This is a genomic window from Photobacterium sp. 2_MG-2023 (assembly GCF_030547675.1).
Lineage (GTDB): Bacteria > Pseudomonadota > Gammaproteobacteria > Enterobacterales > Vibrionaceae > Photobacterium > Photobacterium arenosum.
On record NZ_JAUOQQ010000025.1, the window covers coordinates 1 to 57106 of the forward strand.

At 50.1% G+C, this 57106-nt stretch carries 53 protein-coding genes and 2 pseudogenes (1 of these 55 cut by a window edge); 40 read left to right on the top strand and 15 right to left on the bottom strand.

Features of this window, described 5'->3' with window-relative positions:
- Positions 1-352 (top strand): annotated as a pseudogene (locus Q4491_RS17290) (transposase); the annotation flags it as partial.
- 599 nt (positions 353-951) lie between these two features.
- Entirely contained in the window at positions 952-3321 is a 2370-nt protein-coding gene (locus Q4491_RS17295; RefSeq protein WP_218386936.1) for a Lon protease family protein, read from the top strand.
- A 68-nt stretch (positions 3322-3389) separates the two neighbouring features.
- On the opposite strand, the gene Q4491_RS17300 is transcribed toward Q4491_RS17295, so the two are convergent.
- Complete coding sequence (locus Q4491_RS17300; RefSeq protein ID WP_192014352.1) at positions 3390-3797, bottom strand: XRE family transcriptional regulator; 408 nt, start codon at positions 3795-3797, stop codon at positions 3390-3392.
- 112 nt (positions 3798-3909) lie between these two features.
- On the opposite strand from Q4491_RS17300, the gene Q4491_RS17305 reads away from it, so the two are divergent.
- The 8 genes from Q4491_RS17305 (at position 3910) to Q4491_RS17340 (ending at position 12916) form a co-directional block, all read left to right on the top strand.
- Positions 3910-4818 (top strand): aldo/keto reductase family oxidoreductase, encoded by a 909-nt coding sequence (locus tag Q4491_RS17305; protein ID WP_192014350.1) that lies wholly within the window; start codon positions 3910-3912, stop codon positions 4816-4818.
- Positions 4819-5247: 429 nt separating this feature from the next.
- The gene (locus tag Q4491_RS17310) at positions 5248-5697 is read left to right on the top strand and encodes a GNAT family N-acetyltransferase (protein ID WP_225445027.1); all 450 of its coding nucleotides are present in this window, start codon (positions 5248-5250) and stop codon (positions 5695-5697) included.
- 104 nt (positions 5698-5801) lie between these two features.
- Positions 5802-6653 carry a GNAT family N-acetyltransferase gene (locus Q4491_RS17315; protein WP_303459335.1) on the top strand — a complete coding sequence of 284 codons (852 nt, stop codon included), beginning with the start codon at positions 5802-5804 and terminating at the stop codon, positions 6651-6653.
- 946 nt (positions 6654-7599) lie between these two features.
- Positions 7600-7983, top strand: a complete 384-nt coding sequence (locus Q4491_RS17320; RefSeq protein WP_192014346.1) for a DUF1090 domain-containing protein — start codon at positions 7600-7602, stop codon at positions 7981-7983.
- A gap of 885 nt (positions 7984-8868) precedes the next feature.
- A complete protein-coding gene (locus Q4491_RS17325; RefSeq protein WP_192014344.1) occupies positions 8869-9780 on the top strand; it encodes a PLP-dependent cysteine synthase family protein in 912 nt (303 codons plus the stop codon).
- A 10-nt stretch (positions 9781-9790) separates the two neighbouring features.
- Complete coding sequence (locus Q4491_RS17330; protein WP_218386947.1) at positions 9791-11074, top strand: FAD/NAD(P)-binding protein; 1284 nt, start codon at positions 9791-9793, stop codon at positions 11072-11074.
- Entirely contained in the window at positions 11052-12299 is a 1248-nt protein-coding gene (locus Q4491_RS17335; protein ID WP_192014340.1) for a propionate CoA-transferase, read from the top strand. The genes Q4491_RS17330 and Q4491_RS17335 overlap by 23 nt, the downstream gene beginning before the upstream one ends.
- Positions 12296-12916: a LysE family translocator gene (locus Q4491_RS17340; protein WP_303459343.1), complete on the top strand. Its 621-nt coding sequence runs from the start codon at positions 12296-12298 to the stop codon at positions 12914-12916. The genes Q4491_RS17335 and Q4491_RS17340 overlap by 4 nt, the downstream gene beginning before the upstream one ends.
- Before the next feature lie 86 nt (positions 12917-13002).
- Here Q4491_RS17340 and Q4491_RS17345 read toward each other — a convergent pair whose 3' ends face one another.
- Positions 13003-13665 carry a DUF2807 domain-containing protein gene (locus Q4491_RS17345; RefSeq protein WP_303459346.1) on the bottom strand — a complete coding sequence of 221 codons (663 nt, stop codon included), beginning with the start codon at positions 13663-13665 and terminating at the stop codon, positions 13003-13005.
- Positions 13666-13899: 234 nt separating this feature from the next.
- Complete coding sequence (locus Q4491_RS17350; protein WP_303459349.1) at positions 13900-16488, bottom strand: hypothetical protein; 2589 nt, start codon at positions 16486-16488, stop codon at positions 13900-13902.
- 250 nt (positions 16489-16738) lie between these two features.
- Between Q4491_RS17350 and Q4491_RS17355 the strand changes: the two genes are divergently transcribed.
- Complete coding sequence (locus Q4491_RS17355) at positions 16739-17122, top strand: MAPEG family protein (RefSeq protein WP_303459351.1); 384 nt, start codon at positions 16739-16741, stop codon at positions 17120-17122.
- 60 nt (positions 17123-17182) lie between these two features.
- Here Q4491_RS17355 and Q4491_RS17360 read toward each other — a convergent pair whose 3' ends face one another.
- A complete protein-coding gene (locus Q4491_RS17360; protein ID WP_303459354.1) occupies positions 17183-18289 on the bottom strand; it encodes an anhydro-N-acetylmuramic acid kinase in 1107 nt (368 codons plus the stop codon).
- Between the two features lie 327 nt (positions 18290-18616).
- On the opposite strand from Q4491_RS17360, the gene doeB2 reads away from it, so the two are divergent.
- The 4 genes from doeB2 to Q4491_RS17380 all read left to right on the top strand — a co-directional run bounded on the left by doeB2 (position 18617) and on the right by Q4491_RS17380 (position 23805).
- Complete coding sequence (doeB2, locus tag Q4491_RS17365; RefSeq protein ID WP_303459357.1) at positions 18617-19789, top strand: N(2)-acetyl-L-2,4-diaminobutanoate deacetylase DoeB2; 1173 nt, start codon at positions 18617-18619, stop codon at positions 19787-19789.
- 105 nt (positions 19790-19894) lie between these two features.
- A complete protein-coding gene (locus Q4491_RS17370; protein ID WP_218386962.1) occupies positions 19895-21154 on the top strand; it encodes an aspartate aminotransferase family protein in 1260 nt (419 codons plus the stop codon).
- On the top strand, positions 21151-22422 hold the full coding sequence (doeA, locus tag Q4491_RS17375; protein ID WP_303459359.1) for an ectoine hydrolase: 1272 nt from the start codon (positions 21151-21153) through the stop codon (positions 22420-22422). Before Q4491_RS17370 ends, doeA begins: the two co-directional genes overlap by 4 nt.
- A gap of 18 nt (positions 22423-22440) precedes the next feature.
- A complete protein-coding gene (locus tag Q4491_RS17380; protein ID WP_303459363.1) occupies positions 22441-23805 on the top strand; it encodes an NAD-dependent succinate-semialdehyde dehydrogenase in 1365 nt (454 codons plus the stop codon).
- A gap of 33 nt (positions 23806-23838) precedes the next feature.
- On the opposite strand, the gene Q4491_RS17385 is transcribed toward Q4491_RS17380, so the two are convergent.
- Positions 23839-25062 (bottom strand): MFS transporter, encoded by a 1224-nt coding sequence (locus Q4491_RS17385; RefSeq protein WP_303459365.1) that lies wholly within the window; start codon positions 25060-25062, stop codon positions 23839-23841.
- A gap of 286 nt (positions 25063-25348) precedes the next feature.
- On the opposite strand from Q4491_RS17385, the gene Q4491_RS17390 reads away from it, so the two are divergent.
- The 4 genes from Q4491_RS17390 to Q4491_RS17405 all read left to right on the top strand — a co-directional run bounded on the left by Q4491_RS17390 (position 25349) and on the right by Q4491_RS17405 (position 28440).
- Positions 25349-25795 carry a DoxX family protein gene (locus Q4491_RS17390; RefSeq protein ID WP_192014319.1) on the top strand — a complete coding sequence of 149 codons (447 nt, stop codon included), beginning with the start codon at positions 25349-25351 and terminating at the stop codon, positions 25793-25795.
- 53 nt (positions 25796-25848) lie between these two features.
- A complete protein-coding gene (locus Q4491_RS17395) occupies positions 25849-26544 on the top strand; it encodes a pirin family protein (protein WP_303459373.1) in 696 nt (231 codons plus the stop codon).
- 205 nt (positions 26545-26749) lie between these two features.
- Positions 26750-27283 carry a molybdopterin adenylyltransferase gene (mog, locus tag Q4491_RS17400; protein WP_192014316.1) on the top strand — a complete coding sequence of 178 codons (534 nt, stop codon included), beginning with the start codon at positions 26750-26752 and terminating at the stop codon, positions 27281-27283.
- 137 nt (positions 27284-27420) lie between these two features.
- A complete protein-coding gene (locus tag Q4491_RS17405) occupies positions 27421-28440 on the top strand; it encodes an adenosine deaminase (RefSeq protein WP_303459376.1) in 1020 nt (339 codons plus the stop codon).
- Between the two features lie 387 nt (positions 28441-28827).
- Here Q4491_RS17405 and Q4491_RS17410 read toward each other — a convergent pair whose 3' ends face one another.
- On the bottom strand, positions 28828-29415 hold the full coding sequence (locus tag Q4491_RS17410) for a hypothetical protein (RefSeq protein ID WP_303459378.1): 588 nt from the start codon (positions 29413-29415) through the stop codon (positions 28828-28830).
- 145 nt (positions 29416-29560) lie between these two features.
- On the opposite strand from Q4491_RS17410, the gene Q4491_RS17415 reads away from it, so the two are divergent.
- Positions 29561-30049 (top strand): glutathione peroxidase, encoded by a 489-nt coding sequence (locus Q4491_RS17415; RefSeq protein ID WP_192014310.1) that lies wholly within the window; start codon positions 29561-29563, stop codon positions 30047-30049.
- A 147-nt stretch (positions 30050-30196) separates the two neighbouring features.
- Here the strand turns inward: Q4491_RS17415 and Q4491_RS17420 are convergent, their stop codons facing one another.
- Both Q4491_RS17420 and Q4491_RS17425 read right to left on the bottom strand, forming a co-directional pair.
- On the bottom strand, positions 30197-30535 hold the full coding sequence (locus Q4491_RS17420; protein ID WP_192014308.1) for a hypothetical protein: 339 nt from the start codon (positions 30533-30535) through the stop codon (positions 30197-30199).
- 147 nt (positions 30536-30682) lie between these two features.
- Complete coding sequence (locus tag Q4491_RS17425; protein WP_192014303.1) at positions 30683-31645, bottom strand: CHAD domain-containing protein; 963 nt, start codon at positions 31643-31645, stop codon at positions 30683-30685.
- Positions 31646-32078: 433 nt separating this feature from the next.
- On the opposite strand from Q4491_RS17425, the gene hppD reads away from it, so the two are divergent.
- Both hppD and Q4491_RS17435 read left to right on the top strand, forming a co-directional pair.
- Positions 32079-33158: a 4-hydroxyphenylpyruvate dioxygenase gene (gene hppD / locus Q4491_RS17430; RefSeq protein ID WP_192014302.1), complete on the top strand. Its 1080-nt coding sequence runs from the start codon at positions 32079-32081 to the stop codon at positions 33156-33158.
- Between the two features lie 186 nt (positions 33159-33344).
- A complete protein-coding gene (locus Q4491_RS17435; RefSeq protein ID WP_303459384.1) occupies positions 33345-34796 on the top strand; it encodes a hypothetical protein in 1452 nt (483 codons plus the stop codon).
- A 156-nt stretch (positions 34797-34952) separates the two neighbouring features.
- On the opposite strand, the gene Q4491_RS17440 is transcribed toward Q4491_RS17435, so the two are convergent.
- On the bottom strand, positions 34953-36017 hold the full coding sequence (locus tag Q4491_RS17440) for a bZIP transcription factor (RefSeq protein WP_192014552.1): 1065 nt from the start codon (positions 36015-36017) through the stop codon (positions 34953-34955).
- 432 nt (positions 36018-36449) lie between these two features.
- Between Q4491_RS17440 and Q4491_RS17445 the strand changes: the two genes are divergently transcribed.
- The 9 genes from Q4491_RS17445 to Q4491_RS17485 all read left to right on the top strand — a co-directional run bounded on the left by Q4491_RS17445 (position 36450) and on the right by Q4491_RS17485 (position 44564).
- The gene (locus Q4491_RS17445; RefSeq protein ID WP_192014300.1) at positions 36450-36977 is read left to right on the top strand and encodes a CbrC family protein; all 528 of its coding nucleotides are present in this window, start codon (positions 36450-36452) and stop codon (positions 36975-36977) included.
- A 263-nt stretch (positions 36978-37240) separates the two neighbouring features.
- The gene (locus Q4491_RS17450; protein ID WP_192014298.1) at positions 37241-37690 is read left to right on the top strand and encodes a thioesterase family protein; all 450 of its coding nucleotides are present in this window, start codon (positions 37241-37243) and stop codon (positions 37688-37690) included.
- A gap of 81 nt (positions 37691-37771) precedes the next feature.
- Positions 37772-38020 (top strand): hypothetical protein, encoded by a 249-nt coding sequence (locus Q4491_RS17455; protein WP_237795240.1) that lies wholly within the window; start codon positions 37772-37774, stop codon positions 38018-38020.
- Between the two features lie 439 nt (positions 38021-38459).
- Positions 38460-38879: a D-ribose pyranase gene (rbsD, locus tag Q4491_RS17460; protein WP_192014294.1), complete on the top strand. Its 420-nt coding sequence runs from the start codon at positions 38460-38462 to the stop codon at positions 38877-38879.
- A gap of 25 nt (positions 38880-38904) precedes the next feature.
- On the top strand, positions 38905-40410 hold the full coding sequence (gene rbsA / locus Q4491_RS17465) for a ribose ABC transporter ATP-binding protein RbsA (RefSeq protein WP_303459390.1): 1506 nt from the start codon (positions 38905-38907) through the stop codon (positions 40408-40410).
- A complete protein-coding gene (rbsC, locus tag Q4491_RS17470) occupies positions 40407-41390 on the top strand; it encodes a ribose ABC transporter permease (protein ID WP_192014290.1) in 984 nt (327 codons plus the stop codon). The genes rbsA and rbsC overlap by 4 nt, the downstream gene beginning before the upstream one ends.
- 73 nt (positions 41391-41463) lie before the next feature.
- Positions 41464-42345, top strand: coding sequence for a ribose ABC transporter substrate-binding protein RbsB (rbsB, locus tag Q4491_RS17475; protein ID WP_303459460.1), 882 nt, complete (start codon positions 41464-41466; stop codon positions 42343-42345).
- Between the two features lie 261 nt (positions 42346-42606).
- Positions 42607-43539, top strand: a complete 933-nt coding sequence (gene rbsK, locus Q4491_RS17480; RefSeq protein ID WP_303459394.1) for a ribokinase — start codon at positions 42607-42609, stop codon at positions 43537-43539.
- Positions 43540-43556: 17 nt separating this feature from the next.
- Positions 43557-44564, top strand: coding sequence for a substrate-binding domain-containing protein (locus Q4491_RS17485; RefSeq protein WP_192014288.1), 1008 nt, complete (start codon positions 43557-43559; stop codon positions 44562-44564).
- Between the two features lie 50 nt (positions 44565-44614).
- Here Q4491_RS17485 and Q4491_RS17490 read toward each other — a convergent pair whose 3' ends face one another.
- Together Q4491_RS17490 and Q4491_RS17495 are read right to left on the bottom strand one after the other, a co-directional pair.
- Positions 44615-44884, bottom strand: coding sequence for a hypothetical protein (locus tag Q4491_RS17490; protein WP_303459398.1), 270 nt, complete (start codon positions 44882-44884; stop codon positions 44615-44617).
- Positions 44885-45121: 237 nt separating this feature from the next.
- On the bottom strand, positions 45122-45613 hold the full coding sequence (locus tag Q4491_RS17495) for an Lrp/AsnC family transcriptional regulator (RefSeq protein WP_218386993.1): 492 nt from the start codon (positions 45611-45613) through the stop codon (positions 45122-45124).
- A 232-nt stretch (positions 45614-45845) separates the two neighbouring features.
- Here Q4491_RS17495 and Q4491_RS17500 point away from each other — a divergent pair, with 232 nt between their 5' ends.
- Positions 45846-46472, top strand: coding sequence for a LysE family translocator (locus Q4491_RS17500; protein WP_218386994.1), 627 nt, complete (start codon positions 45846-45848; stop codon positions 46470-46472).
- A 158-nt stretch (positions 46473-46630) separates the two neighbouring features.
- On the opposite strand, the gene Q4491_RS17505 is transcribed toward Q4491_RS17500, so the two are convergent.
- From Q4491_RS17505 to Q4491_RS17515, 3 genes are all read right to left on the bottom strand, one after another.
- A complete protein-coding gene (locus tag Q4491_RS17505; RefSeq protein WP_303459404.1) occupies positions 46631-47971 on the bottom strand; it encodes a TldD/PmbA family protein in 1341 nt (446 codons plus the stop codon).
- The gene (locus Q4491_RS17510) at positions 47971-49353 is read right to left on the bottom strand and encodes a TldD/PmbA family protein (protein ID WP_303459406.1); all 1383 of its coding nucleotides are present in this window, start codon (positions 49351-49353) and stop codon (positions 47971-47973) included. Before Q4491_RS17510 ends, Q4491_RS17505 begins: the two co-directional genes overlap by 1 nt.
- A gap of 65 nt (positions 49354-49418) precedes the next feature.
- Positions 49419-50408: a GTP-binding protein gene (locus Q4491_RS17515; protein ID WP_027254190.1), complete on the bottom strand. Its 990-nt coding sequence runs from the start codon at positions 50406-50408 to the stop codon at positions 49419-49421.
- A gap of 293 nt (positions 50409-50701) precedes the next feature.
- Between Q4491_RS17515 and Q4491_RS17520 the strand changes: the two genes are divergently transcribed.
- From Q4491_RS17520 to Q4491_RS17550, 8 genes and pseudogenes are all read left to right on the top strand, one after another.
- Positions 50702-51490 carry a hypothetical protein gene (locus Q4491_RS17520; RefSeq protein WP_192014276.1) on the top strand — a complete coding sequence of 263 codons (789 nt, stop codon included), beginning with the start codon at positions 50702-50704 and terminating at the stop codon, positions 51488-51490.
- Positions 51491-52118: 628 nt separating this feature from the next.
- Positions 52119-52493, top strand: coding sequence for a nuclear transport factor 2 family protein (locus tag Q4491_RS17525; protein WP_237795248.1), 375 nt, complete (start codon positions 52119-52121; stop codon positions 52491-52493).
- Positions 52494-52584: 91 nt separating this feature from the next.
- Positions 52585-53073, top strand: a complete 489-nt coding sequence (locus Q4491_RS17530) for a GNAT family N-acetyltransferase (RefSeq protein WP_303459416.1) — start codon at positions 52585-52587, stop codon at positions 53071-53073.
- 45 nt (positions 53074-53118) lie between these two features.
- A pseudogene (locus tag Q4491_RS21530) lies at positions 53119-53232 on the top strand (addiction module antidote protein, HigA family); the annotation flags it as partial.
- Positions 53233-53318: 86 nt separating this feature from the next.
- Positions 53319-54056, top strand: coding sequence for an SDR family NAD(P)-dependent oxidoreductase (locus Q4491_RS17535; protein ID WP_303459419.1), 738 nt, complete (start codon positions 53319-53321; stop codon positions 54054-54056).
- 114 nt (positions 54057-54170) lie between these two features.
- On the top strand, positions 54171-54659 hold the full coding sequence (locus Q4491_RS17540; RefSeq protein ID WP_303459421.1) for a GNAT family N-acetyltransferase: 489 nt from the start codon (positions 54171-54173) through the stop codon (positions 54657-54659).
- Between the two features lie 210 nt (positions 54660-54869).
- Positions 54870-55301, top strand: coding sequence for an acetyltransferase (locus Q4491_RS17545; RefSeq protein WP_303459462.1), 432 nt, complete (start codon positions 54870-54872; stop codon positions 55299-55301).
- 331 nt (positions 55302-55632) lie between these two features.
- Positions 55633-56244 (top strand): FMN-dependent NADH-azoreductase, encoded by a 612-nt coding sequence (locus Q4491_RS17550; RefSeq protein WP_192014268.1) that lies wholly within the window; start codon positions 55633-55635, stop codon positions 56242-56244.
- A 298-nt stretch (positions 56245-56542) separates the two neighbouring features.
- Here Q4491_RS17550 and Q4491_RS17555 read toward each other — a convergent pair whose 3' ends face one another.
- A protein-coding gene (locus Q4491_RS17555; RefSeq protein WP_303459426.1) for a LysR family transcriptional regulator crosses the window boundary here: on the bottom strand, positions 56543-57106 show its 3' portion. It continues 330 nt past the right edge of the window; 564 of the gene's 894 nt are visible here — the last part of the coding sequence; its start codon lies beyond the right edge, outside the window; it ends in the stop codon at positions 56543-56545.

Here is a 57106-nt window from a genome sequence, read left to right on the forward strand (position 1 = left end):
TTCTTGATTGTCATATTCACCTCGATAAGTCATTTTACTCACTTAACGCGGTGTCCAAAAGTATTGGATCAGATCAGTGGCCTAAGCTGGTACGCTATGTTGACGATGGGCATTTATCAATTGACAACAACCGAGTGGAACGCGCAATCTGATCGTTGGTCATTGGCCGAAAAAATTGGCACTTCGCAATAATCCTAATAGTGCAGACGCAAGTGCGCTGCTGTATAGCATCATCGAAACGGCAAAGGTGAATGGACTGATACTCTACGATTACATGGTCAAATGTATGAAAGAGCTGGCCAAGTCAGAGCCTGATGTCGACTCACTACTTCCTTGGAACTTCTCACACTAAAATGCCCCGTGGGTTCGTGGGGCGGATACGTTATACGTTGCAAAGGGAAAGCATAGAACTGGGTGAAATTGCTAGTTACTATCCAAGGGCTTCTCGGTCTGGAATAGAGATATTCGGGCCAATTACAAAGGGTGATAGTTAACCATTCTGATTAGAAAATAATCATTAGAAAAAGTAGGCCAATTACAGCCATATGCAGCTAACCCATAATTTATGGCTAAATGATAATGGGGCAATAACGAGCTTCAAACCTAAATTCTGCCCCCAAACCAGGGAAAAATTCAGGACGAATTTTTAGGTTGTCGGCGCTGGGAGCGCCTACAACCGGCCCGGACTACACCAAAGAACCCAAAGGCATTTCTGGGTACTCTTTTTGCCACAAAAGAGTACCTGGCGCGCATAAGAAAATGCTGAGGCAGGCGCAAAAGTCAAAGCGCGACATGCAAATTCACTAACTTTAAAGCAAACAACACCCCTCCCATCGCACAAAAAACCACCAATCAAACGATTAACTCCTTAAAACCAAGCTAAGTCACTAAAAAGTAACTAATTGCTGGCTACACTGAAATGACTATCAGTGGAGAGATAAGGGGAAGGGTATGACAATGAAATCATTACAAGCAGATACCCTGTACCGCACCTGCACCTTAAACGGGCTGGATGCCGAGTTTTCATCAACCAAACATTTAGCACCCCTGAACGAAATTGTGGGGCAGGAACGCGCTCAGCAGGCGGTTGAGTTCGCGATGTCGATTAAAGAAAAAGGATACAACATATATGCCATCGGCCGGAACGGGCTGGGTAAACGGACTATGGTACTGCGTTATCTGAACCGCCATGATCCGAACGGGGATGCCACGCCACTGTATGACTGGTGTTATGTCGCCAACTTTGAAGAAACACGTACCCCTAAACTGCTGAAACTAAAGCCCGGCACGGGGATGCCGTTCAAAAAAGACATTGAAAAGCTGATGCTTCGCCTGGTGAAAGCCTTGCCGCTGGCGTTCGATAACGAAATGTATTATTCGCGCTCGGAACAGCTGAAAAATCAGTTGGCGGAGAAACAGCAAACCGCCCTGGGCAATTTAACCGAACAAGCGAAAGAGCAAAAGGTGAGTCTGACCCTGACGACTCAGGGCGATTATCAGCTGATTGCGATGAATGGTGAAGAGCCGCACACCGAAGAAAGTTTTGTCGCGCTGCCTGAAGAAGAGCAGGAAAAATTCGAAACGATTATCACGGCGCTGGAAGTGAAACTGCGCGGCATTGCGCGCCAGCTCACTGACTGGGAAGAAGAGTTTTCCGATAAAATCCAGAAGCTCAATGAAGAAGTGGCGCTGGAAGTCGTCTCGCATTTTGTTAAACCGCTTAAAAAGCAGTACCGCGGTCATACTGAGATAAAAGACTATCTCACGGCGATGCAGAAAGACATTCTGGAAAACCTCGATATCTTTTTAGAAGAAAGTGAAGATCAGGTCGCGCTGTCTTATGCCGCGCTGGATAAGAAAATGCCGCGTCGTTATCAGGTTAATGTGCTGGTCAGCCAGGAGACTGAGCGCTTTCCGATTGTGGTGGAAGAGAGCCCTAACTATCACGCCATCTTTGGCTACATAGAGAACGCGACCTACAAAGGCACTGTGTTTACCGATTTCTCGCTGATTCGCTCCGGCAGTCTGCACCGTGCCAATGGCGGCGTGTTGCTGATGGATGCGGTGAAGGTGCTTGAGCGGCCTTATGTGTGGGACGGCCTGAAACGGGCATTGCGCTCACGCAAGCTGAACCTGAGTTCGCTGGAGCGGGAAGTCACGCTGTCGGGGACGATTTCGCTGGAGCCTGAACCCATTCCGCTGGATGTCAAAATCATCCTGTTCGGTGATTATCAGACCTATCAGTTACTGGTTCATTATGATCCTGACTTCAGTGAGTTGTTCCGTGTGACCGCGGATTTTGAAGATGAAATGGAACGCACCGATGAGTCTGAGCTGCAGTATGCGCGTTTTATTTCCAGTATCGTGCACGATAACGGCATGCTGCATTGCGACCGTAAAGCCATTGCCCGCATCATAGAGTACAGCTCCCGTCAGGCCGAGGATCAGAACAAACTATCGCTGCATTCGGCGGATATCGCCAATCTGCTGCGTGAGACCAATTACACCGCCAGAGCCGCCAATGCCAATATGATCCGTGTCGCCCATGTCGAACAGGCCTTGCTGCGACAGGAAAAACGGGTTAGCCGCCTGCAGGATCAGATGCTGCATACCTTCAGGAACGGTACAACCCTGATTGATACTCAGGGTGATGTTATCGGTCAGATCAATGGTCTGTCCGTGGTATCGACCTCGGATCACCGTTTCGGCTTACCGAACCGGATCACGGCCACCACCTCTTGGGGGGAAGGCGAGGTGATGGATATCGAGCGCAGCGTGAAGCTGGGCGGGCGTATTCACTCAAAAGGCGTGATGATACTGACCGCTTATCTGTCGTCGCTGTTTGGCAAGAGCGCACGCATTCCGCTGACCACACATCTGACGTTTGAGCAATCTTACGGTGGCGTGGATGGCGACAGTGCCTCGATGGCCGAGCTGTGTGCCATTATCTCTGCGTTTTCCGGCTGCCCGATCAACCAGTCGATTGCGATTACCGGCTCGATGAATCAGTTTGGTCAGGCGCAACCGATTGGCGGTGTGAATGAAAAAATTGAAGGCTACTTTGATGTCTGTACCATCAAGGGGCGGCATAACAACCAGGGGGTGATTATCCCGCAGTCGAATGCCCATAACCTGATGTTACGCAAAGACATTCTCACCGCTGTTGAAAAAGGCGATTTCCACATCTGGGCGATTTCCCATGTCAGTGAGGCGATCAGCTTGCTCACCGGCAAAGATGCCGGTGACTGGCAGGACGATAATTACCCGCCGGAATCTGTACTGGGCATTGCGCAAAATAAGCTCAATGCGATGCGCAAATAAAACCGTGTGACAGGAAACCTGTTATCGGAAACAGAGAATGCCATCCAGCCGGATGGCATTTTTTTCGGCTATACAGGTTCGCGCTGGCGGGCGACAGAGAGAAAGGTCGCCATGGCCTGAACATCAAGAAAGCCGTCTGTCTTCTTGTGGCTGCGCAGAAACTGATAACCCGCCAGCACTTTGATTAACTCTTCTGCGCGAACACCGTCAAAAGGCTGCCCTGTGACATGCTCCCAGGCTGCCGCCAACGCTTCTTTGTCGACCACTTCTGCCTGCCGGTACAGGTAACCACAGCCGGTGGCTAACCACTCCAGTGAGCAATTGGCTTTCACCGCAATTTGATTGGCTTTTTGCAGGCTGGGTTCGCTGCCGTTGAGGTATTTGCGGATCAAGGCTTCATTCAGCTCAACCCGTCGGGCAAAACCACTGATACTTTCTTCGCCAATCAGGCTGCGCAAGCGTTGAGCAAATGACATAGACTCGTACTCTGGTTCGAAACTTGTGGGTTATATCATTGCCCGAGGGGGCGATCCAGCCTAGGATACGTTCAGCGAATTATTTCGGGCAATGAATAAAGGAGTATGGACCATGGTGGCAAACGTCGAACTGACGCCAAAAGGGCCGCAGCTTTCTGAATTGGTTCAGGGCTACTGGCGTCTGGCGGAGTGGGGCATGACCCCGCAGGAACGTCTGACCTTCCTGAAACAGCACATTGAATTGGGCATTACTACCGTTGACCACGCCGACATTTATGGCGGTTACACTTGTGAGCAATTGTTTGGTGAAGCGTTGGCGCTGGATCCCAGCGTGCGCGGGCAGATTCAGATCGTCTCTAAATGCGATATCAAGCTGTGTGGCAGCCAGTATCCCGAGCAGAGAATCAACCATTACAACACAGGTAAAGCGCATATTACTGAGTCGGTGAACAATTCACTGCAACGTCTGGGCGTTGAACAGTTAGATGTGCTGTTAATTCACCGCCCGGATGTGCTGATGGATGCCGACGAAGTCGCAGAAGCTTTTGCGGCGCTGAAACAGCAGGGCAAAGTGGCCCACTTTGGGGTGTCGAATTTTTCTCCTGCACAGTTTGATCTCCTGCAGTCACGTCTGGATGCGCCTTTGGTGACCAATCAGGTCGAAATCAATCCGCTCAACTTCGAGGTTTGCCACGACGGCACGCTGGATCAACTGCAGATGAAACGCACCAGGCCGATGGCATGGTCCTGCATGGCCGGCGGTGAGATCTTTAATGGGCAGTCAGAGCAGGTGAGCCGTGTTCGCAGCGAACTGGAAGCGATCCGCCAGGAAATCGGCGCCAGTTCCATTGATCAGGTGATCTACGCCTGGGTACGCCGTTTGCCGTCTAAGCCGTTGCCGATTATCGGTTCCGGTAAAATTGAGCGGGTTGAAGATGCTATCGCCGCGCTGGCATTTGAACTGAGCCGCGAACAATGGTTCCGTGTGTGGGTGGCGTCGAAAGGTCATGGTGTGCCGTAACCCGTTTTCACTCGGCCATAACGACACAACCCCGCATCTGGCGGGGTTGTGGTTTTTATCGCGCTAAAAGATTAGCCGCTTAATTTTTCTTCTCAGTGGCTGCTTTCAGGATTTCTTTGATGCGCTTGTTCGAGACTCGTTTAGCCATAAATCACTCCTTGTAAAAAGACTACTTATACTGAAAACGATCGATGCCACGATATTGAGTGACTTTATCTAGTGACACTGTCACTTGTTGGGGTGCAGAATGTCACTCCGTTGCATTCGACCTTACTCCACTATAATGCCTGGCAGACTGAAAAAAGGGATCTGGCTCAACCTCTCGGGAATTGATGTTCGGAATTTGCGAGCCGTACGCCTTACTATCAGAGCTATAACGGATTGTTTTTGATTGAGTCGCGAGCCATGAAAGAGATTGATATCCAAGGGATGACCCCTGCGCATTTACCGCAGGTGGCTGAGTTGTCGGTAGCAACAGAGCAGGTGAAATTCGTTGGTACAATGGAAGAGCTGCTGGTTAACATCGATGATAAGCTCCACCCGCACGTGATTCTGGATGGCAACACGGTTGTCGGCTTTTTTCTGATCGATACGCAGTACGGGCACAGATACGACTTCGCCCATCCAGAGGCGCTCGGTTTACGTGCTTTCTTTATCGATCATCACCATCAGGGCAAAGGTTACGCCAAGCGTGCGGTTCTGGCCCTGAAAGCGTTTCTGCTATCTGCTTATCCCGGTTTTGATCAGATTTATCTGACAGTGAACTGTAAAAACCCTGCAGCCAGACATTGTTATCAGCAGGGCGGGTTTATCGATACCCATGAGCTCTATCTCGGTGGAGCCGCTGGCCCGCAGCATATTATGAGAATGGTGCTATAACTCCCACAGCGCAGACTGGCTGAGCCAAACGGGTTATGTCACAGTGTAAGCGCTGATTTCAAACTATATTTTAATCACATCAGCTATCTGCCAGAGGGATGCGCATGGACAGCAAACACTACGAAATCAGAACCATGAAACCGGACGAAGTCAGCATTGCTGTCGAATGGGCTGCGCAGGAAGGCTGGAATCCCGGCCTGCATGATGCCGACTCTTACTACTACGCCGACAAAACCGGTTTTCTGGTCGGTGTATTGGATGATGAACCGATAGCGACCATTTCGGCGATTCGCTACGATGCGTCTTTCGGTTTTATTGGCTTTTATATCGTCAAACCAGAATACCGCGGTCAGGGCTATGGCATGCAGATATGGAATGCGGCACTGGCGCACCTGGAAGACTGCAACATCGGCCTGGATGGGGTGGTGGAACAGCAGGACAATTATAAGAAATCCGGCTTTCAACTGGCATACAGCAACCTGCGTTATGAAGGGCTCAGCGGCGGACAATCACCCGAGGATCACGCGATTGTGGCACTGACAGCACTGCCGTTTGAAACCGTCGCTGCTTACGATCAGCTTTTCTTTCCTGCTTCTAGACCCGAGTTTCTGCAACATTGGATTACCCAGCCAGACTGCCATGCATTAGGCATTCTGGAAAATGGCATGCTGGCAGGTATAGGCGTGATCCGCCAGTGTCGCAACGGCTATAAAATCGGCCCGCTGTACGCAGAGAATACCGAGCTGGCCGAGCGTCTATTCGTCGCCCTGAAATCAGCGGTAGAACCCTCGCAACCGCTTTTTCTTGATGTTCCGGAAGTCAATCAGGCCGCCATCGCACTGGCGGAAAAATACGACATGACGGTGTCGTTTGGTACCGCGCGTATGTACACCGGGGAACAACCGGCATTACCGCTGGAGCGGTTATTTGGTGTGACCTCGTTTGAGATTGGGTGAGTCAGGCTTGTGTGAGGCGGGTAAACAGGTTTGATGGTATGTCACGCTTTTAATCCGGAGCATCACTCCGCACTTTCTTATGCGCGCCAGGTACTCTTTTGGGGCAAAAAGAGTACCCAGAAATGCCTTGTTGTTCTCTGGCGCCGTCCGGGTCGGTTGCAGGCGTTCCCGGCACCGACAACCTAAAAATTCGTCCTGAATTTTTTCCCTCGGGTTGTGCCACCGATATACATTTTCAATTCGTCATTCCCGCGACAGGCGGGAATCCATACAGCGAGTACGATTCTTAAGGCTGGCTGAGTATGTCGCGCTTGCGTTCTGTGCTTCACTCAGCATTTTCTCATGCGCGCCAGGTACTCTTTTGGGGCAAAAAGAGTACCCAGAAATGCCTTGTTGTTCTCTGGCGCCGTCCGGGTCGGTTGCAGGCGCTCCCGGCGCCGACAACCTAAAAATTCGTCCTGAATTTTTTCCCTCGGGTTGTGCCACCGATATACATTTTCAATTCGTCATTCCCGCGACAGGCGGGAATCCATACAGCGAGTACGATTCTTAAGGCTGGCTGAGTATGTCGCGCTTGCGTTCTGTGCTTCACTCAGCATTTTCTCATGCGCGCCAGGTACTCTTTTGGGGCAAACAGAGTACCCAGAAATGCCTTGTTGTTCTCTGGCGCTGTCCGGGTCGGTTGCAGGCGCTCCCGGCGCCGACAACCTAAAAATTCGTCCTGAATTTTTTCCCTGGGTTGTGCCACCGATATACATTTTCAATCCGTCATTCCCGCGACAGGCGGGAATCCATACAGCGAGTACGATTCTTAAGGCTGAGAGATGCCTCAAACTCAGGCGCGACATACTTTCATGCACAAACATATTATCCAACACTCCAGAATAATTGCTTTTAATCCCTATCTTTTATATGGATAATGCATAAATTCTATAGGAGGACATTTATGTTAAAGAAGATCATCGGTTTCAGTTTTTTGGCTACAATTGCCACTTTTCCCAGCCTGGCTCAGGAACCTCTCAAAGGGTGCGACGCCAAAGCTTATGAGATACAGCAGCAAATCGAATATGCGAAAAGTAATGACAATACTCATCGTGTCGCCGGTCTGGAAAAAGCGCTAAAAGAAGTACAGGATCATTGTACGGATGAAGGATTAATGCGCGAAAGACTTGCAAAAGTTAATGAAAAAGAACAGGAAGTTGCTGAGCGCACGCTTGAACTGAAAGACGCCCAGGAATCTGGCAGAGCCAATAAAATTGAGAAAAGAATGAATAAGCTGCAAGAAGCAGAGGCAGAACTTTCCGCAGCAAGAAGTGAGCTGAATAAATAGGATCAGCTTACAGAGCCTGTACTGTAATAACCTGACCTCAATAAATCCACTCCCCAAGGGAAAAAATACATGGATGTATTTCAGGTTGTCGGCGCCGGAAGCGCCTGCAATCTGCCCGTCCAATAGCAATGAACCCCAAGGCATTTCTGGTAACTCTAATGCCAGCATAAAGTCACTGGCGCGCGCACAAAGATGTTGAGAGGAGCCCCGAACTCAAGCGCGACAAACCAGCAATACTTCAGATATCGCACTCGTTATCTGGATTGCCGCCTGCGCGGCAATGACGGGCTGGGTGTATTTTCTTAGCTAAAGTGAAGACTAGGACGCCCCTTTTGATTAACGACTCAACATAGAGATATCAAGTTTATCAATTACTATTATTGAGTTTTTATTTTATGAATGCTGTCAATTTTTTTTTCATATTGTTCAAGCACTATATGAGTGACATCTCAGGGATATGAATTAAGTCATATTCTGGTACTCTATTTTTGCAGGGTATATCTTTTATCTTATTTGACTGTTTTGATAATAAATAGAAATGTTGTTTTTAATGTTGATGTGAAAAATAATATCTATTAGAATCTTGTTTCATATCATCAGTATGAATTTTGTCTTTTTTGTTTCAAAGGTTGATGGATAAAGTTTTTCATGATTATGAATCTATAAAAAGCTTTGTTCTGTCTTATTGTTTTTTATTATTTCAATTTTCAAGATTGATCATTTACTGAGATCTTGTGTTATTTCAGTCGGGTTAAATGCCTCTTCGCTAATTCAATACGGCCATTTTACATCTGGTTGATTATATTATAATTAAATGTTGCATGTGATTGTTTTGACGTGATTATCAATAAATTTAGGGTGTCTTTGTCTAAATAAGGAAATGAAATGAATATCTCACATCTAGTTGGTAATACGCCTATCATTAAACTTCAAAGTTTAACAAAAAATTTATATGCCGATATCTATATTAAATTGGAATTTCTGAATCCTTGGGGATCAATCAAAGATAGAGCGGCGAAATCGATGATTGATGCAGCGATTGCAGATGGTTCAATTCAGCGCAATACGACGATTGTTGAAGCGACGACGGGGAATACGGGTATCTCTTTGGCCGGGATATGTGCTTCGATGGGTCTGCCACTGATTATTGTCATGCCAGAATATGTTACCGAAGAGCGGAAAAAGCTTTTGGAGCTTCTGGGTGCTCAAATTGAGTTGACGCCTGCTGAATTGAACTATCAAGGCGCTGTGTCTCGTGCCATTGAACTCGCGAGCCAGGAAAATTATTTCCTGGTTGATCAGGGAAATAATCAGAATAACCCATTCGCACATGTTCAGACGGCAAGGGAAATCATCGATTTCTTTGATGGTACGCCTGACATTTTTATTGCCGGGGTGGGGACTGGCGGACATTGTAATGGCATCGGAAATACCCTTAAGCAGCATAATCACCAGACAAAAGTAATTGCCATTGAACCGAAAGGTGCAGCCGTTCTTAGTGGTCGGACATCTTTCTCAGAAGTCAATTCGAATCATGGTGTTTTGGGGATCGGGCCGGGAATCATCGCGAAAACGGTCGATCGGGAAGTTATTGATGAAGTCTATGTGATCGAGGGTGATGATGCGATAACGATGACTCGAAAAGTGATATGCGAGGAAGGACTATTACTGGGTATTTCATCAGGCGCGTCTATCCATTGCGCTCTAGAGCTGGCTGCCAGAAAAGAGAATGCAGGGAAAAAGATCTTAACCATTGCTGCGAGCCAAACTGAGCGATATCTGTCAACTGGAATTTGAGGTCAAGCAAATGAACTTAGGAATAATTGGCGGTGGGGCTGGGTGTATCTCTGTGCTGATGCACTTACTGGAATTACCTCATGATATTTTCACAACAGTGAAAGTATTTAGTGGTGATCACAACCAGATAGGTTATGCCTACAAAGCGTCTCCAGAAGAATTTATTTTAAATACACGGCTGGACTCTCTGAAACAGTTTAATCATGTGGTCGATATCTACGAGTGGTTATCTCATGCAGGTTATGATTATACGAAGAAAGACTTTATTCCCAGAGCGATTTATGGTCGCTATCTCAAGCAAGTCAAAGACCTAATGATCACGACACTAGAATCAAGAGGGATTGCATTTGAGTATTACCCTGAAGCCAGTGCAGTCAATGAGTATGGTGATATTGTTTGTCAGGGGATAAAGCATCAGGTTTCTGCGACGGTCGTGTCCATTGGGTTTGGCGGTGATCTCTTGAATGATGTGCTGTTTGATAAAATCAATGCTGTACCCAAAGGAGAAAAGATCGAAATATACGGTTCAGGGTTGAGTGCGATTGATATGATTCTCTTTGTGAGTGCGTATCGGCCAGACTTAACCATTGATTGTTTTTCTTTAACCGGTCGTTTCCCCAGAATCAGAAGTGATTTTACATCAGGTGGACCTTCTCTGTTTGATGGTGTTGATATTGGGAACCTAACCGTTGATAAAATATTTTCCAGGTTTTTATCAACGCTCAAAAATACGCAGGAAAGAGAGATTGTTTTGAATAATCAGGTGACATTGTCTGAAGAATTACAATATGTCTCTGAGCACACACCACTCTGGCAAGAGATGATTTATAATGCGACGTCTAAGTATGTTGATGTGTATGCGCAACTTGCGATCGACTGTAAAAAGCGTTTACATGAAAATCGGGCGAATATTATTAATACACGTGCGATGTTTCCGCATGTCAATGCCTCGAAGTTAGTGAACCTGATAGACCAGGGGCAACTTCGGATGTGTAAGAAACCTTTCGATATTTTGACTGCAGGAAAATATGCACTGATGGGCTTTAATTCCTTTGAATCCCCTGAGTTCATCTCAAATAGCAAATTGCCAAAGAGTTTTATTTCCGGAATTGAGGTCGATGCCAACTGTCGAGTGAAAGACGAGCGAAATATTTATATTCTAGGGCCAATGGTGAACGGATGTCGGTTTTTTACAGAAGCGACATCACTCACAGTAAGAGATGCTGAACTCGTTGTCAGGGAAATATATCGCTCAGAAAAAGGAAAAAACCGTGTTTATACAGGATGTAAATAGATTTAGGAATCTTCTGAAGGGTGTGAAGACAATTGATATCGCATCGTTCGGGAGTGTTATTTCTCCGGAATATTTGATTCAACTGATCAACTTCACGGCCTGGAATGGTCGTTACGCCGAGAAATATGGTTTTATTGGCGCATCATTGCCGGGGGCTGGCTGGCAGGGTGGCTTGAATACTTTGCTTCAGGGAAACAATGTTGACTGGGTAATCGGTGGGTATTTTGGTGCAACGCGCCAAATTAATTGTAGCTTAGCGCTTGAAAGAGGCGAGGTTCATAACTTGCCTCAGGGGGTTCTTGCCAAGTTAATGAGTGAACCCAATCGGCAATATTCAACGAACATTGGGATGGGGACGTTTATTGATCCATCTGTAAAAGGAAGCTGTATTAGTTCCGGCGCACCGTTTAACTTCATGCCTGTGGTCAACACAGGCAATTTTCTAACGTATACACTCCCTGAGAGCGATCTGGTCATCATGCGGGGGGCCGGCTTCACTCAAAGTGGAGATATTGTTCTTGAAACGCAGCCTATCGATTTAGATTTAGAATCTGTGATACGATGCGCTTTATCGAATCAGACAAAGATAGCGATTCAAGTGCCGGATCGGATTGTCAATGACCCGGAGAAAGTTTGTTCGAGAGATTTGTTTGATGAAGTCTTTATTGCCCCTGATGCTTTCCATATAGTGAGTTATTTACCGGGCAGATATCATCTGAATGATGAAAATCTTTATCGGCACTGTCTGGATTCAGCTTCAATTAGTCGCCAGCTCGCGCAGCGTATTACGGCCCATGAACGGCTAATTATTGGCATCGGATTACCTGTGCCGGCAGTGAATCAGGTTCATCAATATACTGACTGTCAGTTTGATGCACTCATTGAATCAGGTGTTGCGGGCGGGGTGCTCTACGACGGTGATGGATTTGGAATGAGTCGTGGTGGAAAAAAAAGATACACACAAAACGAGATCTTTCAGAAAATCTGGAATGGCGAAATTGACCACGCAGTGCTTGGTTTGGGTGAAGTTGACCGATTGGGACGAGTCAATATTGCAAAGCTGGGAGAAACATTCTTTGGCGTTGGTGGCTTTATTGATATTTCTCAGTCCATACAAAAAATAACCTTTTGTTATCGGAATAAGTTCGAAACAGACCAACTTGAGCGGGTGTGTTTTACTCCCCGACAACATCAGGATATCTGTTATATAAGGAGTCATGTGTGACAGAGTGGTTACCGTTATTAGTATCCTTTACAACGCTGCTGTTGGTTGGTGTGATGAGCCCGGGTCCGGCGTTCTTTGTGACCACCCATAGTGCGCTGACTTTTTCAAGAAAAGAAGCCTTTGCGAGCGTTTTAGGGATTGCAACTGGCAACCTCATTTTTGCATCGCTTTCCGTACTGGGATTTTCTGCATTGTCACAAAATAGCTCGCTCATGAAAGTGATTCACATTTTTGGCGGATGTTACCTGTTGTACCTGGCATTTAAGTTGTCAACGGCGCAGCCTGTTCAGGCGCACGCGGTGTCGGATCAGGGAGATCAGAGCTGTGGGTTCCTGTCCGGGTGTATGGTTCAGTTATCGAATCCGAAAGCATTTTTGTTCATCAGCAGTGCCGTTTCTTTTGCTGTGCAGAAAAACCATGAACCCCATTTTTATTTTCTGGTGGCTATGGTTACTTTTCTGGTCAGTGCTGGTTGGTATGGTTTTATTTGCTCGGTGGTGAGTCTTCGGTTTTTCAGAGAAGCTTTGCGCCCCAAACTGCATTGGTTCTGTCGGTGTTCGGCGTTAGTCATTTTATATATGGCCTACAGAATGTTCCTCCAGGTATTTGCAAGCTAAAAAGTACTTCGAGATACGCGGTTTATTTTTTCAATAAAATCAGGGCAGGTCTCTCAGGATCTACCCTGAATGTTTCTGATACCCGGTTAACATGCATCAAATACAATGCTTGTGCCGTAGCTGCCGTTCACTTTTGTTTGGGTGTCTGGTGATACGGATAACCGGGTGCCGGCAGACTGCCTGCCTGAAACCGATTTGGCATGACACAGGCTGGCGCTGGCCCCAATACCGAGTTCAACCGTGGCCTGGTTAACATGCAGGGGCTGGGCGGCGTGATCGAGTGTGGCACCCATGGCCAGAGCCAGTGTCAGCGTATCTGTGCTGCCGCTCAGCACCAGTTTGCTGCCCATTTCTCCGGTGGCTGCGAAACTGTCGCTGGCGATAGCGCAGCCGTCCACGGTAGCATCAATGCCAAATCTGGCGTCAAGGCGCTGAAGGGGTTGCGAAGTGTAAATATGCACAGTCAGCGGTTCAATGTTCTCCCAATCGTCACCCGAGCGATTGCTGATCTGAAGGGTGCCCTGCTGTTCAGTCACCGTCAGCTTTTCCAAGGCAGCAGCCTTACCTGTGGCTTCAAGGTAATTTTTGTCGCTGCAATGCACGCTGACCTCCAGGCCTTTTTCGACAGACAGCTTATTGAATGCACGGACAGATTCTGTGCGTGTCTGCTCGTCGGCAAAGCTGAAATTTATGATACCGGTATACAGCGCAATACCAGCCAGGGCAGCAGGAAGAATCACTTTTTTCATCGTCGGTTTCATCGAATCATCACATCCGGTTTGTGGAAAGTGAGATTATCTAATCAATAGTCGTGCCAATATGCATTAAGGTCTGTAATCCAGGCTGTATGCGGGTTGGTGCTGATTCGTTTCACAGTTCCTCAGGGTATTGATATTAATTGTTAGCCGAAAAAACTAACAGGTGGCAAACTTCGCCACCTGTTTTCTCTTATTACCGACTGTTTTTGTTATTGCCGCCACGCTTTACATCATTCGGGACACAGTAAAACGGGTTTGCTGAATGACACCATGATCCGGGTTTAGCTGCCAGTCCGGGTTTTCCATAAAGCCCAGGGCTGAGAAGCTCAGGCCATCACCATCCTGCAGTTGCCAGGTCATGACTTTATCGCTGTCGGTAAAGTGGATCACCAGTTGTCCTTTGGCATTCACTATCCAGCTGAATGCTTCTGTCAGGGGCTGATCTGGCTGGTCAGCATTCGGCACGTTATAAGTACCGTTGCCGGAGAGCAGGCCGTCTGCATTGCTTACCGGCACACCGCTGAACGCCAGGCTGTGACCGTTATCCAGCGTCAGCAAAGCGGTACTCAGCAGATTACCGGTAAAGGCCAGAGGTGTTGCTGTCCAGGGGGTGCCGCAGCTTGCGATGGCCTGATCATAGTCGGCCGGTGTCGCGCCGCTGTCGGTCGGGCTTTGCGTGCTGTCATTCCAGCCGGTGTCGAAGTTATCACACTGGGTCAGTAAACGGCCGGGCAGGGCACTTTGCACCAGCGAACCGGAGCCGATCGCACCTTGTTCCTCGGTAATTCCCTCGGGTGTATTGTCCTTGACCCATTGCTCATTCACCGTAAAGACTTTCCAGCCGGTTTCACCGTTGGCCTCAGCTTCTGCCAGCAGAGAGAAGGTTTGCGTCCAACTGGTGGCATTGGGGATATCACGGCCCTGAATGACCAGCAGATTGTTATCGATTTCCCATTGATAGCTCTCTGCTTTTTCGCCCGTCAGGCGATAGCCGAAGCCCTGATTGTCGCCACTGTTGGTCAGGAAGGTGTAGCGGCTGCCCAGATCATCACCCGGTTTGCCCCACAGGAAGGACTGGCTGGCCAGATGATCAACGGTCGGGGTGAGCTCACCACCTGAGGTACTTTGTTTGCACGTCTCGACGGCAGTATCAAACTGGGCTTTGGTAGCTGCCACTGTGGGTGCGTTATCGCCGCTCATCACGGAATCACCTGTCGTACAGGGCGACAGGGTCGCGCTGCTGGCAGGGACAGTATCGCCGAACTGACGGTAATCCAGGCTGCGCATCTGCCACAGGGCTTGTGTATCTATGATGTTGTCGCCGTTGCTGGCGTATTGTGAGAAGACGATAAACAGGTTCTGCTCGCTGGTTTTGTTGAGCATCGCCCAGACTTCGGCATCGCCATTGCTGTTGAACAGCTTGATCATGCCGGAGGCGAACCCGTCTTTCTCGTTGCTGCCGGTAATACTCCAGGTGTAGTTTCCGGCTGCGACGCCGTTCAGATAACGCACGGCTGTGCCATTGTCTTCAAATTCATAGGCTTCAGTGGAACCAGACTCTGACTGGCTGCCATAGCTTGTATCGGCTTCCATCACACGGTTGCGGCGCAGTGCGGTCAGTGCTTTAACATCGTTACTGCCCAGCGGCAGGTAGCCGCCACATTGCAGAATGATGTTGTGCATTTTGCTGGCGTCCAGCTCGAACGAGTTGGAAATAATGGCATCAAACTGGCAACTGAGCTTGGTGGGATCCTGCGGATCTTCATCGTACTCATCGCTGACGCCATCGTTATCATTGTCAGGATCGGCATTGTCACCGATACCATCGCCGTCGGTATCGACGGTTTCGTTTTTATCTGTCGGGAAAGCATCTTCGCTGTCGTTCACTCCATCACCGTCGGTATCGGGATTGAACGGATCCGTTTTCAGCATCTCTTCCTGCACATCGGTCAGGCCGTCATTATCGTCATCAGGATCAAGGTTATCGCCAAGACCGTCATAATCGAAATCGGCGCTTTCATTGGGATCGTTCGGGAAAGGATCCGCGGCATCGATGACACCGTCGCCGTCACTGTCGGTTTTTAAGGCTGCATCATCCACCACTATGGGGAGATTGTTGCCGTCGAGCACGACGCGGTTATGGGCATCAAACACTAAGTGGTGATGGCTGTCTAACTGCTTCAATACATCACGCAAGCGGCGGAATTCAGCCAGCGGGACGGCGAGCTCTTCTTCACTGCTCACTTCCTGTTTGAGCAGTATGCCCAGCTGAACAATGGCCCGCGCTTTGACCGCAATATCGTCCAGGCCATTGGCAATGTAATCGCCCATCACCTGACTGGCACCGATACCCAGCGACTGGGCGGTGGCAGAAATCGCCGTCGACTCGCCCAGCCCTTCATACATATAAAGATGCACAATACTGGTGAGCGGGGTGACAGTGGTATAGCCGATCGGGGCCGACATTAAAAAGCTGTGACTGACCGGTGTGCCCGGATTGTCCAGATCCACTGTCTGTCCGGCAATCGCCAGAACGAAAGATGCGTATTGCGATGGGTTTTCCAGCCCGTTCAGAGCAATTGATGCCTGACCCGATGCGTTGGTTGTCCCCTGGCGATCGCCGGATTCAAAGCGGAAATTCTGCCCCACATCCACCCAGGCCCGGGCACTTTGCAGATACCCGTCAATGGCGGTGATGGTGTAGGAAGGTATGGTTTTTACCGGCGCGACAGGCTGTTTGGAATCACCACCACAGCCAGCCAGCAGGCTGATACCAATCAGCCCACACGCGCATTCCCATGATTTGTTCATCATGTTCAGCCCCCAAGTTAATCGCACCGCGCTCCGCGGTTAAAAAATAAGGTGTCGCGACTCTGTATCAGCACAGAATCACTTTTTATTGCTTTCTGACTGTTAGCTTAGTGTTGTCTAGCTTGACCTTCATCAGCGCCGGAGAAAATGGGTGTCGCGAGAATAAGAATGTGCAGGTTTCGCGAGGGTGCAAAACGAAAATCATGGTGTAAGATTATGAAAGTTTTGGTAATTAACCGGGAGCGTTCAGGGTATGACAACAAGTTTTTTTGCAGCCGTGCTGGCATTGTGGCTGTGCTGGTTATCCATGCAGGTGATTAAGGCACGCAGGCGGCATCAGATTGGATACGGCGACGGGGGAACCGAAGCAAAAGATCTGCAACTGGCCTGTTCTGCTCAATCTAATGCGGTAAATTACATCCCAATCACCTTGATCTTGCTGTTTCTGCTCGAAGATAACGGCGGTGCGAACTGGCTGATTGCTGTGATTGGGCTGATTTTCACCGCAGGCCGGGTGATTCATGGCCGTGGCATCTTAGCCGACAGCCTGAAAGGGCGGATATTGGGTATGCAACTGACGCTTTGGCCGATTATTGCGCTGGCGGTTCTGAATCTGCTGTATTTTCTTTTTGGCTGAATCAAAGGGGCTGCTATAGCGCGCAGTCCCCTTTTAAAAATACTCAAAGTAAACAACATATTAAGCGAAATAGAGCACACCCAGCGATGCCGGCCGGCTGGCGCCTGTCACTTCAGGTAAATTGCTTGGCAGGCCATGAATGCGACGCTGCGCCAGCCAGGCGAAGGCCATGGCTTCCATGTAATCGCTGTCGACGCCAAAATCGCTGGTTGGTGCGACATGCCAGTCGTTTAGCAAATCTGTCAGGCGCTCCATCAGCACAGGGTTTCGCGTACCGCCGCCGCACACCAGTAGCTGGGGAGCAGGGCCGGTTTTAAAGCGCCCGACCTCGCGGGCAATGGTCACTGCGGTGAATTCACACAGGGTGCGTTGCACATCTGGCGCACTGACATCGCTACTGACCAGGTTGGCGTCCAGCCAGGGCAGATTGAACAGCTCCCGGCCGGTACTTTTGGGGGCAGGCTGTGCAAAATACGGCTCGCTGAGCAAGCGGTTCAGTAAAGCCTCGTCCACCTTGCCCTGTCTGGCCAGGTTGCCGTTGCGGTCAAACTTCTGACCTGTGTGCCGTTCGCACCAGGCATCCATCAGCATATTTCCCGGACCAGTGTCGAAACCAAGGACATTTTCGTTGGGGCGAATCACGGAAATATTGGCAATCCCACCTATGTTCAGCACCACCACGCTGGAATCTGACGACTGGAAAATAGTCCTGTGGAAAGCCGGAACCAGTGGTGCACCCTGTCCGCCCAGTGCCATGTCTTTGCGGCGAAAATCCGCAACAGTATCAATACCGGTTTTCGCGGCGATGATATTGGCATCGCCAAGTTGCAGCGTGAACGGTGCATCGCCTAAGGGCTGGTGGTACACAGTCTGGCCATGATTGCCGATAGCACGGATCTGATCGGCCCGGTAACCGGACTTTTTCAGCAGGGCTTTGACGGCATCGGCAAACAAATGGCCCAGCAGGTGATCCAGTTCGCCGATTTCAACCAGGGTGGTCTGCTGCCCGATGCAGACACTGAGCAAACGCTGTTTGAGCGGATCAGGCATGGGATAATCATCATGGGCCAGCAATTGAATGCGGTCGCCGTCTATGGACACTAATGCCGTGTCTACGCCGTCCATGCTGGTGCCTGACATGACGCCGATATACAACTCCTGAGTCATTCCTGTTCTCCCGCTCTTTGGTCGATCACTGTTCAGTGAAATCTTGCTATGGCGCATAGTGTCCCAGACTGGCGATAAACACGATATCAAAAATCGCTTCCTGTACCGTATTGCATGACAGATTGTGAATAGGCTTACAACTCTGTGCGGTGAAAATCAGGCCGTCTGTACAGGGAATAACCGTGTGAAGCCTGTGCGCAGTCCAGGATCATCACACAGAATCATCAACATTGAGAAACCGGGCCATCCTGACTAGGCTTGCTGGTAAGTGCCGAAATAATAAATAAAATTTGTTTTGGTCTTTTTAGTATTCAAGCAGGAATCTTTATGTCCGACTTCTGGCAAAAGAATCTGTCGATGGCAAAAACCTTTCGGCAGGATTTACACCGCCATCCTGAGCTGGGATGGCAGGAACATCATACGGCCGCTGCCATTCGTGATCGTCTGACCGCAATGGGTATCGACTGGCGACCTTGCGCACAAACGGGCACGCTGGCGCATATTGCGTCTGGCAATTCTAGCGGTCGCCACATTGCCCTGCGGGGCGATATTGATGCTTTACCGATTGATGAAGACAGCGGCCGCACCTGGTCATCACAGCAGCAGGGCTGTATGCATGCCTGTGGTCACGATGGCCATACGGCGGCCCTGATGGCAACAGTCGCCTGGCTGAAACAGCATGAAGAGACGTTGCCTGGCCCCGTTACTTTTCTGTTTCAGCCTGCGGAAGAAGGCGGGCACGGTGCTCGGGAAATGATTGCAGACGGGGCGCTGGAAGGGGTGGATGAAATTTACGGCTGGCACAACTGGCCGGCGATCCCGTTTGGCAAGATGATTTGCCCGGATCAGCTGGTGATGTGCGGTAATGCTACTTTTTCCATTACAGTAAAAGGACGCGGCGGCCATGCCAGCCAGCCGGAACTCTGCGCCGATCCTGTGCTGGCGGCGTCGGCAATTACCCTCAATTTGCAGCAGATCATCAGCCGCCGCTTACCGCCTCAGCATGCCGCCGTTGTCAGTGTGACCTCAATAGAGGCCGCCAGTGGCCTGACGGTGATCCCACAGCAGGCGGTGCTGAGTGGCAGTATCCGGGTACCTGACGACCAGACTAAAACCCGAATCAATCAGTTGATCGAAGAGATCAGCCATCACACTGCCATGAGTTATGGCGTGGCCTGCGAGGTGACGATCCAGCCGCGTTACAGTGCCACGATCAATCATGCCAGACAAGCCGAAAATTCCCGTACGGCCTGGCTGGCAGATCAGGATCAGCAGCTTGATCATGCCATTTCACTGCCTGTGATGGCCTCGGAAGATTTCAGCTATTACCTGCAGCAGGTGCCCGGTGCCTTTGCCCTGATCGGGGCAGACGATGGCGAGCCTGTCCATCAGTATCCCTGCCACAGCCCACACTACGATTTTAATGACCGACTGCTCGAAAAAGTCGTTCGCTGGTATGCAAGGCTTGCGGGGGCGCCATTACCGAACTACACAGGGTAGAGAGGGTAAAAAAAATCAAAGGGCTGTTGAAGGCTGGCTGAGCGAATCAGCACAGCGCAACAGCCCTGTTCACACCAGAGATTTTAAAGCACAAGGAGATGTACGATGAGCATTTTTGAACAGCGCGAATCCGAAATCCGGGCTTACTGCCGGGTCTACCCAGTCGTGTTTGATACGGCTTTCAATGCCAGGCAGACAGATGAGCAGGGTAAAGAGTACATCGACTTTTTTGCCGGTGCAGGGGTGTTGAACTTTGGACATAACAACGAACGTATGAAACAGGCGGTGATCGAATATCTCCAGCGCAATGGCGTGACACACAGTCTGGATATGCATACCAGCGCGAAACGCCGGTTCATGGAACGGTTCCATCACGTCATTCTTGAGCCGCGTAACATGCCCCACAAAATGCAGTTTATGGGGCCAACCGGCACCAATGCCGTCGAGGCGGCGCTGAAACTGGCGCGACGGGTCACAGGACGTCATGAGATCGTCGCTTTTCATCGTGGTTTTCATGGCATGACCTTAGGCGCACTGGCCTGTACGGCGAATCAGTACTTCCGGGGCGCGGCTGGTGTGCCGCTGACTCATGTGTCACATACCGCTTTCGGTGCACAAGGCAAAGCGGCAGAGCAAGCCCTGCAGGCGCTGGAATTGCTGGAAGACAGCTATCAGGACGGTTCAAGCGGCGTCATGCCACCGGCGGCGTTTATGGTCGAAGTGGTGCAGGCCGAAGGGGGCGTGAACATTGCCGATAAAGCCTGGCTGCAGCGGCTGGCATCGCTGGCGAAATCGGTCGGTGCATTGCTGATTGTGGACGATATTCAGGCCGGAATGGGGCGAACCGGCTCGTTTTTCAGTTTCGATGATTACGGCATCGACCCTGATATCGTTTGTCTGGCAAAAGGGTTGGGCGGTATGGGCACCCCGATTGCGATGAATCTTGTGAAACCCGAGCTGGATAAACACTGGTCGCCGGGTGAGCACACAGGCACTTTCCGCGGGCAGTGTTTGTCTTTTGTGGCGGGCTGCGAAGCGCTGAGTTATTTCGAAGACAGTCACCTGATGGAAGAGGTGCAGCAAAAAGGCGAGATGATGCACGCGGCACTGGCGCCGCTGGCGGATCTGGCTGGGGTGGAAGTGCGCGGCAAAGGCATGTTGTATGGCGTGGATGTGGGTCTTGGTGAGCTGGCGAAAACCATTGTCGGGCGCTGTTTCGAAGCAGGGCTGCTGGTCTCAGCCTGCGGCAGTGGCGGCCGGGTGATTAAGCTGATCCCGCCACTGACAACGCCGGAAGCCGATTTGCAGTCAGGGCTGGCCATTCTGGTGGAAGTGACGCAGAACGTGCTCCGGGAGGCGGTATGAAAAAACGCGACGATATGACGTTTCCTTTTGAGGAATATGAGCGACGTCTGGGCGAGTTGCGGCAGCGTATTGCTCAGCGCCGCCTGGATGCGGTGGTGATCACCGATCCGGAAAACATCATGTACCTGACCGATTACCAGACAACCGGCTATTCCTTTTTTCAGGCGCTGGTTGTGCCGCTGGAAGATGAGCCCTTCATGATTACCCGGGCGATGGAAGAGTCGAACATTTTTGCCCGGACCTGGATTGAACGGACCCGACCCTATCCCGATACCGGAGATGCCATTCAGATGCTGGTGGATGCGTTGCGGGAATTCGGACTGTCGCGAAAACGTATCGGCTACGAAAGAAACAGCTACTTCTTTCCGGCCTATCAGCAGGACACTATTCACACCACACTGACGGAAGCAAAACTGCTGGACTGCTTCGGCATCGTCGAGCAGGGGCGTATCTGCAAATCGCCGGTTGAAATCGAGTTGATGCGCAGAGCGGCGATTGCCACCGAAGCCGGTATGAAAGCCGGCATTGCGGCCTGTCAGGCTGGAGTAACAGAAAACGAAATCGGAGCGGCCATCAGCTCGGCGATGTTTAAAGCAGGCGGGGAGCCCCCTGCTGTGATGCCGTATGTGACATCCGGGCCCAGAACCATGATAGGTCATGCAACCTGGGAAGGACGGGTAGTGCAACCGGGCGAGCACGTGTTTCTTGAAGTGGCAGGCTGCTATCGTCGCTATCACACCGCTATGATGCGCACTGTGATTTTAGGTGAACTGACCGATTCCATGTACAAAGCGCAGGAAACCATGAAGCTGGCGCTGCAATCGCTGCATGCGTATATCCAGCCCGGAATGACGGTGTCGGATGCGGATAACCTGATCCGCAATATCATTTCACACAATGATGTGGGGGCCAGATTGATCACCCGCTCCGGCTATTCTATCGGTATCGCTTTTCCGCCCAGCTGGGATGAAGGGTATATTGTCAGCCTGAAACAAGGCGAGTCGACTGTGCTGCAGGAAGGTATGACGTTCCACATCATTCCCTGGATGTGGGGAGTGGATGGCGATAAGACCTGTGGTATTTCCGATACCATAGTTATCACCGCAGATGGCTGTGAATCTTTTTTCACTCTGCCGAAAGACTTCACTGTGTTGCCCGATCAGGGCAAACCGGCCAAGCCTGAAACCGCCACTTCCAGCGTGTCGTCTGACAAAGCGACATCCATAGATAAAGCCCGTAAAGGCAAACAGCAACAGGCTAACGGATAGCCGTTTAAGGGGGGAGATATGTCTTTAAAAGCGATCAATCCGGCCAATGGCACACTGATTGAGCAATACCCGACGCTGAATGCCGATGCGCTGGCCAGCCAGATTAAAGCGGCGAGAGCAGCGCAGCCTGACTGGCAGCGCTTAACCTTTGCCGCGCGCGGCGAAGTATTGCGCCGCGTTGCAGAACAGTTGAGGGAACATAAAACCCGCTTGGGCGAACTGATGACACTGGAAATGGGTAAGCCGGTGAAGGAAGCCGGTCCTGAGGTGGAAAAAGCGGCCTGGTGTGCGGAGCATTATGCCGAGCATGCTGAATCCTATCTGGCAGATCAAAGCCTGCCGTCTGATGCCAGCCACAGTTATGTCTGCTATCAGCCTTTAGGTACTGTGTTAGGAATTTTGCCCTGGAATGCACCGCTGTGGCTGGCCTTCCGGTTTCTGGCACCGGCGCTGATGGCCGGAAACACCTGCGTAATGAAGCACGATCCGCATGTACCAGGTTGTGCCCGCGCGATCGCAGAAATGTTTGCACTGGCGGGTGCGCCCGCCAATATCATGGTCAACCTGCCGGTTGGCAATGAACTTGCCGAGCAGGCGATCCGCCATCCCGACATTGCGGCGGTTTCGTTTACCGGTTCAGACCGCGCAGGTGCGAACGTTGCCGCGACTGCAGCCAGTGAGATCAAACCGGCAGTGCTGGAGCTGGGCGGCTCCGATCCTCTGGTGGTACTGGCTGATGCTGATCTGGAAACGGCCGCTGATGTCGCGACACTGTCACGCATTATCAACGCCGGTCAGTCTTGTATTGCGGCCAAACGGATTATTGTTGAAGCGCCTGTGTATGACATTTTCACCCAGCTGGTGGAAAGACGGCTGACGCTGCTGAGAGTCGGCGATCCCTCTTCGCCAGACACGGATATCGGGCCGCTGGCCCGTGATGATCTGCGCCAGAACCTGCATCGTCAGGTGCAGGCAACAATAGACGCAGGCGCACGGTGCCTGATGGGCGGCCAGCCAGAACCGGGGATGGGTTATTTCTATCCGGTGACCTTGCTGGCGGACGTGACACCTGAGATGTGCGCGTTTCGGGAAGAAACCTTTGGCCCAGTGATGGTGCTGGTAAAAGCGGATGATGCGGAACATGCTCTGCGGCTGGCTAACGATACCGCGTACGGACTGGGGGCCGGGGTCTGGACGGCTAACCCGGCACAGGCTCAGCGTTTTATTCGCGAATTGCAGGCGGGTCAGATTGCCGTGAACGGTATTGTGAAAACAGATCCCCGCCTGCCGAGTGGCGGCATTAAACGCTCGGGTTACGGGCGGGAACTGGGGCCGCAAGGCATTCACGAGTTTGTGAATGCCAAGCAGGTTTGGGTGAAATAACGGGTATTGAAAGCGTACTGCCGGTACAAGCTGCTATGACTGAGTCGCTTGTACCGGATCGCTGTTTTGCTGTTGTAAGCGGGCAGAGCAGCGGTATAAATAGCCTGCCAGAACCAGCACACAGGCGGTGGAAAGGAACAACGCCGGGCCACCGTATAACGACAAGATAATACCGCCAGCCAATGGCGATAAACTCACGCCGATAGACGTCAGATTTCCCGCCCCGAAGTAAGCCCCTCGCAGATGATCCGGTGCCGCTCTGTCAATCAGCAGATTGAAGGTCGGGAACAGAATCACTTCGCCCAGACTCAGTACAAAGGTGGCCAGCAGCCAGTACCACTCAGGGGCATCAAGCGGGAAACTGGCGTACAGCACAAAGGCGCTGGCAAACAGGGCAACGCCCAGATATACACGGCGATACAGCGACCAGCTACTGAGCAGTTTCAGCAGTGGAAATTGCAGTAACACGATCACACTGGCATTGACAAAAATCATACTGGTGTAAAGTGCTATGACTTTATCGCCCAAACCATTCAGATACTGCACCAGCGAAGTTTCCTGATGCAGATAAGCGTACATCACCAGGGTGTTGGCCAGAATCAGCACCATGAATGCCTTGTCTCGCGCTAATACTTTCAGTGTCTGGCTGAAGTTCTGCTCGTTTTTGGGCGGTTGCGGGGTGTTGCGGATCTGCCAGAAAGCCAGAATAAAACACACGCTGTAGATCAAGTAAGCCAGCGCGACCAGATAAAAAGAGGACTGTTCGCCGGTAAAGCCAAGCTGTAAGCCCATTAGCGGCCCGAAAGCCGCACCCAGATTGATGCAGTAATAGCGGACCTGGTGCGCCATTTCCCTGACGGGAATTTCAGGCAGTAAGTCCGAAATCATCGCCCGTGCCGGCGGTTCCAGCATAGCCCGGCTGATGCCTGCCATCAGCGCCCCGGCAGCATATAGCCAGCTTTGATCTGCCTCGGCCAGAATAATAAATGTCGCGACATGGGCCAGACAGCTGATGATCAGTAAATTTTTCCTGCCAAGCTTATCAGACAGATAGCCCACATACAGGGCGACAACGGCGCCGCCGAGTGCCGCCAGACTCATTATGGTGCCAATTTCAATTTCAGACAGGCCAAATTTCCGGTGCAGCATCACGGCCATATAGGGCCAGACCATAAAAAAGGAGGCGCGGGTCAGCAGAGTGCCGATCAATACGGCCCAGATAGGTGCCGAAAAACGGCGTACGTGAGACAACTCCATGTCGTTGATTTTCCTTTGAACTATCAAGCCGTTCATAGTGTCATAGCCCCTGATTTTTGTCTGTAATTTTTATCTTCAGGCAGCAAATTATTCTATTGTTCGATTTATTCGAATTAGTTACTCAATTTCAACCGGTGTTGTTTGGCTTTGACTGCCACTACACTTGCTTTCAATCGAGGAAGACAGGGCTAAGGCCAGTGCATGAGCAATCAGCACAGCTTCTGTCACTTTTAACGATGACAGCTTTGAATATCTATTATTGTTCAACTTTTTTGAGGAAACCCTTATGAATACTTCTTTTATTAAACGCCTGTTAACGTCTTCAGACAGTGTTGCCCCTCTGGCGCTGCGTGTGCCTGCCGGTATCATTTTCATGGCCCATGGCGCACAAAAACTGTTTGGTGCTTTCGGTGGCTATGGTCTGGAAGGCACGGGCCAGTGGATGGCTTCTATAGGTCTGGAGCCTGGCATGCTGATGGCGTTTCTGGCCGGTAGCGGTGAGTTCTTCGGCGGTCTGTTTATCCTGATCGGTTTACTGACACGTCCGGCAGCTTTGGTGCTGGCAATTACTATGGTGGTGGCTATTGTGAGCGTTCACTTACCGAATGGCCTGTTTATGTCTAACGGCGGCTACGAGTTTGGTCTGTCTCTGCTGGCAATCGCGGTATCACTGGTTTTCTCTGGAGCAGGCAAATTGTCGGCTGACTCACTGCTGGCAAAACGCGTCCGCTAAGGGCGCGCTCAGCCTGACTATTCCTTTATCGACATCATTTAAGAGGTGACATTATGCTGAAAATCAGACGTGCTGCAGAGCGTGGCAGAGCCTCGTTCGGATGGCTTGATAGTCGTCATACCTTCTCGTTCGGTCATTATTACGATCCTGAGCATATGGGCTATTCGGCGTTGCGGGTGATAAATGATGATACCGTCCGCGCCGGTGCCGGGTTTGATACCCATGGTCATCAAGACATGGAAATTATCAGCTATGTGCTGGAAGGCGAAATTGCCCATAAAGACAGCGCAGGTAACATCAAGCGTTTACCGGCGGGTGAATTTCAGCTGATGTCGGCCGGTAAAGGGATATACCACAGCGAGTTCAATGCCTCGCAGCAAGACACACTGAAATTTCTGCAAATCTGGATTCAGCCGGATCAGCTTGGTGGCGAGCCGGGCTACCAGCAGAAAGACTTTGGTCAGCGTGAAGGCTTGACCCCAGTGATCACGCCGGACGGTGAGAACGGCACGTTGTCCATTAAGCAGGATGCCCGGCTCAGCCAGCTGATTTTAGCGGCAGGTGAATCTCTGACCCTGACACAGCAGGCCGGACGCCGTTTTTATCTGCATCAGATCAAAGGTCAGCTGACGGTAGAAGGTGAGATCTTATCACCAGGGGACGGACTGAAGGTGGATCATCAGCCTGAGCTGATTGTATCCAATCAGGGCGATGTTTCGGTCACAGCTCTGGTGTTTGACTTACCCTAAAGGTTTTCCGAACGGTAAAGATTGCTTACACTAGCGCAGGGGCCGCTTATCTGTTCGTGATGTCTGACAGCTGTGATGCTAGACAGCCTTGAAGACATACAGCCTTGAAGACATACAGGTTGTGATTGCAAACAGATAAGCGGCTCCTGTTTGCCACGTGATGTGGCCAGTTCGCAATGACAAGGCTTTGGCCTGAGGAGAAAAAATGACAACAGCGAAAATTGGGATTGTCACCGTCAGTGACAGGGCGAGTGCGGGTGTCTATGAAGACCTTTCCGGGCAGGCGATCATTGAGACGCTGAAAGCGTATCTGACCTCACCGTGGGAACCTGTCTACGAAGTGATTCCTGATGAGCGTGATGTCATTGAGTCCACCTTAATTCGCATGGCTGATGAAGAAGAGTGCTGCCTGATAGTCACAACCGGCGGAACAGGCCCGGCAAAACGAGATGTTACCCCTGAAGCGACAGAAGCTGTGTGCGATCGCATGATGCCTGGTTTTGGTGAACTGATGCGGGCCGAATCTCTGAAGTTTGTGCCAACTGCTATTTTGTCACGCCAGACGGCAGGACTGCGCGACGATACACTGATCGTGAATCTTCCCGGTAAACCTAAGTCTATCCGTGAATGTCTGGACGCGGTATTCCCGGCCATCCCGTATTGTATTGATCTGATGGAAGGGCCTTATCTGGAAAGCGATGAAAGCGTGATTAAGGTGTTCCGTCCAAAACAGAAATAAGCCGCTGTTTTCCCTGTTGGTCACTGCGTCACACCGGCAGGGAAAATCTCCCTTCTTCTCCATCTTACTGATTTTGCAATCTACACTTTAAACACTATCCCCAAATTACCTGTGTAGAGAGTTAAGAGGTCAGTGCTATGGAAAGCTTCATCCGAACCCTGCCGAAAGTTGAACTGCATGTCCATATTGAAGGGACATTAGAGCCAGAACTGATGTTTGAACTGGCGCAACGCAACCAGATCCCTTTGCCCTATGCCAGTGTTGAAGAAGCCCGGGCCGCCTATCAGTTTGATGATCTTCAGTCCTTTCTGGATATGTACTATCTCGGTGCGGCTGTCCTGCAGACCGAGCAGGACTTTTACGATCTCACCTGGGCGTATCTTCTGCATTGTCAGCAGGATCATGTCATGCATACCGAACTCTTTTTTGATCCGCAAACCCACACTGAGCGCGGCGTGACATTTCAGACAGTGATGGCCGGCATTACCCGGGCATTGGCCGACGGGGAGCAAAAATTGTCGATTTCAAGCCGGCTCATCATGTGCTTTCTGCGCCATCTCAGTGAGGATGCGGCGTTTGAAACTCTGGCTCAGGCGATGTCGTATCAGGAATACATTATTGGTGTTGGGCTGGATTCTTCTGAGAATGGCCATCCGCCGGAAAAATTCCGCCGTGTGTTTGAAAAAGCGCACGATGCCGGGTTTTTGACTGTCGCCCACGCCGGCGAAGAAGGGCCGGCCAGTCATATTCGTGATGCGATATCGCTGCTTCGGGTGTCCCGAATCGATCATGGCGTGCAGTGTAGTCAGGATCCGGCGCTGGTGGATGAACTGATCCGCAATCAGATGCCTTTGACTGTTTGTCCTTTATCGAACGTTAAACTCAGGGTGTTTGATCACATGGCGGATCACAACATCATAGAGCTGCTGCGCAAAGGTGTGTGCGTGACGATCAATTCCGATGATCCGGCTTATTTTGGTGGTTACATGACGGACAATTTTCTGGCTGTAGTCGAGGCGTTTGAGGTAACAAAAGAAGAAATGGCTTTATTTACCGCCAACGCTATCCGGGCCAGCTTTTTGCCGGATGAAGAAAAAGCGCAGTTGCAGGAGCGCCTGGAGCATTACCTGTCTGTGCAGCTCCATCCGATACTGTAAAACAGATAAAAAAAACGCCTGTCAAAGGCATGACAGGCGGGGGAAATAAATCAACTCAAACTGCGTTAAAGACCCTGGCGGCTTTTTCCGTTCCGGGCATCTCAGCTGCAGGAGTTTTAAAGGAACAACATACTTGGTTAAAGCGTAGGCGGTATTATAGGGGTGATTAAAAAACGCGCAACGATCACTTTTGTAAAAAATGTATAGTCAAATGTTAAACATCAACCTTGTCAAAACATTAGGCGGATAACTTTTTTATTAGCAAAGACATAAAAAAAGCAGCCAGCCTGCTAGCTGTATGATTTAACATGATTTATTTGCTGTTTTTTCACTTTTTTATCTCAGCGTAAACACCGGGTTTTCGGGATCTGCCGTATGTTTTCAGTTTCACCGATGAAATATACGCTGAAACCAGCCTCTGAGTGAGTTTATGAAACTGACAGAGGACGTATTCTGCTCTGTGCCCCTCGCATTGTCGCGGGCTGATGCTTTACCTTGATAATAGGCCTGCATAAAGCGGCGCCGGGTTTGCTCAGCGCGGCTGTGGCTTGGCCCTGTGGCATCATCCGGAAACAGCAGGCTAGCGCTGGACAGCGCATGATCGGCCGCATAGCTGAGATCGATCTGCTGATAACCGAGTACCAGCATCCACAGGCGTGTGACCAGCAGAAAATGGCCATGATGCTGGTTGTCGAAACGTGCCGCATGTTCCTTGCCAAGTTGCTGCACGAACAGATCATTCATTGCATGACTTTGGCTCTCCGTACTCTGATATTGCTCAAGTGCAGATAAATGCGTTTTGGTCATCAGCCCCAGTAAAAGATCGTCGCCTTTGCTGTTTGGCCGTTGCTGCTGCAGTGAGGAAAATTCTGTTTCAAGCTGGCTGAGCAGTACGTCTAAGCTTGCGTTTTCAGCCTGGTTAAAGTCTAAGCTTCTGAGGCCCATAGCGGTCAGTTGCTGGCTAAATGAAGACACTGAGGTTCCCCGGCAGTTACGTTTCAGATGTGGTGGGGGGCCAGTATACGGTTTTAAAGAACAATTCCCAGTTGAACAGCTGTGCCTGATAAACTGGCCACACAAAGACACCATGCTTGAAGCATGACAGGTAAGGAACAGAGTTATGGCGGCATTTTACGATTTTTCAGTCACCAGCCTGCAAGGCGAGCTACTGCCATTAAGCACTTACAAAGGGAAAGTTGTGTTGGTGGTGAATACCGCCAGTCAATGTGGCTTTACGCCGCAATATCAGGGCCTGCAGTCGCTTTATAAGACATACCGTGAGCAGGGTTTGGTGATCCTCGGTTTTCCCTGCAATCAGTTTGGTCAGCAGGAACCGGGTAATAGCGAAGCCATCAGTGAGTTTTGCGAAATTAACTATGGCGTTGATTTTCCCATGTTTGAAAAGGTGGATGTCAAAGGAGCGACCAGTCATCCGCTGTTTGCCTATCTGACCGGCGCTTTACCTGGCCTGCTGGGAAAAAATATCAAATGGAACTTCACCAAGTTCCTGATTGGCCGGGATGGCCAGCCGATTAAACGTTACGCGCCACTGACTAAGCCAGAGGCGCTGGAAGCGGATATTAAAGCTGCCATCAAAGCGGATATCTGAGACAGAGGCTGAGACTAAGATCGCGTCAGTCTGTTGTGAAAACTGATTCCGGCCAGTAGCAAACTGGCCGGCATCGCTCAAGGTTTTCTGATTAGCAAAGGCTTTCTGATTCGCTAAAGGCTCTCAGGCCAGCTATAGACTGTCTGGTCAGCTTGAAGCGGGCGCATTGGCCCGGCAGTCGCTGATTTTGCTCAGTGCCGGTTGCATGGCTTCAATCGACAGGCGAACGCGCTTTGCACCTTCCGTCTGCATGGTGCCGGGCTGAGTTAAGGAATGAATAGGGTGCTGCTCTGGCTGGCTGCATTGAATGGCTGAAATGGTGTTAAAAACACCCAGGGCGTAACCCAGACATAAGGACTCATTCTGATAAGTGCGAAGGCAGTCGTTCATAAAGGCTTGCTGCGCATCGGCCGCTGCAGCCTGGGGGGTTACAGACAGTGCAAACAGGGAGGAGAGAGTCAGTGTTATTGTTCTGATTGATTTCATACGCACTTCCTTTCATTTGTGTTTCATACATTAATAGCAAAGCGCTGAAAATAAAGCGTGATTGGTCTCTCAGCTTGTATTGCTGTTTAATGAAGCTTTTATGAAATGTGCATGATGCCGCAAAAAATCTCCCGTCCGATGTCCTGTTCAGGGTTTATATATCTTTTCAAAGGATTTTTGAGGAGCAGCAAAGGCATACTGATTGACATGATCGATAACACTGATTTTATGATCGGCATGCTGCTTTTGGCTGAATGTCAGTAAACGCGAGATTGCGTTATGGCGTTTTGATCCTGGCTTTTGCTGCTCAAGATACTGATTGAGAAAATCCATCTGTACCGCACTGTCGTTAAAGTAACCAAGGGAATCCTGCAGCGCTTTCAGCTGCTTGATGTGATCTTTCATGACTTTGCGCGGAAAAATCGGGGCAAAATACTCCAGAAGATAACGGAGCTTTTTGCAGGAAATTCTGAGCTCGTGAATGTGTTCGTCCGGGTTGGCGTAACCGATGGACTGACAGACATTCTGTGTTTTATTGAAGTGTTTCCAGATACATTTTTTTGCAAACGGCAGGCTGGGCTTTTTTCCTGCATCTGTCGGTTTCACGGTCAGCTCATCCAGTAACCCGACTATCTGGGCGCATTGTTGCTGATAGTCGGCAGATTTCAGCCACTCTTTAATTTGCTTTTGCAACACTATCCGCCTGTCCTGCAGGTCGTTAAAGAACAGGATCAACCCCTGATGATACTCATGATCCAGCGCATCGAAATAAGGTTCCATGTTGCCTAAATACACATCCAGATCCCGCAGTTCATTGGTTTTCTGCATCAAGGTTTTCAGGGCGTTCTGAATCATCTGTTTTTGCTGCGGCAGGAAAATGGCACTGAGCAGGCTGAGCAAGGCACGACAGCGCCGGAGTGACACACGGTACTGGTGCAGGAATTCTGTATCGTCATCGCGGATCAGCCCTGCCTCGTGGCGTCGGGCATGCTGAAATTCGCTTTTCAGAAAATGATAAGTCGGCAAGTAAATTGCGCTGTCTTTTTTCAGGGCAACTGACGTTTTTTTCCGCTGCGGTAAACGCAGTTTATCCCTTTTATTTACGCTCATTACAATGACCTCCTCCATAACCATAGTCAGGGGCTGTTTATCTTTCGAATCTCGACAGAGCCGGCAACACAGTCTCGCGGTTGTGATTGCCGCGAAGAGTTGGTTGCTTCTCTTATGCAGGTTGCTACGCAATCACTTCAGAGCAGTACTCCAGCGCATACGCCTATGTAAAGCTTTCTACACTATTTTTCAATTTTATGAAATGGCTTGATTTCATGGTGTCTCAGGTTCTTACGCTGTTCTCATTACCTGTAATGGATGGGGTGCTCATTGAGCTCAAATGGCTGGCAAGCTGGCTTTACAAACTATTTTTACATTGCGTTAACCTTAGTTTTACAACTGGCTTCTCAACCCCTCTCTGTGGTGCTAATTCTATAGGTAAGGAATCGCTGAACAGGCGTCAGCAAAGTAACCAATATGTGAGGATATACGGATGAGTGAAATGATGAAAAATCCTATGGGCACGGACGGCTTCGAGTTTGTTGAGTATACCGCACCGACGCCAGAGGGTATTGCCAATCTCAAAAACCTGTTCCGGCTGATGGGCTTCGCTGAAGTTGCCAAGCATAAACATAAATCAGTCTGGCTATACCGCCAGGGTGACATTAACTTTATCATTAACGGTGAACAGCACTCTCAGGCTGCCGGTTTTGCCGGTGTTCACGGTGCGAGCGTTAACGCGATGGCATTTCGTGTGAAAGACTCGACGCTGGCTCTGGAACACGCGGTGGACAACGGGGCGACAGCTTGTCCAGCTCAGGCCGGTCCGATGGAACTGAATATTCCGGCCGTGTACGGTATCGGCGAATCTCTGATCTATCTGGTCGATCGTTATGGTGAGCACGATATCTATGAGATCGACTTCGACTATTACCCGGATTATCAGGAACGCCTGGCTAATCAGGATGCCGGTTTACATACCCTGGATCACCTGACTCACAACGTGAAGCAAGGGAACATGGATCTGTGGGCGGGCTTTTATGAGCGTATTGCCAACTTCCGTGAAATCCGCCACTTTGACATCAAAGGTAAAGTCACTGGCCTGCTGTCTCGCGCTATGACGGCGCCATGCGGAAAAATCCGTATTCCAATCAATGAATCCAGTGACGATAAATCACAGATTGCAGAGTATCTGGATCAATACAATGGCGAAGGCATCCAGCATATCGCTTTGAGCACAGACAATATTTTCGAGACGGTGACACGGCTGAAAAAGAACGGTCTGGCCTTCATGGATACCCCTGATACCTACTATGAAGGGGTGAATAAGCGTATTCCTGGTCATCAGGAAGATCTGGCGAAACTTCAAGATCTGAAAATCCTGATTGATGGTGATGAAACCGGCATTTTGCTGCAGATCTTTACCGATACCGTTATTGGTCCTGTGTTCTTTGAAATTATTCAGCGTAAAGGCAACGAAGGCTTCGGTGAAGGTAACTTCCAGGCGCTGTTTGAATCGATTGAACTGGATCAAATCCGCCGTGGTGTAATTCAGGTGCCGGATAACGCTTAACTTTATCCGCTCACTGACACAAACAAAGATATGAGCAAGCCCGCACGGCCAGGTGCGGGCTTTTTTCTTTTGGTTTTCTTGCGTTGTTCTCATAGCCGGCAGACACCAAACCAGGCGATTATCTGCTTCACTTACAGGAGTCGGGTTCAGTTATTTATCGACGCTGGGATTATCAGGAGAGGGGATATGATGCGTGTGCTGACTCTGTTGTCTTTCCTGTTGGTGACAGCCTGTACATCCCTGCCCGAGCCGATCCCGGATTCTATTCCTGCCCAGCAGCAAATCTACACACGCTCACAAGCCGACTGTGTTGATCTGCTCACGGACTTTAAGCGTACTGTTCAGCAACAGGGCGTACAAGATGCGCAGCTGACATGGGACCCGAGATTTCCGCACCTGGCTTTCGACCGTTTCAGTCTGTCCTGGCTATTTGAGCTGACTGATCGCGAAAGCAAACGCCAATGGCTGGACTATGTGTCACATCAGGCCGCCGTACAGCGGCAGGCGGAATATCAGAACCTGCCAGATAACACCGCTTATGGGTTAAAGCCGCTCGATCTGTGTGCAGAGCAGCTGGTCGGCCGCAGCTTGTATCAGCCCGCTCTGTGGTCAGCGCTCATCACAGAGCCGCCTCAGTTGCCATCCGGCTACGCGACCTGGCAACGGGTACTGGGGCTGTACCCGGTCACACAACATTTTGCCAGACCTTCGATGGACAAAGAAAAGCGGCGTCTGATCAGCCATTTTATCCAACCTGTTGAGGGTTATGCGATCCGTTACGCGCCAGATGACAGGCCATCCCTTAACCGCTTGCAGATACAGGCGTGGTTTCGTCAGGCAAGGGAGAGGTCGGCACTGTCATGGCCGCTGCTAAGCGCAGAGCAGCAGCAAAGTCTGCTTAGCTTTTACGCGCCGGTTTTTCAGGTTGAAACCCGCTCGCGGGATGACTTTCCCGGTCAGGTCCGTTATGTCACCCCCAGTCAGCCTGGGGTCGTTCCCCAGAAGCCGACCCTGTATACCCATGTCAGCTATACCCGCTTTTATGGACAGACCCTGATGCAGCTGAACTACACGCTGTGGTTCGCCAACCGCACCGCACGCTCAGGGGTTGATCCGTATGCAGGTCAGTTTGATGGGGTGTTGCTGAGGCTAACGCTGGATGCTGACGGACAACCTTACATTCTGGACAGTATTCACCATTGCGGCTGTTATCACATGGTGTTTGCCCTGTCACCGGCTCTCACTTTTGCTCCGCCGGGCAACAAAGCGGAATGGCCTGTTACCCTGCAAGTCTATGCCGGGCATCAGACAGACAAGCTGGGGGTGACCTTATCCTCTGGCGAGCATATGGTGAAAGATGTGCAATGGCTGCGGCATGATGTCCGGGCACGCGTATTGACTGTATTGCCTTACGATCAATTGCGCAGTTTACCTGCAGCAACAAGCCACAATAAGAGCCTGTTCAATTCGCAGGCGATGTTACCGGCCAGTGTACGCGCAGAGCGGTTTTATCTCTGGCCGCTCGGGGTTAAATCGCCGGGGACTCAGCGTCAGCTGGGCCATCATGCGACCGCGTTTATCGGCAAGCGTCATTTTGATGAACCTTTTCTGCTTGAGACCCTGTTTAAGCAACCTTAGCTGATCGCCGGTGGCAGTAAGAGTATCTGATGTGTACAGAGTGGCTGATCTGTGCTGGCGAAACAGAAAGCGGGCACCTGGGCGCCCGCTCTATTAACTGATACTTTGGGTGACAGAATCTCTGGCTAGCGGTTGGTCCGACTGCCAATTGAGACACTAGGCCTGCTGACCGTCAGTGTCCGTTTGAGCCTGTAGCCCGTGCCACTGGAAATGGTGGTTTGGCTTCTTACTGACCAGGCCTTCCCCCATCATGCGGTGGAACACCTCATCGACGTCATCCGCTGAGAGCTTCAGCGCCCGTATAATGGCCCGTTTTGAGCAGCTGACGGAATCAGACGTGAGTGCATCTACCACGCGATCGTAGGGCGACAGGGAGGGCGCTTCTTCGGCGCTTGCAGACTGAGATTCGCGGGCCGCTTCAATGGCTAAGGTTGCCATACTGGCTGTGCCTGTATAATCACTTGCTGGGCTATTTTCAGGTCCTGGCGGGTTGGACCCTGCGGCAGATTGCCTGACAGTCGTGTTTGAGACATAAATGGCATGGCGTTGGTTAAATTGCTGACGAAAACGCAGCTCTTCACCGATCAATCCGACAAAGAAAGCGGCAAAGAAATCCAGCAGAACAGAGAGAAAGATCACCAGCCCGAGCTGCGCTGCTTCATTGCTGACTTTGAGGGTTTTTGCCAGACCGTCAATTAAACCCAGCACTGAGCCCTGGCTGACCACAGGCAGGTTGTCCCGCTCCATTGCCAGCGCTTGCTGCTGCTCGCGCAGCTTGCTGTTTTCTCGCTGAATACGGGTGACACCCGTGGCGATACGCTCCATTCTGATGTACTTCTGCGCCGCCTCATTGTTCAGATCGATCTGCTTTTCAATGGCGTCAATCTGCATGTTGTAAGCGTTGATTTTGCTCTGCTGTACTGTGACATGGCTCTGAGCCTGATTAGTGGCACTTTGAATGCCGCCGACTGAACCGCCGATGGAAATCGCCGCCAGTACAGAATAAAAAGCCAACGCGCAGGTGGCCCCTGAGTAGCTGCGTCTGGCGCGGCGTTCGCCAAATTCATACCAGGCGAAGAATTTACCCAGTTCGAAAATAACCGCCAGACCGCCAAAGAGGATCTGCATCACAGGGTTGTCGTCGATAGACAAAAATAGCAACAGTGAAAAAATGATGGAAGCCAGAATGGAAGCGCTGGTAAAGCTGTATACCGTCCACATGGCGAACCGGCCTTTCGGAAAGCGAACAGTGCCTGTCCCGGGTAGAGCGTTGTCTGAAACCATAATAGTGTTTTAATGCCGGCAGGGCTTACAGCCCAAAAAGAGAGTGATTAATTAGCGGGGTAGGATACCGGAAAATCCGGGTCACGCGGCATGAAAAAGGGGGTTGCGCGTGCCTTGAGCCGGAAATTTGCACAGCGCTGTCATAACTGGTGAAAGCTTGTTCATCTCAGCGTTCAGGGCTTTATTGCTGCGTTGCTCAAAAAGTGATCGTGCTTCGGAAATGGTGCTTCGCAGGGCCTGAACCTTACTTTGTCGCTAAATCTTAACCTGATCTTGCCGCATAAGATTGATGCCAGAGTGGCTCTTCACTTTGGTGTGTATGACAAGAATGGCTACAAAACCATCGGTTAAGACAAAGGAATACAAATAGTGACTCTTCCGAAATTCACCTATCACCCCGATCCGCTGGCGACTGGTGCTGTAGTGAAAAGCATGAAAGTGTGCGATTGCTGTGGCGAGGCGCGAGGCTATCTGTACAGCGGCAGTATTTATTCCCAGCGGGATGTTGAATGGCTGTGCCCATGGTGCATCGCTGATGGCTCGGCAGCCAGAGAATTCAAAGCCTCGTATTCTGATGATTTTCCGCTGGACGGCGCTGGCCTGAAGCGGGAAGTGATTGCTGAGGTTTGCCAGCGCACGCCTGGTTATCAGTCCTGGCGTCAGGAAGTCTGGCTTGATCATTGTGGTGATGCCTGCGAATTCCACGGTTTTGCCGAGCATGATGAACTCAAAGCATTAAGCGGACAGGCACTAAAGGCATTTTTGAGCCGTCACATGCTTAAAGCGAATTTATGGCAGGACATCCTGGATACCTATGAAAAAGGCGGTAACCCGGCGGTGTATAAGTTCAGATGCCGGCATTGTGGCGACATTCTCTACGGCATGGATTTTCTCTGATTGTGAATACGGCGTTCTGAACAGCTCCAGCCTGATCCTCTCGCTCTCCTTCGTATAGGGGAGGGAATATGCGCTGCTTTAGCAAACTCAGTACGATCCCTTCCCTTGCCAAGGGGGAGGGGTCATGCCGATCGCGGCAACCGATAAGGCCAGTGAAGCACTATTGTCTACTTCTCATTTCTGTGGTTCGATGTTGTGGTAATGTTGCAAAACAGTTAGATTAAATGCTCTAACACAACGTATTTTGCCTTTGAGGAGCCATCATGGACGCAATTCTTCAACAGTACCCTGTGGTTACTGAAATTCCGGTTGCCTGGGGGGAGATGGACGCCCTGAATCACGTCAATAATGTGGTTTATTTTCGTTACTTTGAAACCGCCCGTCTGGATTACTTCAAAGAAGCCGCGCTGATGGACGACATCAAAGACACCGGTATCGGCCCGGTACTGAGTGACACCAGCGCCCGTTATCGCCTGCCTGTTACTTATCCTGATACTTTGCTGGTCGGCTCCCGCGTCAGCAAAATTGAAGATGACCGTTTTACTATGGAGTACGAAATTTTCAGTAAGAAAATGGGGGCGATTACGACCCGTGGTACAGCCCAGGTTGTGATGTTTGATTTCAAAAACAACAGCAAAGCCAAAATCTCTCCTAAACTCCGAGACACCATCGAAGCCATCGAAGCGCGTAAGGAATTACCGGCAAGCGCCTGATCTGACCAATGACTTTGAATGAAACGAAAGACGCCTTATTCAGCCTCTATAATCAGAAGTAGGGCGAATAAGGAGTCTTTTATGTTTATTGCGACAGAGCACAGGATCACGGATCTGGACACGTTTTCGCAAAAAGCCGGCCCGGCACTGGGGCAGCCCCCTGCGGGCATGCGTTTACAAACGGCATTACTGGATAGAGACGATCACTGCTGTCGCTGTATCTGGGAAGCGGATTCGATTGAAAGTGTGCAGAACTATCTTGAGCCTGAACTGGGCTCCGCATCCGCTACCGTGTATTACCTGCTCGATCCCGAGACTGCAATCGGTTGAAAAGCGTTTCAGCCGCAGCAATAAAAAAAATCGTCGAGCCAGAGAGTGCCAGTACCGTCCTCTGAATACTTCGTTGATACCATATAATATCAGTTGTCTATAAGCACAGAGGCACCGGATGTTTCTGCTTTTGGCTGTTTTGTTTACCCTTTATTCCCCATCCTACCGCGATGTAGATCACCTTTTCAGTGTCTCTTACTGATAGTTCTGACGATCCTAATCACAGTTCATCTTTTCGCCTGCTGCAAAGAAGTCAAACTTGATTAGAATTCATCGAAACGTTTCGATAGCTTTTTCCCAACCATAAAAATGCCGGAATATCGAAAATGCATTATTGCCTGTGTTGAGATAGATAAACCGAATTTTTGACGACGTTAGGCGATTTTTATCGCTATTTGATGATTTTAAGCCAGTGCTTGCCAAGCCAGGGTGATGAAGAATGAAAAAAAGTACTCTACTGCACGCGGAACTGTCCTATCTGGTTGCGACGTTGGGACATACCGATGAAGTGACGATTTGTGACGCAGGATTACCTGTTCCGGCATCCGTTCAGCGGATCGATCTGGCGCTCACTCATGGTGTGCCCGGTTTCATTGAAACCGTTCGAACCTTCTTGTCTGAGTCGCAAATTGAAGGTGTGGTGATGGCCGAAGAGTTCAGGCAAGTGAGTCCGGCACTTCATGCGTCGCTGCTGGGATTGCTTCAGGAAGAACAGGCGCGCATTGGCCGAGACATTACGGTGACTTATCTGCCTCACGAAGTGTTCAAGCAGCGAACGCATAACAGCCGGGCTGTGGTCCGGACGGGTGAATGCACCCCGTATGCAAACGTGATTTTTCAGGCCGGTGTGGTGTTCTGACCACAGTAACCATTGAGGACGTCGTATGACGCAAGCCATTTTACAACTCAGTGAGATTGAAAAAGCCTTTCCGGGTGTGAAGGCGCTGGATAAAGCCAGCCTGAATGTCTATCCGGGACGGGTGATGGCGCTGATGGGAGAAAACGGTGCCGGGAAATCGACCCTGATGAAAGTGCTGACCGGTATCTACAGCAAAGATGCGGGCAGCGTTCACTATCAGGGCCAGACTGCAGCGTTCAAAGGGCCACGGGATTCCCAGCAGGCGGGCATCAGTATTATCCATCAGGAACTCAACCTGATCCCTGAACTGACGATTGCCGAGAATATCTTTCTCGGCCGTGAATTCACGGGTCCGCTGGGCCGGATTCAGTGGGGCCGGATGTACGCTGAAGCAAACCGGCTGCTGGCCCGGCTGAATGTGAAACACAGTTCGAAAACCTTACTGGGTGATCTGAGTCTGGGTGAGCAGCAGATGGTTGAGATTGCCAAGGCGCTGTCATTCGAGTCGAAAGTCATCATTATGGATGAGCCGACCGACGCGCTGACGGATACCGAAACCGCCTCTCTGTTCGCGGTGATCCGTGAGCTGCGCGCGCAAGGCTGCGGCATTGTGTATATCTCGCACCGCCTGAAAGAAATCTTCGAAATCTGCGACGACATCACCGTACTGCGGGACGGCAAATTCATCGGGGAATGTCAGGTAGCCGACACCAACGAAAACGGCCTGATTGAAATGATGGTCGGCCGAAAACTGGAAGAGCAGTATCCGCGCATTGATGTGAAGCATGGCGAAACCTGTCTTGAAGTGCTCGGCCTGACTGGCTCGGGCGTACATGAGGTGAGTTTTACCCTCAAACGCGGTGAGATTCTGGGCATTTCTGGTTTGATGGGGGCTGGCCGAACCGAACTGATGAAGGTGATTTACGGTGCCTTGCCCAGCGAGCGGGGCGTGATCAACCTGAACGGCAAAACCATTAATCCTGTCAGCCCACAGGACGGACTGGCCAATGGCATCGCTTACATCTCGGAAGATCGCAAAGGCGATGGTCTGGTTCTGGGCCTGTCGGTGAAAGAGAACATGTCCCTGTGCGCGCTGGCACAACTGAGCCGAGGCGTTCAGATTCAGCATGGCGATGAAGCTATCGCTGTGGAGGATTTTATCCGCTTGTTCAACATTAAAACGCCGGGCCGGGATCAGATCATCGGTAACCTGTCGGGTGGGAATCAGCAGAAAGTGGCAATAGCCAAAGGCCTGATGACCCGGCCAAAAGTTTTGATCCTGGATGAGCCGACACGCGGTGTCGATGTTGGCGCTAAAAAAGAAATCTATCAGCTGATCAATCAGTTCAAAGCTGAAGGCATGAGCATCATTCTGGTGTCTTCCGAAATGCCGGAAGTGCTGGGAATGAGTGACCGGATTCTGGTGATGCACGAAGGCCGGATCAGCGGCGAATTTGATGCTAAAGATGCCGATCAGGAAAAACTGCTGGCCTGTGCTGTCGGCAAATCTATCAACGGGGAAGCAGCATGAGTACCAAAACCTTGAGTCAACCCACCGAAGCCCGCGAGAAAAAGTGGTTCAGTAAAGCCTGGCTGATTGAGCAGAAATCGCTGATTGCCCTGCTGTTACTGATTGCTGTGGTGTCCTTTCTGAATCCGAACTTTTTCACCGCAGATAATATTCTCAACATTCTGCGCCAGACCTCGGTGAACGCCATTATCGCTGTGGGTATGACCCTGGTGATTCTGACGGCGGGGATCGACTTGAGCGTCGGTTCAGTCCTCGCGCTTTGTGGTGCCTTTGCAGCCAGCTTGATCGCTATTGAAGTGCCGGTATTGATTGCGGTACCTACTGCTTTATTGGCCGGTGCGGCGCTCGGGGCTATCAGCGGTATCATTATTGCTAAAGGCAAAGTGCAGGCGTTTATTGCCACGCTGGTGACCATGACGCTGCTGCGCGGTGTCACCATGGTGTATACCGATGGCCGTCCGGTTTCGACCGGCTTTACGGACACCGCGGATGCATTTGCTTGGTTCGGCACTGGCTATGTGCTGGGCATCCCAGTGCCGGTGTGGCTGATGGTGGTGGTGTTTGCCGCCGTCTGGTACCTGCTCAATCACACCCGTTTCGGCCGTTATGTTTATGCGCTGGGGGGGAATGAATCGGCCACGCGTCTGTCCGGTATTAATGTGGACCGGGTGAAAATCGGCGTATACGCGATATGTGGTCTGCTGGCGGCACTGGCGGGCATTATCGTGACTTCCCGCTTGTCGTCAGCACAGCCGACGGCAGGTATGGGATACGAACTCGACGCCATTGCGGCTGTAGTGCTGGGCGGCACCAGCCTGATGGGCGGTAAGGGCCGGATTATGGGCACTCTGATTGGTGCGTTGATCATCGGCTTTTTGAACAACGCCTTGAACCTGCTCGATGTGTCTTCTTACTACCAGATGATTGCCAAAGCAGTTGTGATTTTGCTGGCTGTGCTGGTGGACAATAAAAACAAGTAAATCCAGAGGATTTACGGACAACAAGAGAGCCGGATGACGTGTACCGGCTCCCCCTACACGAAGGATAATCATGATGAAAAAACTGGCAACGTTAATCTCTGCAGCACTTCTGACATCCACCGTTTCTGTGTCTGCACAGGCACAGGACACGCTGGCGATTGTGGTCTCGACCTTGAATAACCCCTTCTTTGTGACCATGAAAGACGGCGCGGAAGCCAAGGCAAAAGCTCTGGGTTACGACCTGATTGTGCTGGACTCGCAAAATGATCCGAGTAAAGAGCTGTCGAATGTGGAAGATCTGACTATTCGCGGTGTGAAAGCCATTCTGATCAACCCGACAGATTCTGATGCCGTATCGAATGCGATTCGTATGGCAAACCGTTCCAAGATCCCTGTCCTGACGCTGGATCGCGGTGCCAGCCGGGGTGAGGTGGTCAGTCATATTGCTTCGGACAACGTAGCCGGTGGTGAAATGGCGGGCAAATACATCATGGAGAAAGTGGGTGAGCAGGCCAAAGTCATTCAGCTGGAAGGCATTGCCGGTACGTCTGCGGCCCGCGAGCGGGGTGAGGGTTTCATGAAGGCGGTGAAAGGCAGCCAGATGGATTTGTTAGCCAGCCAGCCTGCGGATTTCGACCGGACCAAAGGCTTGAACGTGATGGAGAACCTGCTGGCGGCGAACCCGGATGTGCAGGCTGTGTTTGCGCAGAACGATGAAATGGCGCTGGGTGCGCTGCGCGCCGTGCAGGCGTCCGGCAAGCAAGTGATGATTGTCGGTTTTGACGGTACAGACGACGGCATTGCGGCGGTGAACCGCGGCAAGCTGGCGGCTACCATCGCCCAGCAGCCGGATCAAATTGGCGCACTGGGGGTGGAAACGGCGGTGAAAGTGCTGAAAGGCGAGTCGGTTGAGCAATACATTCCGGTGCCGCTGAAAGTGGTCGTCAAGCAATAACGTGTTTTCCTCCCTTTATGAAAGGCGGAGGGATGGTCATGAGCGTGTTGCAGCACTGAACATTCCCTCCCCTTGGCAAGGGGAGGGCGAGGGTGGGGTTCGTGAAGCGAGCGCAGGTTTGGCAAGTGTGCACAGTAACCCCCTCCTAGCCTCCCCCTTGAAAAGGGGGAGGGACTAAAAAGCAGTTTTGATGTTCCTCTTGATAAGGGGAGGAACAAAGCAAGAGTTCTAGTGGGTTTATGAGCGGCCAAGGATAATTCTATGAATAAACTAGTGGTTTTAGGCAGTGTCAATGCTGACCATGTATTGCGGGTGCCCGAATTTCCGCGTCCGGGTGAGACGTTACATGGCCGTGATTATCAGGTCATTCCCGGTGGGAAGGGGGCAAACCAGGCGGTTGCGGCGGCGCGGCTGAATGCGGATACTGGCTTCATTGCTTGCGTTGGCGATGATGCCTTTGGCATTGCTATCCGGCAAAGCTTTGAGCATGACGGCATCAATGTCGCCGGGGTAAAAATACAACCGAATTGTCCGACCGGCATTGCCATGATTCAGGTATCCGCCAGTGGTGAAAATACGATCTGTCTGTCACCTGAAGCCAATGAATGCCTGACGGCTGATCTGATTGAACCAGATATGGTGCGGATTCGTGAAGCGCGGTTTGTGCTGATGCAACTGGAAACACCGCTTGAGGGCATTGAACGGGCAGCGCGTGAAGCAAAGGCTCATCAAACCAATGTCATTTTAAATCCCGCACCTGCACGAATATTGCCAGACAGTTTGTTGTCCTGTATCGATGTGATCACCCCGAATGAGACAGAAGCAGAAGTATTGACTGGTATCCCAGTCACGGATGATCAGACTGCTCAGCTTGCGGCGGACGAGCTGCATCTTAAAGGCATCGACATTGTGCTGATAACTCTGGGTGCTAAGGGAGTCTGGCTGAGCCAGAATGGCCGTGGTCAGCTCATTCCGGGGTACAGAGTGGATGCTGTGGATACAACGGCGGCCGGAGATACCTTTAACGGTGCCTTGGTGACTGGTTTATTGGAAAACATGTCTTTAGAATCAGCTATTCGCTTTGCACACGCTGCTGCTGCCATTTCAGTCACCCGCTTTGGTGCCCAGACGTCAATTCCGACGCGTGCAGAGGTAGATGCTTTTCTGGCAGAGCGCTTCGCTGTCATTGATTAATCACACAGGAAAAATACATGGCCACAATGAAAGATATTGCAAGACTGGCAGGCGTGTCGACTTCAACTGTGAGCCATGTGATCAACAAATCCCGTTTTGTCAGCGACGAAATCGCAGAACGCGTGAACCGGGCTGCTAAAGAACTTAACTATGCACCTTCTGCGCTGGCCCGTAGTCTCAAAGTCAATCGCACCCAAACTATCGGCATGCTGGTGACGACCTCCACCAATCCATTCTTCGGCGAAGTGGTCAAAGGGGTGGAACGCAGCTGTTATCAGAAAGGCTATAACCTGATTTTGTGTAACACCGAAGGGGACAGTGAGCGCATGAAGGCTTCTATAGATACGCTGCTGCAAAAGCGGGTCGATGGACTCCTGTTAATGTGTTCGACACTGGAAGGTGAGCAGATAGACGTTTTTGAACGCTATCCTGATATTCCTGTGGTGGTGATGGATTGGGGGCCAATGTCCTTTACCAGTGATAAAATTCAGGACAACTCTTATCAGGGCGGTTATCTGGCTGCCCGCTATCTGATTGATTGCGGACACCGTGAGATCGGCTGTATTACCGGCCCTTTGATGAAACATCAGGCACAGTTCCGCTATGAAGGTTTTAAGCATGCACTGAATGAAGCCGGGCTGGCGGTTCAGCGCGATTGGATTGTGGAGTCTGATTTTGAATGTGAAGGCGGTTACTCTGCTTTCAACAAGATTGTTGCCAGCGGTTCATTGCCCAGCGCTATTTTTGCGTCTAACGATATGATGGCGATGGGGGTCATTAATGCCGCCCATGAAAAAGGAATTCGTATCCCGGAGGATCTCTCGCTCATCGGGTACGATGACATACATATCGCAAAATTTATGACGCCATCACTGACCACTATTCATCAACCGAAATACCGCTTAGGTCAGGCGGCTGTTGAGACCTTGCTCAAGCGGATCAATAAAGAAATTACCGAGCCGCAAGTTGTGCGGCTGGAACCGACGCTGGTGGTACGAAAAAGTGTACTTCGAGTCGTAAACTGACCATTGTATTGCGCTCAGAGGAATCAGGCAGGATGGCATCATCAGCCTGATTACAGATACGATTTAGCTGTTTTTTGTTTCTGTGCCTGATAGTGTCTCGGCAGTGACAAAATCTCTTCAATAAAGATCAGATAAAACACCGGCATCATCAGGCACATAATAAAGATGTAGCTGCACTGATAGCGTAATGGCGTCGGTCGTTTTTTACCCTGATCGAAGAGGGTTAAACCGGACAGAAAAAAGTAAACGATGACATACAGTGTTGCAGCAGCGCCAAGTATCAGATAGCCCCGAAAGAAAAGAGAGAGTAAGCTTTCCATAAATCACCTCAATGTAGTGGATTATTTTGATTATATTTCAAATATTCAGAGCGTTGTTGGTAACTTTCTTAAAAAGAAAGAACAATTAACGTGAAACACTGAGAACAATGAATCATATGAAACTTGGTTTCTATTTTGTTCCGGTATTTTTGCGGCTTACTTCAAAAACTCCTCTGTTGTTCCCGTCTATTGAATGAAAAACAGCGGACAGAAGCGGAAACCGACTGGTAACAGCGTCTAACCTGTTGCGTTTTGAACATTTTTAATTGGAAATGCGCTGAACGGCTTAATCTCTTTCAGTACAAACATACTCTGCATTTCTTTAATTCCAGGTAAACGCCGTATGGTTGACATCGCGAAGTCGGCGTAGGAATCGAGATCGGGGGAAACAACCTGAATCAGAAAGTCGGCATCGCCGCCTATGCTGTAACAGGCAACGACATCGTCCAGTGCGGTTACTTCTTCCTCAAACTTTCTGGCTTCCGATTCGCTGTGACTGTCAATTGCCACCCGAACGAATACCATCACACCCAGGCCAATCTTCCTCCGGTCCAGAACAGCCCTGTATCCCTGAATAATGTCATCGTCTTCCAGCTTACGGACTTTGCGCCAGCAGGGAGAAGGCGACAGCCCGATTTTATCTGCCAGCGCCTGATTGGTGATGCGCGCATCGTCTTGCAAAAGTGTCAGAATTTTAATATCTGTCCGATTCAGCATCCAGTCTGCCATTTTCTTTCTCTAAATGTGTGTATTAAGCAAGACTCTACCTTTTTAAGCCCGAATGTTAAGCGATATAGGTAACACATTTCTTATTATAAAATGCATACTATTTCACTCTGTGTGAATGACCGGACAGAGAGGCGGCTTATTGCGTCGCGAGTCACGCAGGATTATTAAGCAGAGTTCAGCAGATCCCAGAAGCTGTATAAACACAAAGACAATTGATTTAAAGGATATTTTCATGTTAGAGACAACACAAATCCTGGCATACATGTCAGCGCTTATGCTGGCGGCAGCGATTCCAGGCCCCGGCATGACAGCCTTGGTTGCGCACAGTGTACGTGGCGGTGCGGTCACCGGGTTTACCATGCTGAGCGGGTTAATTCTGGGGGATTTAATTTACCTGTCCTTTGCCGTGTTTGGCCTTGCTGTTGTTGCCCATAGTTACGGCGGCTTGTTCACAGCAGTCAGTTGGTGTGCATCCCTCTATCTGGCGTGGTTATCCTGGCAATTCTGGAATCACAACCCGGAAGCCATCAACATAGATAAACAGACAAACAAGCGGGAATTGACGGCAGCCTGGCTATCCGGCTTAACGATTACTCTGGGTAACCCGAAAACTATCGCATTCTATCTGGCCATTCTGCCGCTGGTTATCACGCTGGATACTGTGTCGTTCCAAACCTGGGGTTTGCTTTTAGTGCCGCTGACCATACTGGTTCTTGTCTTTGTCGGCGCGGTATTTATCTTTGGTGCGCTGAAAATCCGGCGTTTTCTCGCCAGCTCTCAGGCACAGAGCTGGCTGTTTAAAGGGGCGGGGGTCATTATGTTTTTGGCAGCTGTCAGTATGGCGGCGCGTATGGTCTGAAGCGCAGCCCCGCTATATGTCAGGTAAACTCTGGGTCAGGTAAAACTGGGCCAGGTAAGCACTGGCTTTGAGGAAACAGGAAAGCTGGTTGAGCATAAAAAATGACCTCATCCATTTGATGAGGTCATTTTAATAAGCCTACGGTTTAACCAGTCTGATTATTTACCCGCAATACTCAATCCGCTGAAACGAATTTTGGGTGCGAAGAAATCGCGCTCGTAGTCATTTTCAAGCTGATTACCGACGGCGTCGATGGCTTTGATCAACTGGTAAAAGTTACCGGCAACTGTGATGCCGCGTACCGGCTGGATGCGCTTGCCGTCGCGGCACAGAAAGCCACTGGCCCCGAAAGAAAAGTCGCCGCTGATGGCATCGGCGCCTGAGTGTACGCCTTGCAGCTCAACCAGTTCCAGGTATTCACCTGCGGTCACTTCGGCGTCATTGCTCTGGCCTTCGGCAATCACCAGATGGCGCGAAGCAACACCCAGGCCCCCTTTGGCCGAACGGGCAGCATTGGCTGTGTTGGTAATGTCGAAATAGCTGGCGGTGTGGCTGTTATGCAGCAGGCTCTGCAGCTGGCCTTCACCGATCAGAATCGTGTCCTGGGTGGCAAATCCCTCGCTGTCGAAGGCTTTGATGGCAGAGCCGCCCTTCACATAGGCCATATCACTGACCGTCAGCAGTGAGCTGGCGACCTGCTTATGCAGGGCGTCGCGCCACGGGTTAATGCCTTTCATGGCCGACTGGCCGGACAGACACATGCCAAAGGCGCCAAACAGGCTGCTCAGTTCACTCAGATTAAAGATCACCGCATACTTGCCGGTCGCTATAGGGCCGCCGTCCAGCAGTGCCAGCGCCGTGTCGACACCGTGATTAATGCAATAGTCAGGGTCGAGCTCGGCAAAGCGACGTCCGGATGACATGCCACCATGCATGGCTTGTTTGCCATCCTGATCAATCAGGGCATAGGTGTAACAGAAAGTGGAACGCTCCTGATGCTGACAGAATGCGCCATGGGTATTGGCCAGCATACTCAGGCTGTCTGATTCACCAAAACCATTGTAAGGCGCACTTCTGGCTCCTTTTTCGATCACGCCTTTTTCCAGCGCCAGCGACAGCGCGATTTTCTGTTCGATATCCACATCGTCTTGCTGATAAATTTCAGGCGAGTCAGTGGTTAAGCGGCTGTTCTTTGCCTGGATCCGCTGGTGGGAGTCTGCTTTGGTGAATTGCGCGCTTTGCAGTGCTTGCTCAACCATGAGTTTCAGGCTGTCCGGATGCAGGGATTCCGAGTAGCTGGTGGCGACTTTGTCGTCTTTGACAACGCGTACGCCAATCACCTGGCCGGAGGTGACTTTGTATTCATCCAGTTCGCCGTTATTGGCTTTCAGTGACAGGTTATGGCTGCTGCTGGCAAGGACATCCGCTTCGGCACCCGCAGAGGTGGCCAGATCCAGTACCTGTTCCATGGCGTGTTGCAGGGTTTGTTGATCCGCCATTAGTTACCTCCCACCAGAATATTGTCTACTTTAAGTGCTGGCTGACCAACTGTCGTCGGCACTGAGCCGCTGACCGAGCCACACATACCGGCTGCCAGTTCGAAATCCTGGCCGACCATGCTGATTTCCTTCAGAACTTTCGGCCCTGTGCTGATCAGCGTCGCTGATTTCAGTGGACGGGTGATTTTGCCGTCTTCGATCAAATAGGCTTCCTGCACCGCGAAGTTGAATTCCCCAGTGCCAGGCTGAACGGAACCGCCGCCCATTTTCTTGGCGAAAATGCCTTTTTCGACGCTGGCGATCATCGCCTCCAGACTGCTGTCGCCCGGCTCGATGAAGGTGTTACGCATGCGGGAGGTAGGCGCGAACTTATACGATTCACGGCGGCCGGAACCCGTTGGCGCAAAACCGGTTTTCTTGGCGCCCATCTGGTCGACCATAAAGCTGGTGAGCTTACCGTCTTTGATCAACTGAGTACGCTGGGTTGCCATGCCTTCGTCATCAATGTTGATGGAACCCCATTCATTTTCCATGGTGCCGTCATCCACGGCGCTGACCACAGGGTTAGCAATCATTTCGCCCATCTGGTCATGGAAAACCGAGGCTTTTTTGGCTACCGAGGTGGTTTCAAGCAGGTGTCCGCAGGCTTCATGGAAAATCACGCCACCAAAGCCATTACCTATGATCACCGGCATTTCACCAGACGGGCAGTTATCTGCCGTCAACTTGATCATCGCTTGTTTCGCTACTTGCTGGCCCAGAGATGTGGGATCGATGCGGGTGTTGAATTCCCAGCCGGTCAATGCACCCGGTGCTTCAAAACCCGTAGACTGCTCGCTACCATCTTGCGCGACAGCGGTAGCAGCAATGCGGGTGTAATGGCGGGTATCACCGGTGTGCAGGCCATTGGAGTTAAAAATTTCTACCTGCTGCTGACGCTGCAGAATACGGCCGATGAACTGGGCAATTTTGTCGTTTTCTGCACGGGCCGCTTTGTCGGTGGCACGCAGGAAGGCGATTTTGGCTGCCAGATTGGCGTCCTGCGACAAAGGCTGGCGCACTGGATGTCTGTCTGTCAGCCGGCTGAAATTCAGTGCGGATGCCTGCATGATTTGATCGCGGTTATCTTTGGCAGCCAGCAGGCTGGTGACGCGTTTCAGTTCTTCTTCTTCAGTGCTGTTGGTGTAACCGTACAGCACTTTGTGACCAAAGAAGAGTCGGATACCGATGCCAAAATCGATACCGCCGTTGATTTTATCGACATCACCGGCATTGAACTCGACAGAGCCCGACTGGTGGTGCTCGACGAAAAGTTCGGCAAAGTCTGCGCCGAGAAACAGCGCATGGTCGATGACGGCTTTCGCCGTTGATGGGTTTAGCATAATTGCTCCTTGCGTAAATTCAGGTGGCAAGTTGATCCCAAAGCATTGATGAATAATAGTCGGTATCAGGCTTTTTTTGTCAAAGAGACAAGAATCTCTTCTAATTCATCCCAAGGCAGTATGTCCTTATCAATGACTTCAATGCGGGACTCAAACCCTTCCAGAGTGAGTTCATTCACCGAGACTACCCGATTGACCACATTAAAAGCAAAACATCCGCGTTCGGTGTTAACCACGGCTTTCACGCGCTGGGCATTCAGGTTAGTGAACAGGGTAAACAGCTGGGAAAAATCAAAGTGCAGGTCAGTCGCAAAGAACCAGCCGCAACTGTGATAGCCCTGACCATGGTTTTCTTTACGGATGAAGGTTTCACCGGGGGCCAGCTCTAAGCCCGGCAGGGGCGCGGCCGCATCGTCATGATGATGGTGATGGCTGTGTGCAGCCTGACGTGCAATGCGAGGCTGTTCCAGCAGAGACAGATCAAGTTGCCCTTGCTCAACCTGAGTGATCATCTGTTTGGCTGGTTCGCACTCGCTGGCGTACTGCTCAAACATCAGCAGATCGTAATCGCTACAGGCATCGATTTTGTTAGCAACCAGCACATCGGCCAGCGCAATCTGATCCTGAAAATTCTGGTTATCGGTATATAAGCTGTCTGAAAACTGACGCGGATCAACCAGAGTGATCGTCGCTTTCAGATCGATGTATTTGGCATAGCTCTCGGAGGTCAGTTTATTGATGATCTCTTTCGGATGGCCCAGACCAGTGGGTTCCAGCAGCAGGCGATCCGGCTTTTGGGCCAGCAGGGCATTGATGCCCACCGACATCGGCAGTCCGGCGACACAGCACATACAGCCGCCCGGTACTTCTTTGACGATGGCACCCTGCTGGTCGAGCATGGCTCCATCGACACCTACGTTACCAAACTCATTGATCAAAATGGCCCATTTCTCATCGGCAGGTTTACGCGCCAGCAGCGATAAAATGGCTGTGGTTTTACCGGCTCCCAGAAAGCCAGTGATGATATTGGTCGGAATAGGTTTGCTGATAGTCATTGAGAATCCGTCTTACCGCATAACTAAGTTACTGGTCATCATACTGTATGGCAGGCCGTGAATTGAAGGAAACTGTGTGGGTTTCTTAGGCTTTGGGTCAATCCTGTCTGCTGAGTGAAGCAAAAATGGCCGGTGGGTCAGTGTGTTTGTGTGCCGGTCACCTCGGGTGAAATCCTTTTGCTACCTTTGGAATTTGCGACATATGCTTAATCAATAATGATGATAGAACAGCCGGTGGCAAATTCAGTTGCCCCGGCTGCGGTATTCAGTCGCACCCGCTTCAGGAGTGGCCCATGAATGGCGAGCTGTTTGAATCCCTGCCGATCACTCTGATCTTTGTCGGCATTGCTTTGCTGATGTTGCTGTTCTGCGAAATTGGCTTTCAGTTTGGCCGTCATGCTTTTGCCCGGAAAGATAAGGAAGTTCCCGGTCCGCTTGGGTCTATGGTTGGAGGACTGCTTGGGATGCTGGCGTTCGTGCTCGCGTTTACGTTTTCCATTGCCTCCTCTCAGCACGAAATTCGACGCAACAATGTGCTTGAGGAAGCCAATGTGATCGGCACTGCCTATCTTCGGGCTGATCTGTTGGATGAGTCATCTGAAAGTATTGTGAAAGATTTGCTCAAATCTTATGTCGAGATTCGACTCGCAGCGGCCAGCGGCAGTGATATCAATGAAGCATTGAGAGAATCACTCGCAATCCATCGCCAGCTTTGGGATGCAGTTTCAACTGCTGCCATTGCAAATCCAAGCCCATTGAGTTCGCTGATGGTTCAGGCGACCAATGATCTGATCGATATGCATGAAAAAAGAGTAACAGGGGCATTGCGAAGCCGGATTCCTGCCAGTATCTGGGTAGCGCTGGCGGCCATTACAGCGCTTGCGATGATTGCGCTGGGCACGCAAGTGGGTTACTCCGGTAAGCGACGGTTGATTGCGGTGATCCCGTTACTGCTTGCTTTCGCGGTCCTCGTCACGCTGGTGGTTGATCTCAACCGGCCTCAAAATGGCCTGATTAAGGTGAGTCAGCAGTCGATGGTTGATCTTCAGAGCGGTATGGGAGGTAACAAGAGCGGTAATTAATGTCTGGTAAGGTGATTGTGTTGTCATATTCTGGCTGATCCAATACGCCGATGTTTCGTGTTTTCTTGCTTATTCTATTCACTGCCTTTTCTGTCGGCAGCCAGCCAGTTGAAAGAGTGCAAATATTGAATCGCGTTGGTATGTCGCGCTTTGTTTTGAAGAGAGTCTCACCATTTTCGGATGCGCGCCAGATACTCTTTGCCGGCACAAATGTATCCAGAAATGCCTTTGGGTTCTCTGGTGTTGTCCGGGTCGGTTGTAGGCGCTCCCGGCGCCGACAACCTAAAATTCGTCCTGAATTTTTCCCTGATTTGGGGGATTACTTTAATTAATATTCAATAGTCTGGTATTAACGAGACAGAGATTGTCTGTTTCAGTGAATTACTCACTGAAAATATTCTATTATGTGCACATGGTGTGCGGACATGATCAGTCTGGCAGCGGCGTGAACCGGCATGTTGCTCAATACACACTTACAGCTAAAGCTTATGCATTCTGGAACTTGATTAAGGGACGGGTAGATATGCCGAATGAGTTCGAATTAACAGGCTCGGCGCATCATCGTCTTCACTACAAAGCCACGCGTGCTGGCTGTGTGATACAAAGAAAAGAATAGGACGTTGTTCGTATGGAAAGTGACATAGTTCAGGAAATTTTTGCTGTTGAGGAAAAACTAAAGGCTTCAATGCTCAGCTCAGATACTGTTGCATTAACCGATTTGCTATCAGATGCCCTGGTATTCATTAATCACTTTGGCCAACGGGTATCAAAGCAAGATGATATCGCCTTGCACCGTTCTGGTTTGTTAAGCATTGAATCAATCGAATTACGTGATTTTCAGGTAGTACCACAAGGAAATATCGCTTTGGTTCATGTAAACGCAGACATTAAAGGGAAATATGATGGTGCTAAGGCCAATGGTGTTTTTGCTTTCTCTCGCGTTTGGCTAAAGCAAAACAACAAGTGGCAACTCATTTCAGCGCAGTCGACAGTTATCTCGTAACAGTTAAAGATTAGAGTCGCGCAGTTGACATTTTATCCAGGTGCTGCACAAGTCCGAAGTGGCATTCGTTAAATAGTAAGAGGGAAGAGATATGGAGATTTCTCATATAAAGCAGGAGCATGCAGAAGGTTTTCATCGCTGCTTAGATATTGTTGCCAAAGAAAAACGATATCTTGCTCAGACTGAAGCTTTACCATTGGAAACCATTCAAGGGTTCGTGAAACAAAGTGTAGAGTCAGATGCAATTCAATTTGTGGCACTCGATGGTGATAAAGTCATTGGTTGGTCTGATATTTTTTCGCATTGGGCGCCGGCATTAATGCATCGCGGTAGTTTAGGTATGGGCGTTCATCCTGATTTTCGGGGGCAAGGGGTGGGAGAGAAGTTATTAATTGCTTGTATTGAAAAAGCGAAGTTGAAAGGAATAACTCGCATAGAACTAGAAACCAGAGCCGACAATTTAGCTTCACTTGGCTTGTATAAAAAACTTGGTTTTGTTCAAGAAACAATCAAGAAAAATGCAATGAAATTCGATGAACAGTATTTCGACTCCATTCAAATGGCATTAATACTTGCTTAGACCCACATAATATCGAATTTAGTGTATTACATCTTAAGCGCCAGAGATGCGATGGGTGTTCATCAAAATACGGTGAATAATTTGATTAATAGTGGTGCTGTTACGGTATCAGTGGCAATTAAGGTAGCGGCGACGTTGGTGCGTTTACCAGATTTTTACTTTATATTCAGCTGGCTTTACGAGTGTGTGGCAACGCCTGATAAGGTGTTAGCCGTTAATCGAAATATATGAAAAGGAATTCAAAAATGAAAATTGCTTTAGTAACAGGAGGTACAAAGGGAATTGGGCTTCAGACCGTCAGGCGACTGGTCGAGTCAGAGTATAAGGTGATCACATGTTCTCGTTCACAAGAAACCTGGGCAACTGTGCTCGAAATATTTCCTGAGTTGAGCGTTGTTGATCATCAACAATCAGATATATCCGTTGAGTCCGATCTTGAAAATTTGTTCCGTCATATCAGTGCTGAGTACGGCGTATTGGATGTTGCGGTGAATAATGCATCACCCGCTCTTTCCTCAAGAGGAAATTTCCATGAAGTTGATACCTCATTGTTAAGAGAAACGCTGTCGGTAGATTTCTGGTCGCAGGCTTTGTGTTTAAAGCACGAAATCAGCCTGATGAATGCGGGCGCTTCTATTGTCAATGTCAGCTCAGTAAATGGCTTGAGACCAACGCCGAATGCTTCAATGTACAGTGCAGCCAAACACGCACTAGAAGGGCTAACTCTTTCATTGGCTTTGGAAAATATAAGCTCAGGCATTCGTATTAATGCCGTTGCTCCCGGTGTAACATGGACGCCTCGTTGGGAGGAGCGGCAGATTGATGCTCCCAATATCCGGGCAGATGTGTCCAACGTTGTGCCGATTCAGCGTTTTGCCAATACTGACGAAATCGTCAATGCTATCGAATTTTTATTATCTGAGAAAGCCAGCTACATTGTGGGGCATACGCTGGTCGTAGATGGTGGGTTATCGTTGACATAAGCGGTTAACAGATAATGATAAGTGTCGCGCAGCCGACTGCTTTTATCTGGCTTTACGAGTGTGTGGCAAAGCAGATGAGACGGTGGTGTCATTCTTTAGGCGAAATGGTGACTAATGAGTAATCTTCAGTATGTGTCTCTTGATGAAATAGAATCAGACAAGTTCATTGCCATACTCAACAAAGCGAGTACCAGAAAGCACCTCATTACCCATGATGAGTTTGATTCTGATCTTTCAGAAAAGTGGATTTGCGACAAGATCGAAATTGATGATCTTGAAGGTTGTATAGTAAGAGCCATCATCGTCGATGACGAATTAGTCGGTTGGTGTGGAATACAATTATCAGAGCTTGGGCATGAGATAGCCATAGTCGTAGATGACCGCAGTTGGGGCATAGGGAAAATGGTTTTTAGATCGCTAATCTCATGGGCTCATGATTTTGGTCATGAAGTCGTTTATATCCACTTACTACACACACGCCCTGAATATGAGTTCTTACGTAAAATATCCCAAAGCGTGTTCCCAACGGAAATGATAGGCGATAGGTTCACAACCTATGAGCTCAACGTAGCGGAGTGCCTGACAGGTAAGAAGCAGAATTAATCCAACAGAGTGCGACATTCCGAGAATGAAAAATCCAGACATCCAGTAGAGCGTTCTCTGGTGGATTTGTGATTGAAGCCCTCGGTGTTTTATCGGTTTTGGTGGGGCTAAGTTAAAGCTCCCGCTATTGATGATTGATTGATTGGTTTTTCGGCCCGGTGGGATCAGACGTCACTTATTTTAGCGTGAAATGTGTAATTGGGTTTAATGATGAAAATAGAGATCGTAGAAAAAGCAGATCACCTTAGTTTGATAGACATCTGGGAGGCGTCAGTGAGAGCAACCCATGATTTTTTGTTGGAGGAAGATCTGCAGGAGTTAAAACCGTTAATTCTGGATCATTACTTTGATGCTGTTGATTTAAAGTGCGCTAGAAATGGCAAGGGTGAAATACTGGGGTTCTGCGGTGTGCATGATGGCAATATTGAAATGTTGTTCATCTCACCTGATGTACGCGGAAAAGGCATTGGTGCTTTGTTAGTGGCCCATGCAATCAAAGTGCAGGGAGCTTCGAAGGTTGACGTGAATGAACAAAATAAGCAGGCACTGGGTTTTTACCTGCATATGGGTTTTTCAATAACGGGGCGTTCATCAGTGGACGGGCAGGGCAAGCCTTATCCGCTGTTGCATTTGGCGTTGTAAAAATTTACCAAGGCCAGATACGGAGACGGCTTTTCGTTCCGGTTATGTAGTGAAAAGAGAACCGCTTGTGTCGCTCTCTTTTTTCACTGATGTAGTCTTGAGTCATGTTCTAGGAGCAGTGAGCTGGCCGTAAGAAAAGTATACGCTGATTTAGTCTACAGCGTCGATTGATGTGCCCCATACCCTAAACATCCGAATCGGTGGATGTCGGAAATATTCAATAATTACCTTCATGAATAGCTTATCTTGTTATCCGAATAAAGTGCAGTCAGCACAAAAGTATGTGTGAACAACAACTACAGTTGAGTTCTGAATTGCAAAGGATAAGTACATGAATTTACTACACATTAAAGTAAGCCCAAATATTGACGGTTCGGCGTCGAGAAAAGTTTCCGACTATCTCGTCGACAGGCTGAAAAAGAAATACCCAGGTATAGATGAAAAAATTATTGACCTGTCTCAAGAACCTTTGCCGCATCTGGATGCTTGTACAGTTGAAGCATTCTTAACAAAACCAGATGAACGGAAAGAGAGACAAACAAAAGCCGTAGAACTTTCGGATCGAATGATTGATAACTTGTTCGAAAGTGATTTGATAGTCATATCGTCACCGATCTGGAATTTGGGATTGCCATCAGTATTGAAAGCTTGGTTTGATCATATCACTCGGGCAGGGCGGACCTTCAAGTTTACAGACGCAGCGGGCAGTAAGGTGGGGTTGGTTCCAAATAAAACGGTATATATCGTAGTGGCAAGCGGAAGCATCTTTTCATATGGACCGCTTGTCAGCCATGATCAGTTTACACCTTATATAAAATATGCGTTTCAATATATTGGTATTACAGATTTGAAATTCGTTCGAATAGATGGCACGCACGATCCGCTTACCAGTGAATGCGCTGTCCCTAAAGCGATCTCCTTAGTTGATAATATGAATATTTAGATAGGTGATACTTTATGCTAACAAAGAGTAAATTATTTTTAATCGTTCCTGATCTTGTAAATAACGCCAAGCTGTGAGTGTTGCATAGGCGAAAATACCCATAGAGCCGCGGCTCAGGTATCAAATTGCTCTTAGGATCTCTCAGCTGAACAAGTGTAAATAAAAATCTCCCTACGCCACTTCAGCCCGATACTCAGCGAAAAAAGATTACGATTTTCAGGGCCACAATGTGGTGATGGCGTATAAATACCGCTTTGATCTGAATGAGGTTTGGGCGGCGTGGTGATGGTGCTCAGATTCAGAGCTCATGACTGATGTCGACGATTGTTTTTCTCAGCCAGCCGTGGGCCTGATCGGCATTCATTCTGGGGTGCCAGAGCATGGATATTGGAATCGGCGGCACGGTGAATGGCAGTTGAAAACAATGCATCCCCTGCCGGAAGCTTTGTGTGTGCTTGGCGGGGACAGTGGCAACTAAGGCGGTGGCGCTGGCTAACGTGACGGCACTGGTGTAACTGCTGACGGAGGCACGGATGTTAAGGCGTTGTCCGGATTCGTTCAACAGGGTTTCGAGGTGGCTTTTGTCTGCGTCCATTCTGGTCACGCCAATATGGTCGGCGCTGAAGTATTGCTCAGCGGTTACCTGACGCTGGCTGAAGGGGTGTTGAGCGGACACCACACCGATGAAGTGATCTTCAAATAATCGACGTACTTTGAGTTCCGGATGGGTGGTTTCCCTCAGTTTTCCGATTTCGATATCGACGCTGCCATCTCGCAGCCCTGCGCCTTGATGTGAAGACTGGCTGATAAAACGAACACGGCTCCGTGGTGCTTCTTCTGTCATGCGCTTCATCAGCGCGCC

What these genes read in the sequence shown, in the direction of transcription:
- Q4491_RS17455 (WP_237795240.1), top strand. Translation starts at nt 37,772, where the DNA reads ATGTTTATTGCGACAGAGCACAGGATCACGGATCTGGACACGTTTTCG.
- Q4491_RS17360 (WP_303459354.1), bottom strand. Translation starts at nt 18,289, where the DNA reads ATGACTCAGGAGTTGTATATCGGCGTCATGTCAGGCACCAGCATGGAC.
- Q4491_RS17380 (WP_303459363.1), top strand. Translation starts at nt 22,441, where the DNA reads ATGTCTTTAAAAGCGATCAATCCGGCCAATGGCACACTGATTGAGCAA.
- mog (WP_192014316.1), top strand. Translation starts at nt 26,750, where the DNA reads ATGACAACAGCGAAAATTGGGATTGTCACCGTCAGTGACAGGGCGAGT.
- Q4491_RS17440 (WP_192014552.1), bottom strand. Translation starts at nt 36,017, where the DNA reads ATGTGGACGGTATACAGCTTTACCAGCGCTTCCATTCTGGCTTCCATC.
- Q4491_RS17450 (WP_192014298.1), top strand. Translation starts at nt 37,241, where the DNA reads ATGGACGCAATTCTTCAACAGTACCCTGTGGTTACTGAAATTCCGGTT.
- Q4491_RS17330 (WP_218386947.1), top strand. Translation starts at nt 9,791, where the DNA reads ATGAACTTAGGAATAATTGGCGGTGGGGCTGGGTGTATCTCTGTGCTG.
- Q4491_RS17405 (WP_303459376.1), top strand. Translation starts at nt 27,421, where the DNA reads ATGGAAAGCTTCATCCGAACCCTGCCGAAAGTTGAACTGCATGTCCAT.
- hppD (WP_192014302.1), top strand. Translation starts at nt 32,079, where the DNA reads ATGAGTGAAATGATGAAAAATCCTATGGGCACGGACGGCTTCGAGTTT.
- Q4491_RS17370 (WP_218386962.1), top strand. Translation starts at nt 19,895, where the DNA reads ATGAGCATTTTTGAACAGCGCGAATCCGAAATCCGGGCTTACTGCCGG.
- rbsD (WP_192014294.1), top strand. Translation starts at nt 38,460, where the DNA reads ATGAAAAAAAGTACTCTACTGCACGCGGAACTGTCCTATCTGGTTGCG.
- Q4491_RS17390 (WP_192014319.1), top strand. Translation starts at nt 25,349, where the DNA reads ATGAATACTTCTTTTATTAAACGCCTGTTAACGTCTTCAGACAGTGTT.
- Q4491_RS17545 (WP_303459462.1), top strand. Translation starts at nt 54,870, where the DNA reads ATGAAAATAGAGATCGTAGAAAAAGCAGATCACCTTAGTTTGATAGAC.
- Q4491_RS17490 (WP_303459398.1), bottom strand. Translation starts at nt 44,884, where the DNA reads ATGGAAAGCTTACTCTCTCTTTTCTTTCGGGGCTATCTGATACTTGGC.
- Q4491_RS17425 (WP_192014303.1), bottom strand. Translation starts at nt 31,645, where the DNA reads ATGAGCGTAAATAAAAGGGATAAACTGCGTTTACCGCAGCGGAAAAAA.
- Q4491_RS17300 (WP_192014352.1), bottom strand. Translation starts at nt 3,797, where the DNA reads ATGTCATTTGCTCAACGCTTGCGCAGCCTGATTGGCGAAGAAAGTATC.
- rbsC (WP_192014290.1), top strand. Translation starts at nt 40,407, where the DNA reads ATGAGTACCAAAACCTTGAGTCAACCCACCGAAGCCCGCGAGAAAAAG.
- Q4491_RS17485 (WP_192014288.1), top strand. Translation starts at nt 43,557, where the DNA reads ATGGCCACAATGAAAGATATTGCAAGACTGGCAGGCGTGTCGACTTCA.
- rbsK (WP_303459394.1), top strand. Translation starts at nt 42,607, where the DNA reads ATGAATAAACTAGTGGTTTTAGGCAGTGTCAATGCTGACCATGTATTG.
- Q4491_RS17350 (WP_303459349.1), bottom strand. Translation starts at nt 16,488, where the DNA reads ATGATGAACAAATCATGGGAATGCGCGTGTGGGCTGATTGGTATCAGC.
- Q4491_RS17550 (WP_192014268.1), top strand. Translation starts at nt 55,633, where the DNA reads ATGAATTTACTACACATTAAAGTAAGCCCAAATATTGACGGTTCGGCG.
- Q4491_RS17310 (WP_225445027.1), top strand. Translation starts at nt 5,248, where the DNA reads ATGACCCCTGCGCATTTACCGCAGGTGGCTGAGTTGTCGGTAGCAACA.
- rbsB (WP_303459460.1), top strand. Translation starts at nt 41,464, where the DNA reads ATGAAAAAACTGGCAACGTTAATCTCTGCAGCACTTCTGACATCCACC.
- Q4491_RS17535 (WP_303459419.1), top strand. Translation starts at nt 53,319, where the DNA reads ATGAAAATTGCTTTAGTAACAGGAGGTACAAAGGGAATTGGGCTTCAG.
- Q4491_RS17540 (WP_303459421.1), top strand. Translation starts at nt 54,171, where the DNA reads ATGAGTAATCTTCAGTATGTGTCTCTTGATGAAATAGAATCAGACAAG.
- Q4491_RS17500 (WP_218386994.1), top strand. Translation starts at nt 45,846, where the DNA reads ATGTTAGAGACAACACAAATCCTGGCATACATGTCAGCGCTTATGCTG.
- Q4491_RS17415 (WP_192014310.1), top strand. Translation starts at nt 29,561, where the DNA reads ATGGCGGCATTTTACGATTTTTCAGTCACCAGCCTGCAAGGCGAGCTA.
- Q4491_RS17515 (WP_027254190.1), bottom strand. Translation starts at nt 50,408, where the DNA reads ATGACTATCAGCAAACCTATTCCGACCAATATCATCACTGGCTTTCTG.
- Q4491_RS17315 (WP_303459335.1), top strand. Translation starts at nt 5,802, where the DNA reads ATGGACAGCAAACACTACGAAATCAGAACCATGAAACCGGACGAAGTC.
- doeB2 (WP_303459357.1), top strand. Translation starts at nt 18,617, where the DNA reads ATGTCCGACTTCTGGCAAAAGAATCTGTCGATGGCAAAAACCTTTCGG.
- Q4491_RS17325 (WP_192014344.1), top strand. Translation starts at nt 8,869, where the DNA reads ATGAATATCTCACATCTAGTTGGTAATACGCCTATCATTAAACTTCAA.
- Q4491_RS17510 (WP_303459406.1), bottom strand. Translation starts at nt 49,353, where the DNA reads ATGCTAAACCCATCAACGGCGAAAGCCGTCATCGACCATGCGCTGTTT.
- Q4491_RS17295 (WP_218386936.1), top strand. Translation starts at nt 952, where the DNA reads ATGACAATGAAATCATTACAAGCAGATACCCTGTACCGCACCTGCACC.
- Q4491_RS17505 (WP_303459404.1), bottom strand. Translation starts at nt 47,971, where the DNA reads ATGGCGGATCAACAAACCCTGCAACACGCCATGGAACAGGTACTGGAT.
- Q4491_RS17345 (WP_303459346.1), bottom strand. Translation starts at nt 13,665, where the DNA reads ATGAAAAAAGTGATTCTTCCTGCTGCCCTGGCTGGTATTGCGCTGTAT.
- Q4491_RS17305 (WP_192014350.1), top strand. Translation starts at nt 3,910, where the DNA reads ATGGTGGCAAACGTCGAACTGACGCCAAAAGGGCCGCAGCTTTCTGAA.
- doeA (WP_303459359.1), top strand. Translation starts at nt 21,151, where the DNA reads ATGAAAAAACGCGACGATATGACGTTTCCTTTTGAGGAATATGAGCGA.
- Q4491_RS17525 (WP_237795248.1), top strand. Translation starts at nt 52,119, where the DNA reads ATGGAAAGTGACATAGTTCAGGAAATTTTTGCTGTTGAGGAAAAACTA.
- Q4491_RS17530 (WP_303459416.1), top strand. Translation starts at nt 52,585, where the DNA reads ATGGAGATTTCTCATATAAAGCAGGAGCATGCAGAAGGTTTTCATCGC.
- Q4491_RS17355 (WP_303459351.1), top strand. Translation starts at nt 16,739, where the DNA reads ATGACAACAAGTTTTTTTGCAGCCGTGCTGGCATTGTGGCTGTGCTGG.
- rbsA (WP_303459390.1), top strand. Translation starts at nt 38,905, where the DNA reads ATGACGCAAGCCATTTTACAACTCAGTGAGATTGAAAAAGCCTTTCCG.
- Q4491_RS17435 (WP_303459384.1), top strand. Translation starts at nt 33,345, where the DNA reads ATGATGCGTGTGCTGACTCTGTTGTCTTTCCTGTTGGTGACAGCCTGT.
- Q4491_RS17420 (WP_192014308.1), bottom strand. Translation starts at nt 30,535, where the DNA reads ATGAAATCAATCAGAACAATAACACTGACTCTCTCCTCCCTGTTTGCA.
- Q4491_RS17495 (WP_218386993.1), bottom strand. Translation starts at nt 45,613, where the DNA reads ATGGCAGACTGGATGCTGAATCGGACAGATATTAAAATTCTGACACTT.
- Q4491_RS17320 (WP_192014346.1), top strand. Translation starts at nt 7,600, where the DNA reads ATGTTAAAGAAGATCATCGGTTTCAGTTTTTTGGCTACAATTGCCACT.
- Q4491_RS17385 (WP_303459365.1), bottom strand. Translation starts at nt 25,062, where the DNA reads ATGGAGTTGTCTCACGTACGCCGTTTTTCGGCACCTATCTGGGCCGTA.
- Q4491_RS17520 (WP_192014276.1), top strand. Translation starts at nt 50,702, where the DNA reads ATGAATGGCGAGCTGTTTGAATCCCTGCCGATCACTCTGATCTTTGTC.
- Q4491_RS17395 (WP_303459373.1), top strand. Translation starts at nt 25,849, where the DNA reads ATGCTGAAAATCAGACGTGCTGCAGAGCGTGGCAGAGCCTCGTTCGGA.